The 57,671-nt window shown below is 66.6% G+C and carries 45 protein-coding genes (1 of these 45 running past the window's edge); 22 read left to right on the top strand and 23 right to left on the bottom strand.

What is annotated here, in order from left to right; genetic code table 11:
• Positions 1–204 precede the first annotated feature (204 nt).
• Positions 205–2,958 carry an aconitate hydratase AcnA gene (gene acnA / locus ACZK3J_RS10295; protein ID WP_478476872.1) on the top strand — a complete coding sequence of 918 codons (2,754 nt, stop codon included), beginning with the start codon at positions 205–207 and terminating at the stop codon, positions 2,956–2,958.
• A 131-nt stretch (positions 2,959–3,089) separates the two neighbouring features.
• Here acnA and ACZK3J_RS10290 read toward each other — a convergent pair whose 3' ends face one another.
• Positions 3,090–4,640, bottom strand: coding sequence for a BCCT family transporter (locus ACZK3J_RS10290; RefSeq protein WP_032129837.1), 1,551 nt, complete (start codon positions 4,638–4,640; stop codon positions 3,090–3,092).
• A 170-nt stretch (positions 4,641–4,810) separates the two neighbouring features.
• On the opposite strand from ACZK3J_RS10290, the gene betI reads away from it, so the two are divergent.
• The 5 genes from betI (at position 4,811) to rpfF (ending at position 11,664) form a co-directional block, all read left to right on the top strand.
• Positions 4,811–5,401 (top strand): transcriptional regulator BetI, encoded by a 591-nt coding sequence (gene betI, locus ACZK3J_RS10285; protein ID WP_005416394.1) that lies wholly within the window; start codon positions 4,811–4,813, stop codon positions 5,399–5,401.
• Between the two features lie 38 nt (positions 5,402–5,439).
• The gene (betB, locus tag ACZK3J_RS10280; RefSeq protein ID WP_049463408.1) at positions 5,440–6,912 is read left to right on the top strand and encodes a betaine-aldehyde dehydrogenase; all 1,473 of its coding nucleotides are present in this window, start codon (positions 5,440–5,442) and stop codon (positions 6,910–6,912) included.
• Positions 6,913–7,013: 101 nt separating this feature from the next.
• Positions 7,014–8,696: a choline dehydrogenase gene (gene betA, locus ACZK3J_RS10275; protein ID WP_478476871.1), complete on the top strand. Its 1,683-nt coding sequence runs from the start codon at positions 7,014–7,016 to the stop codon at positions 8,694–8,696.
• Positions 8,697–8,918: 222 nt separating this feature from the next.
• Positions 8,919–10,595 carry a long-chain fatty acid--CoA ligase gene (locus ACZK3J_RS10270; protein WP_049461178.1) on the top strand — a complete coding sequence of 559 codons (1,677 nt, stop codon included), beginning with the start codon at positions 8,919–8,921 and terminating at the stop codon, positions 10,593–10,595.
• Between the two features lie 199 nt (positions 10,596–10,794).
• A complete protein-coding gene (rpfF, locus tag ACZK3J_RS10265; protein ID WP_012480080.1) occupies positions 10,795–11,664 on the top strand; it encodes a diffusible signal factor synthase RpfF in 870 nt (289 codons plus the stop codon).
• Between the two features lie 12 nt (positions 11,665–11,676).
• On the opposite strand, the gene ACZK3J_RS10260 is transcribed toward rpfF, so the two are convergent.
• The 8 genes from ACZK3J_RS10260 to ACZK3J_RS10225 all read right to left on the bottom strand — a co-directional run bounded on the left by ACZK3J_RS10260 (position 11,677) and on the right by ACZK3J_RS10225 (position 24,352).
• On the bottom strand, positions 11,677–14,400 hold the full coding sequence (locus ACZK3J_RS10260; RefSeq protein ID WP_478476870.1) for a response regulator: 2,724 nt from the start codon (positions 14,398–14,400) through the stop codon (positions 11,677–11,679).
• A gap of 1 nt (position 14,401) precedes the next feature.
• Positions 14,402–15,541: a cyclic di-GMP phosphodiesterase response regulator RpfG gene (gene rpfG / locus ACZK3J_RS10255; RefSeq protein ID WP_478476869.1), complete on the bottom strand. Its 1,140-nt coding sequence runs from the start codon at positions 15,539–15,541 to the stop codon at positions 14,402–14,404.
• Positions 15,542–15,746: 205 nt separating this feature from the next.
• Positions 15,747–17,243 carry a lysine--tRNA ligase gene (gene lysS, locus ACZK3J_RS10250; protein ID WP_478476975.1) on the bottom strand — a complete coding sequence of 499 codons (1,497 nt, stop codon included), beginning with the start codon at positions 17,241–17,243 and terminating at the stop codon, positions 15,747–15,749.
• Positions 17,244–17,601: 358 nt separating this feature from the next.
• Positions 17,602–19,242, bottom strand: coding sequence for an acetolactate synthase large subunit (locus ACZK3J_RS10245; protein ID WP_197585335.1), 1,641 nt, complete (start codon positions 19,240–19,242; stop codon positions 17,602–17,604).
• 63 nt (positions 19,243–19,305) lie between these two features.
• Positions 19,306–20,691 carry an NAD-dependent succinate-semialdehyde dehydrogenase gene (locus tag ACZK3J_RS10240; RefSeq protein ID WP_478476868.1) on the bottom strand — a complete coding sequence of 462 codons (1,386 nt, stop codon included), beginning with the start codon at positions 20,689–20,691 and terminating at the stop codon, positions 19,306–19,308.
• Positions 20,692–21,359: 668 nt separating this feature from the next.
• A complete protein-coding gene (locus tag ACZK3J_RS10235; RefSeq protein ID WP_032128808.1) occupies positions 21,360–22,142 on the bottom strand; it encodes a helix-turn-helix transcriptional regulator in 783 nt (260 codons plus the stop codon).
• 153 nt (positions 22,143–22,295) lie between these two features.
• A protein-coding gene (prfB, locus tag ACZK3J_RS10230; protein ID WP_097048047.1) for a peptide chain release factor 2 occupies positions 22,296–23,421 on the bottom strand; the annotation gives its coding sequence in 2 pieces (ribosomal slippage) (positions 22,296–23,345 and positions 23,347–23,421; 1,125 coding nt in all).
• 70 nt (positions 23,422–23,491) lie between these two features.
• Positions 23,492–24,352: a LytTR family DNA-binding domain-containing protein gene (locus ACZK3J_RS10225; RefSeq protein WP_134950753.1), complete on the bottom strand. Its 861-nt coding sequence runs from the start codon at positions 24,350–24,352 to the stop codon at positions 23,492–23,494.
• Between the two features lie 175 nt (positions 24,353–24,527).
• Between ACZK3J_RS10225 and ACZK3J_RS10220 the strand changes: the two genes are divergently transcribed.
• From ACZK3J_RS10220 to ACZK3J_RS10210, 3 genes are all read left to right on the top strand, one after another.
• A complete protein-coding gene (locus ACZK3J_RS10220; protein WP_134950752.1) occupies positions 24,528–25,730 on the top strand; it encodes an acyltransferase family protein in 1,203 nt (400 codons plus the stop codon).
• A gap of 143 nt (positions 25,731–25,873) precedes the next feature.
• Positions 25,874–26,854, top strand: a complete 981-nt coding sequence (locus ACZK3J_RS10215) for a phosphatase PAP2 family protein (RefSeq protein ID WP_478476867.1) — start codon at positions 25,874–25,876, stop codon at positions 26,852–26,854.
• Between the two features lie 127 nt (positions 26,855–26,981).
• Positions 26,982–28,139, top strand: coding sequence for a hypothetical protein (locus tag ACZK3J_RS10210; protein WP_134950750.1), 1,158 nt, complete (start codon positions 26,982–26,984; stop codon positions 28,137–28,139).
• A 91-nt stretch (positions 28,140–28,230) separates the two neighbouring features.
• On the opposite strand, the gene ACZK3J_RS10205 is transcribed toward ACZK3J_RS10210, so the two are convergent.
• The gene (locus tag ACZK3J_RS10205; protein WP_478476866.1) at positions 28,231–31,143 is read right to left on the bottom strand and encodes a VIT domain-containing protein; all 2,913 of its coding nucleotides are present in this window, start codon (positions 31,141–31,143) and stop codon (positions 28,231–28,233) included.
• A 130-nt stretch (positions 31,144–31,273) separates the two neighbouring features.
• On the opposite strand from ACZK3J_RS10205, the gene ACZK3J_RS10200 reads away from it, so the two are divergent.
• Positions 31,274–32,308, top strand: coding sequence for a DUF1176 domain-containing protein (locus ACZK3J_RS10200; RefSeq protein WP_478476865.1), 1,035 nt, complete (start codon positions 31,274–31,276; stop codon positions 32,306–32,308).
• Positions 32,309–32,372: 64 nt separating this feature from the next.
• Here the strand turns inward: ACZK3J_RS10200 and recJ are convergent, their stop codons facing one another.
• The 6 genes from recJ to ACZK3J_RS10170 all read right to left on the bottom strand — a co-directional run bounded on the left by recJ (position 32,373) and on the right by ACZK3J_RS10170 (position 41,193).
• Positions 32,373–34,130 (bottom strand): single-stranded-DNA-specific exonuclease RecJ, encoded by a 1,758-nt coding sequence (gene recJ, locus ACZK3J_RS10195; RefSeq protein ID WP_478476863.1) that lies wholly within the window; start codon positions 34,128–34,130, stop codon positions 32,373–32,375.
• A gap of 160 nt (positions 34,131–34,290) precedes the next feature.
• Positions 34,291–35,208 (bottom strand): phosphoglycerate mutase, encoded by a 918-nt coding sequence (locus tag ACZK3J_RS10190; RefSeq protein WP_346485294.1) that lies wholly within the window; start codon positions 35,206–35,208, stop codon positions 34,291–34,293.
• 4 nt (positions 35,209–35,212) lie between these two features.
• Positions 35,213–35,677 (bottom strand): transcription elongation factor GreA, encoded by a 465-nt coding sequence (gene greA / locus ACZK3J_RS10185; RefSeq protein ID WP_026347191.1) that lies wholly within the window; start codon positions 35,675–35,677, stop codon positions 35,213–35,215.
• A gap of 8 nt (positions 35,678–35,685) precedes the next feature.
• Positions 35,686–38,928, bottom strand: coding sequence for a carbamoyl-phosphate synthase large subunit (carB, locus tag ACZK3J_RS10180; protein WP_049462101.1), 3,243 nt, complete (start codon positions 38,926–38,928; stop codon positions 35,686–35,688).
• Between the two features lie 148 nt (positions 38,929–39,076).
• Positions 39,077–40,204 carry a glutamine-hydrolyzing carbamoyl-phosphate synthase small subunit gene (gene carA, locus ACZK3J_RS10175; protein ID WP_032128798.1) on the bottom strand — a complete coding sequence of 376 codons (1,128 nt, stop codon included), beginning with the start codon at positions 40,202–40,204 and terminating at the stop codon, positions 39,077–39,079.
• Between the two features lie 308 nt (positions 40,205–40,512).
• A complete protein-coding gene (locus ACZK3J_RS10170; protein WP_032128797.1) occupies positions 40,513–41,193 on the bottom strand; it encodes a 4-hydroxy-tetrahydrodipicolinate reductase in 681 nt (226 codons plus the stop codon).
• Between the two features lie 138 nt (positions 41,194–41,331).
• Between ACZK3J_RS10170 and ACZK3J_RS10165 the strand changes: the two genes are divergently transcribed.
• The 4 genes from ACZK3J_RS10165 to ACZK3J_RS10150 all read left to right on the top strand — a co-directional run bounded on the left by ACZK3J_RS10165 (position 41,332) and on the right by ACZK3J_RS10150 (position 43,708).
• Positions 41,332–42,093 (top strand): 3-oxoacyl-ACP reductase, encoded by a 762-nt coding sequence (locus tag ACZK3J_RS10165; RefSeq protein WP_428992978.1) that lies wholly within the window; start codon positions 41,332–41,334, stop codon positions 42,091–42,093.
• 4 nt (positions 42,094–42,097) lie between these two features.
• On the top strand, positions 42,098–42,493 hold the full coding sequence (locus ACZK3J_RS10160) for a MerR family transcriptional regulator (RefSeq protein ID WP_032128795.1): 396 nt from the start codon (positions 42,098–42,100) through the stop codon (positions 42,491–42,493).
• Between the two features lie 55 nt (positions 42,494–42,548).
• A complete protein-coding gene (locus tag ACZK3J_RS10155; RefSeq protein WP_049462099.1) occupies positions 42,549–43,130 on the top strand; it encodes an NAD(P)H-dependent oxidoreductase in 582 nt (193 codons plus the stop codon).
• A gap of 116 nt (positions 43,131–43,246) precedes the next feature.
• Positions 43,247–43,708 carry a DUF4304 domain-containing protein gene (locus tag ACZK3J_RS10150; RefSeq protein ID WP_197655843.1) on the top strand — a complete coding sequence of 154 codons (462 nt, stop codon included), beginning with the start codon at positions 43,247–43,249 and terminating at the stop codon, positions 43,706–43,708.
• A 69-nt stretch (positions 43,709–43,777) separates the two neighbouring features.
• On the opposite strand, the gene ACZK3J_RS10145 is transcribed toward ACZK3J_RS10150, so the two are convergent.
• Genes ACZK3J_RS10145 through ACZK3J_RS10135 form a run of 3 tightly spaced genes read right to left on the bottom strand, consistent with a single transcriptional unit; the run spans position 43,778 to position 46,148 of the window.
• Positions 43,778–44,032: a DUF6587 family protein gene (locus tag ACZK3J_RS10145; RefSeq protein WP_049400125.1), complete on the bottom strand. Its 255-nt coding sequence runs from the start codon at positions 44,030–44,032 to the stop codon at positions 43,778–43,780.
• Positions 44,032–45,897 carry a ferrous iron transporter B gene (gene feoB / locus ACZK3J_RS10140; protein WP_197655844.1) on the bottom strand — a complete coding sequence of 622 codons (1,866 nt, stop codon included), beginning with the start codon at positions 45,895–45,897 and terminating at the stop codon, positions 44,032–44,034. Before feoB ends, ACZK3J_RS10145 begins: the two co-directional genes overlap by 1 nt.
• Positions 45,894–46,148, bottom strand: coding sequence for a FeoA family protein (locus tag ACZK3J_RS10135; protein ID WP_032128790.1), 255 nt, complete (start codon positions 46,146–46,148; stop codon positions 45,894–45,896). The genes feoB and ACZK3J_RS10135 overlap by 4 nt, the downstream gene beginning before the upstream one ends.
• 119 nt (positions 46,149–46,267) lie before the next feature.
• Here ACZK3J_RS10135 and ACZK3J_RS10130 point away from each other — a divergent pair, with 119 nt between their 5' ends.
• The 6 genes from ACZK3J_RS10130 (at position 46,268) to ACZK3J_RS10105 (ending at position 50,369) form a co-directional block, all read left to right on the top strand.
• Positions 46,268–47,056, top strand: a complete 789-nt coding sequence (locus tag ACZK3J_RS10130; protein ID WP_107432688.1) for an enoyl-CoA hydratase-related protein — start codon at positions 46,268–46,270, stop codon at positions 47,054–47,056.
• Positions 47,057–47,058: 2 nt separating this feature from the next.
• Complete coding sequence (locus tag ACZK3J_RS10125) at positions 47,059–47,460, top strand: VOC family protein (protein WP_197655845.1); 402 nt, start codon at positions 47,059–47,061, stop codon at positions 47,458–47,460.
• Positions 47,457–48,353 carry a hydroxymethylglutaryl-CoA lyase gene (locus tag ACZK3J_RS10120; RefSeq protein WP_149909265.1) on the top strand — a complete coding sequence of 299 codons (897 nt, stop codon included), beginning with the start codon at positions 47,457–47,459 and terminating at the stop codon, positions 48,351–48,353. Before ACZK3J_RS10125 ends, ACZK3J_RS10120 begins: the two co-directional genes overlap by 4 nt.
• 100 nt (positions 48,354–48,453) lie before the next feature.
• Positions 48,454–49,230: an SDR family NAD(P)-dependent oxidoreductase gene (locus ACZK3J_RS10115; protein WP_478476861.1), complete on the top strand. Its 777-nt coding sequence runs from the start codon at positions 48,454–48,456 to the stop codon at positions 49,228–49,230.
• A 49-nt stretch (positions 49,231–49,279) separates the two neighbouring features.
• Positions 49,280–49,846, top strand: a complete 567-nt coding sequence (yeiP, locus tag ACZK3J_RS10110) for an elongation factor P-like protein YeiP (RefSeq protein ID WP_005409468.1) — start codon at positions 49,280–49,282, stop codon at positions 49,844–49,846.
• Complete coding sequence (locus ACZK3J_RS10105; RefSeq protein ID WP_049462095.1) at positions 49,836–50,369, top strand: hypothetical protein; 534 nt, start codon at positions 49,836–49,838, stop codon at positions 50,367–50,369. The genes yeiP and ACZK3J_RS10105 overlap by 11 nt, the downstream gene beginning before the upstream one ends.
• A 50-nt stretch (positions 50,370–50,419) precedes the next feature.
• Here ACZK3J_RS10105 and ACZK3J_RS10100 read toward each other — a convergent pair whose 3' ends face one another.
• The 4 genes from ACZK3J_RS10100 to ACZK3J_RS10085 form a co-directional block, all read right to left on the bottom strand.
• Entirely contained in the window at positions 50,420–51,115 is a 696-nt protein-coding gene (locus ACZK3J_RS10100) for a COG3650 family protein (protein WP_049462094.1), read from the bottom strand.
• Between the two features lie 83 nt (positions 51,116–51,198).
• The gene (locus ACZK3J_RS10095; protein ID WP_032128783.1) at positions 51,199–51,591 is read right to left on the bottom strand and encodes a nuclear transport factor 2 family protein; all 393 of its coding nucleotides are present in this window, start codon (positions 51,589–51,591) and stop codon (positions 51,199–51,201) included.
• Positions 51,572–54,721, bottom strand: a complete 3,150-nt coding sequence (locus ACZK3J_RS10090; RefSeq protein WP_478476860.1) for a multidrug efflux RND transporter permease subunit — start codon at positions 54,719–54,721, stop codon at positions 51,572–51,574. Before ACZK3J_RS10090 ends, ACZK3J_RS10095 begins: the two co-directional genes overlap by 20 nt.
• A 36-nt stretch (positions 54,722–54,757) precedes the next feature.
• Positions 54,758–55,906 carry an efflux RND transporter periplasmic adaptor subunit gene (locus ACZK3J_RS10085; protein WP_049462092.1) on the bottom strand — a complete coding sequence of 383 codons (1,149 nt, stop codon included), beginning with the start codon at positions 55,904–55,906 and terminating at the stop codon, positions 54,758–54,760.
• 129 nt (positions 55,907–56,035) lie between these two features.
• Between ACZK3J_RS10085 and ACZK3J_RS10080 the strand changes: the two genes are divergently transcribed.
• Entirely contained in the window at positions 56,036–56,752 is a 717-nt protein-coding gene (locus ACZK3J_RS10080; RefSeq protein ID WP_478476859.1) for a response regulator, read from the top strand.
• On the top strand, positions 56,752–57,671 hold the 5' portion of the coding sequence (locus ACZK3J_RS10075) for an ATP-binding protein (protein ID WP_032128780.1). Its footprint extends 157 nt past the window's final position; 920 of the gene's 1,077 nt are visible here — the first part of the coding sequence; its start codon is at positions 56,752–56,754; the stop codon falls past the right edge of the window. Before ACZK3J_RS10080 ends, ACZK3J_RS10075 begins: the two co-directional genes overlap by 1 nt.

The following is a 57,671-nucleotide window of genomic DNA, read 5'->3' as shown; positions in this document are numbered from 1 at the left end:
GGATCGGCCACAAACGTGACATACGCCATACACCTTCCCCTGTAGTCTGGAACCGATGCCGCAGGCCGGAACCCGGCCCGGGTGAATCCATTCAGTTTCGGGTTCATACTGGAACCACCGGGGCCGTCAGGCCCGCGGCGACCGCAAGCAGGTCCGCCCATGCGCGGGCCACTGCAAGCCATCCGCAAGAAGGAGTTACCCCGCATGAGCGATTCGTTCTCCACCCGCAGCCAGCTGAACGTCGGCGGCAAGACCTACGACTACTTCAGCCTGCCCACGCTGGGCCAGCGCTTCGATATCTCCCACCTGCCCTACTCGATGAAGATCCTGCTGGAGAACCTGCTCCGGCACGAGGACGGCGGCATCACCGTCGGCAAGGACCACATCGAAGCCGTGGCCCGCTGGAACCCGGCCGCCGAGCCGGACACCGAGATCGCCTTCATGCCGGCGCGCGTGGTCCTGCAGGACTTCACCGGCGTGCCCTGCGTGGTCGACCTGGCCGCGATGCGCGACGCAGTGGTCAAGCTCGGCGGCTCGCCGGAGCAGATCAACCCGCAGATTCCCTCCGAACTGGTCATCGACCACTCGGTGCAGGTCGACGTGTTCGGCAAGCCGGACGCGCTGGACCTCAACGGCAAGATCGAATTCCAGCGCAACCAGGAACGCTACGGCTTCCTGCGCTGGGGCCAGAAGGCCTTCGACAACTTCAAGGTGGTGCCGCCGAACACCGGCATCGTCCACCAGGTGAACCTGGAGAACCTGGCCCGCGTGGTGATGACGGCGGACAAGGACGGCAAGGCGGTTGCCTACCCCGACACCGTGTTCGGCACCGACAGCCACACCACCATGATCAACGGCATCGGCGTGCTGGGCTGGGGCGTGGGTGGCATCGAAGCGGAGGCGGCCATGCTTGGCCAGCCGTCGTCGATGCTGATCCCGCAGGTGGTCGGCTTCAAGCTGACCGGCAAGCTGCCCGAAGGCGCCACCGCCACCGACCTGGTGCTGACCGTCACCCAGATGCTGCGCAAGCTGGGCGTGGTCGGCAAGTTCGTCGAGTTCTACGGTGACGGCCTGCAGCACCTGCCGCTGGCCGACCGTGCCACCATCGGCAACATGGCGCCGGAATACGGCGCCACCTGCGGCATCTTCCCGATCGACGCCGAGTCGCTGAACTACCTGCGCCTGTCCGGCCGCAGCGAAGAGCAGATCGATCTGGTCGAAGCCTATGCCAAGGCGCAGGGCCTGTGGCACGAACCGGGCAGCGCGCATGCCCAGTACAGCACCACGCTGGAACTGGACATGGGCACGGTGAAGCCGTCGCTGGCCGGCCCGAAGCGCCCGCAGGACCGCGTGCTGCTGGAAGACGTGCAGAAGAACTACCGTGAAGCCCTGGTCGGCATGACCGCCAACCGTGACAAGCGCAGCGACGACGTCTCCTCGTTCGTCAACGAAGGCGGCGGCGCCGCGGTCGGCAACGAGCAGCTGGCCAAGGGCTTCGCCGACATCGAGATCGAAGGCCGCAAGGTCCGCCTGAAGGACGGCGCGGTGGTCATCGCTGCCATCACTTCGTGCACCAATACCTCCAACCCGGCGGTGATGATCGGCGCCGGCCTGCTGGCCCGCAATGCGGCCGCCAAGGGCCTGAACCGCCAGCCGTGGGTGAAGACCTCGCTCGGGCCGGGCTCGCGCGTGGTCACCGACTACCTGGAAAAGGCCGGTGTACTGAAGGAGCTGGAGAAGATCGGCTTCTTCGTGGTCGGCTACGGCTGCACCACCTGCATCGGCAACTCCGGCCCGCTGCCGACCGAAGTCAGCGCCGGCATCGCCACCGGCGACCTGGTCGTCACCTCGGTACTGTCCGGCAACCGCAACTTCGAGGGCCGCGTGCACCCCGAAGTGAAGATGAACTACCTGGCCAGCCCGCCGCTGGTAGTGGCCTATGCCATCGCCGGCACCACCGACATCGACCTGACCACCCAGCCGCTGGGTACCGGCAGCGATGGCCAGCCGGTGTTCCTGCGCGACATCTGGCCGAGCAACAAGGAAATCGGCGATGTCATCGCCGCCACCATCGGCCCGGAGATGTTCAAGCAGAACTACGCCGACGTGTTCAAGGGTGACACCCGCTGGAACACCATCGCCTCGCCGGACGGCAACCTGTACGAGTGGAGCGATGCCTCCACCTACATCAAGAACCCGCCGTACTTCGATGGCATGACCATGCAGACCGGCAGCATCGACGACGTGCACGGCGCACGCGTGATGGGCCTGTTCGGCGATTCGATCACCACCGACCACATCTCCCCGGCCGGCAACATCAAGAAGGACTCGCCGGCAGGCCGCTTCCTGCAGGAGCGCGGCGTGCAGCCGGCCGACTTCAACAGCTACGGCAGCCGCCGCGGCAACGATGACGTGATGGTCCGCGGCACCTTCGCCAACATCCGCATCAAGAACCTGATGTTCGGTGGCGAGGAAGGCGGCAACACCCTGTACTACCCGGCCGGCGGCGGCCAGCCGGAAAAGCTGGCGATCTACGATGCAGCCATGAAGTACAAAGCCGACAAGGTGCCGCTGGTGGTGCTGGCCGGCAAGGAGTACGGCACCGGCTCGTCGCGTGACTGGGCGGCCAAGGGCACCCTGCTGCTGGGGGTGAAGGCGGTCATCGCAGAGAGCTTCGAGCGCATCCACCGCTCCAACCTGGTCGGCATGGGCGTGCTGCCGCTGCAGTTCCGCAACGGCGAGAACGCACAGAGCCTGGGCCTGGACGGTTCGGAAGTGATCGACATCACCGGCCTGCAGGACGGTGCCAGCAAGCGCGCCACGGTCACCGCGACCAAGGCCGACGGCACCAAGAAGACCTTCGAGGTCTCGGTGATGCTGCTGACCCCGAAGGAAGTCGAGTACTTCCGCCACGGCGGCCTGCTGCAGTACGTGCTGCGCCAGCTGGCCAGCAAGTAACGGCGCGGCTGCGCCCGATTGAGGAAAAAGGGCCGGATCCTTGCGGATCCGGCCCTTTGCGTTTGCGGTGCTCCCTTCGGCTGCTTCTGCGCCAACAGCAGCCGAGCATGGGCTCGGCTCTACAGAAGCGCTCAGCGGCGCGGTGCGTCCGGGTCGGTGCGCAGCGCCTTCAGCAGGCCCCACATGTAGAACGCCAGGGTGAAGGAGAACGGCAGGCCGCACAGCACCACCGCGGTCTGCATCGCACTGAAGTTGCCGGCCAGCAGCAGGCCGACGCTGGCCACGGTGATGCCAGCCGCCCAGAACACGCGCAGCCAGATCGGCGCGTCATGCCCGTCTTCCACGCCATCATCAACGCGACGGGTACACAGGTTGGCGATCATCAGCGTGCCCGAATCGACCGGGGTCAGGAACAGCACGAAGCCGATCACCACCGCGGCACCGGCCACGTACGGCGCGGCGGGCAGGTACTCCAGCAGCTTGAACAGCGTCATCGCCGCATCATGCTGGGCCACGTCACCCAGGATCGCCTGGCCGTGGTTGAGCACCAGGTCGATGGCCGTGTTGCCGAAGATCGACAGCCAGGCCAGGGTGAAGCCGAGCGGGATCAGCAGCACGCCCATGATCACTTCACGGATGGTGCGGCCACGCGAGATGCGCGCCACGAAAAGACCGACGAACGGCGCCCAGGCGATCCACCACGCCCAGTAGAACAGCGTCCACGAGCCCATCCACTCACGGCCCTTCGGATCGTTGAGGTACATGTCGAAGCTCTTGCGCACGAATGCGCCGAGATAATCGCCGGTGTTCTGGATCAGGCCATCGAACAGGTGCAGGGTCGGGCCGGTGACCAGCACGAACAGCAGCAGGCCGCACAGCAGGCGCACGTTGAGGTTGGAGAGCCAGGCAATGCCCTTCTCCACACCCGCCACCACGCCGATGGTGGCCACCACCATCATCACCAGCACGATTGCCACCAGCACCTGCGGCGTATCCGGAATGTGGAACAGGTAGACCAGGCCGGACTGCACCACCAGCGCACCGATGCCGAGGTTGGTCACCATCGAGATCAGCGTGGCGAGGATGCCGAAGCCATCGACCATGTCGCCGATGCGGCCATGTATGCGCTCACCGAAGATCGGGTACAGCGCCGAGCGCAGCGCCAGCGGCAGGTCGCGGCGGTAGGCGAAATAGCCCAGCGCCACGCCGACCAGCGCATACAGCGCCCAGCCGTGCAGGCCCCAGTGCAGGAAGGTCAGCACCATCGCCTCGCGGCCGGCGGCCACGGTCCCGCCGGGCTGCCCGGGCGGATTGAGGAAGTGGTCCAGCGGCTCGTAGGCGCCGTAGTACAGCAGCGCAATGCCGATGCCGGCCGAGAACAGCATCGACACCCAGGCCACGTAACCGAAGGCCGGTGATTCCTCGTTGTGACCCAGGCGGATGCGGCCATACGGTGAGAACGCCAGCCACAGCACGAAGCCCAGGCACAGCACGATCAGCAGCATGTACCACCAGCCGAACGCCGCCGAGACTTCGGCCTGCGCCCACTGCAGCCAGTGCTCGCTGCTTTCGGGATAAAGAACGGTGAGCAGCCCGAGGATGCCGATCGACACCGAAGAGCTGAAGAAGACAAAACGGTTCAAGCGCAGGGGCGAACGCTTGGGATGAGCCAGGGAAGACATGGGGTCGTCTCATCAAGTCCGAGGGGGCACATGGGCGGGGCCGGACCGGTAAACCGGGCCCATGGCGTGGGGCGCGAGCGCATCCTAGGGTTTATTGATTGAACGTTCAATCAATAAAAAGCATAATGGCGGGCAGCCCGATCCTTCGGGTCGCAATCCGTGGAGAGACAATGCCGAAGAAAGGCGTGGAACCGGTACGGCGCGAACAGCTTATCCGGGCCACTTTCCAGACCATCGACGAGATCGGCATGGCCGATGCGACCGTCGCCACCATCGCGAAGAAAGCAGGGCTGTCCAGCGGCATCGTCGCCCACTACTTCGGCGACAAGGACGGCCTGCTCAATGCTGCAATGCGGCAGATCCTGCGTGAACTTAAGGACGCGGTCGCCCGCTACCGTGCCGACGCTGGTGACGACCCGCGCGAGCAGCTGCGCGCCATCGTCGATGGCAACTTCGACGACAGCCAGATCAACGGCACCGCGATGCGCGTCTGGCTGACGTTCTGGGCCGCCAGCATGCACCAGCCGGAACTGGCCCGGCTGCAGCGCGCCAACGACCAGCGCCTGTTCTCCAACCTGTGCCACCAGTTCAACCGCCTGCTGCCCCACCCGCAGGCCCGCCTGGCCGCCCGTGGCCTGGCCGCGATGATCGACGGCCTCTGGCTGCGCGGCAGCCTGGTCGGCGGCCAGTTCAACGCCGAGAAGTCCCGGCGCATTGCTTACGGCTACATCGACTTCCAGTTGCAGGCTGTCGCGCTATAAGCGCTTCAGCACCCGCCCCCTTCCAAGGAGTACGCCCCATGACCACCCTGCCCGTCCAACAGCTCTACATCCACGGCCAGCGCGTCGATGCCACCAGCGGCAAGACTTTCAAGACCGTGAACCCGGCCACCGGTGACGTGATCGCTGAAGTGCAGGTCGCCAGCCAGGCCGACGTCGAACGCGCCGTGCAGAGCGCGGCCGAAGGCCAGAAGGTGTGGGCGGCGATGACTGCCATGGAGCGTTCGCGCATCCTGCGCCGCGCCGTCGAAATCCTGCGCGAGCGCAACGACGAACTGGCGCACCTGGAAACCCTGGACACCGGCAAGGCGCTGGCCGAAACCACCACCGTGGACATCGTCACCGGCGCCGACGTGGTCGAGTACTACGCCGGCCTGGCCACCGCCATCGAAGGCATCCAGCTGCCGCTGCGCGAATCGAGCTTCTTCTACACCCGCCGCGAGCCGCTGGGCGTGGTCGCCGGCATCGGCGCCTGGAACTACCCGATCCAGATCGCCATGTGGAAGTCGGCCCCGGCCCTGGCCGCCGGCAACGCGATGGTGTTCAAGCCGTCCGAAGTGACCCCGCTGACCGCGATCCGGCTGGCCGAGATCTACACCGAAGCCGGTGTGCCGGCCGGCGTGTTCAACGTCGTGCAGGGCCCGGGCCGCGAGATCGGCCAGTGGCTGACCGAGCACCCGGTGATCGAGAAGATCTCCTTCACCGGCGGCGTCGCCACCGGCAAGAAGGTCATGGCCAGTGCCGCATCCTCGTCGCTGAAGGAAGTGACCATGGAGCTGGGCGGCAAGTCGCCGCTGGTGATCTGCGATGACGCCGACCTCGACCGCGCCGCTGATATCGCGGTGATGGCCAACTTCTTCAGCTCCGGCCAGGTCTGCACCAACGGCACCCGCGTGTTCGTGCCGCGCAGCATGCTCGCCGCGTTCGAAGCCGCCGTGGTCGAGCGCGTCAAGCGCATCCGCATCGGCGACCCGATGGCCGCCGAGACCAACTTCGGCCCGCTGACCAGCTTCCCGCACATGGAAAACGTGCTGCGCTACATCGAAAGCGGCAAGGCCGAAGGCGCCCGCCTGCTGACAGGCGGCGGCCGTGCCACCGAAGGCGCGCTGGCCAATGGCGCCTACGTGCTGCCGACCGTGTTCTCCGACTGCCGCGATGACATGACCATCGTCAAGGAAGAGATCTTCGGGCCGGTGATGAGCATCCTCGCCTACGACGACGAAGACGAAGTGGTGCGTCGAGCCAACGACACCACCTTCGGCCTCGCCGCCGGTGTGGTCAGCAAGGACGTCAGCCGCGCCCATCGCATCATCCACCGCCTGGAAGCCGGCATCTGCTGGATCAACACCTGGGGCGAATCGCCGGCCGAAATGCCGGTTGGCGGCTACAAGGAATCCGGCGTCGGCCGTGAGAACGGCCTCTCCACCCTCGGCCACTACACCCGCATCAAGTCGGTGCAGGTGGAACTGGGCGACTACGCCAGCGTGTTCTGATCGGCGCGCCCCGAGCGCGCACCTTCGTCCGGCCACTGCGCCGATCCGACATTCCGCCGGGACGCTTGCATGCAGCGCGCCCCGGCCTGCAGGAGACACCCATGAGCACCCATAACGAGTACGACTACATCATCATCGGCGCCGGTTCGGCCGGCAACGTGCTGGCCACCCGCCTCACCGAAGATGCCGATGTCAGCGTGCTGCTGCTGGAAGCCGGTGGCCCGGACTACCGGCTCGACTTCCGTACCCAGATGCCGGCGGCACTGGCCTTCCCGCTGCAGGGCAAGCGCTACAACTGGGCGTACAAGACCGATCCCGAGCCCTTCATGAACAACCGCCGCATGGACTGCGGCCGTGGCAAGGGGCTGGGTGGCTCGTCGCTGATCAACGGCATGTGCTACATCCGCGGCAACGCGATGGACTACGACAACTGGGCCAGCATGCCGGGCCTGGAAGACTGGACCTACCTGGACTGCCTGCCGTACTTCCGCAAGGCCGAAACCCGTGACATCGGCCCCAACGACTACCACGGTGGCGAAGGCCCGCTGCGGGTGACCACGCCGAAGGCCGGCAACAACGAACTGTTCGCTGCGATGGTCGAGGCCGGCGTGCAGGCCGGCTACCCGCGCACCGACGACCTCAACGGCTACCAGCAGGAAGGCTTCGGCCCGATGGACCGCACGGTGACCCCGAAGGGCCGTCGTTCCAGCACCGCCCGCGGCTATCTGGACCTGGCCAAGCCGCGCCCGAACCTGACCATCGTCACCCACGCGCTGACCGACCGCATCCTGTTCTCGGGCAAGCGTGCGGTGGGCGTGCAGTGGCTGCACAACGACCAGCCGCAGCGTGCCACCCCCCGCCGCGAAGTGCTGCTGTGTGGCGGCGCCATCGCCTCGCCGCAGATCCTGCAGCGCTCGGGCGTCGGCCCTGCCGACCTGCTGCGCAGCCTGGACATCGACCTGGTGCACCACCTGCCGGGCGTCGGCGCCAACCTGCAGGATCACCTGGAGATGTACCTGCAGTACGAGTGCAAGAAGCCGGTCTCGCTGGCCCCGGCACTGAAGCTGTACAACCAGCCGGCCATCGGTGCCGAGTGGCTGTTCCTGGGCACCGGCATCGGCGCCAGCAACCAGTTCGAGGCCGGTGGCTTCATCCGCAGCGACGCCGAGTTCGACTGGCCGAACCTGCAGTATCACTTCCTGCCGGTGGCGATCAATTACAACGGCTCCAACCCGATCAAGGCGCACAGCTTCCAGATGCACGTCGGTTCGATGCGCTCGCCCAGCCGCGGCCGCATCCACGTGCGTTCGAAGGATCCGCGCGAACATCCGAGCATCCTGTTCAACTACATGTCGCACGACCAGGACTGGCGCGAGTTCCGCGCGGCGATCCGGATCACCCGCGAGATCTTCGCGCAGCCGGCACTGGCGCCGTACAGCGGCCGCGAGATCTCGCCGGGCAGCGCACTGCAGACCGATGCGCAGATCGATGCGTTCGTCCGCGAGCATGCCGAGACCGCCTACCACCCGTCGTGCTCGAACAAGATGGGCCATGCCGATGACCCGATGGCGGTGGTCGACGGCCAGGGCCGCGTGCACGGGCTGGAAGGCCTGCGCATCGTCGATGCCTCGATCATGCCGCAGGTGGTGACCGGCAACCTCAACGCACCGACCATCATGATGGCCGAGAAGCTGGCCGACGTGATCCGTGGCCGCACCCCGCTGGCCCGCAGCACCGCGCCGTACTACAAGGCCAACGGCGCACCGGTACGCAAGCAGAGCTGACGCAAGCGCCCCGCTTGTGGCCACGGTACTGCCGGCCGCTGGCCGGCATCCACCGGAATCCCGATCGAGCGCAGATGCCGGCCAGCGGCCGGCATTACCAAGCAAAGAGGCCCTTCGGGGCCTCTTCGCGTTTTCCCTACGGCGGGGTATGCTGCAATGAACGGCCATTGTGGATACGCTCAGGGCCGTAACCTAAAACATCACGATTCCTGGAGGGGGAATATGAGTCTGGATCGTCCCTGGCTGCAGAGCTATCCGAAAGGCGTTCCCGCCGAAATCGACGTCAACGAATTCCATTCGGTCGCCTCGGTCTTCGACGCTTCCGTCGCGAAATTCCGCGACCGTCCCGCCTACTCCAGCTTCGGCAAGGTCCTCACCTATGGTGAGACGGACGCGCTGGTCACCCAGTTCGCCGCCTACCTGCTGGGTGAGCTCAAGCTCAAGAAGGGTGACCGCGTCGCCCTGATGATGCCCAACTGCCTGCAGTACCCGGTGGCCACCTTCGGCGTGCTGCGCGCCGGCCTGACCGTGGTCAACGTCAACCCGCTGTACACCGCGCGCGAACTCAAGCACCAGCTGGTTGATGCCGGCGTCAGTGCCCTGGTGGTGGTCGACAACTTCGGCGACACCGTCGAACAGGTCATCGCCGATACACCGGTCAAGCACGTGGTCACCACCGGCCTGGGCGACCTGCTCGGCGCCAAGGGCGCGATCGTCAACTTCGTGCTGAAGTACATCAAGAAGATGGTGCCCAACTACCACATCAAGGGCGCCGTCCGCTTCAAGCAGGCGCTCAAGCTGGGCAGCCGGCACACGCTTCCGCCGGTCGAGATCGACCACGACGACATTGCCTTCCTGCAGTACACCGGCGGGACCACCGGCGTGGCCAAGGGTGCGATGCTGACCAACCGCAACCTGATCGCCAACATGCAGCAGGCGTCAGCGTGGCTGTCCACCTCCGGCATCGAGCCGGGCAAGGAAGTGATCATCACTGCCCTGCCGCTGTACCACATCTTCGCGTTGACCGCGAACGGGCTGGTCTTCATGAAGTTCGGTGGCTGCAACCACCTGATCACCAACCCACGCGACATGAAGGGCTTCGTCAAGGAGCTCAAGGGCACCCGCTTCACCGCCATCACCGGCGTCAACACGCTGTTCAACGGCCTGCTCAACACCCCGGGCTTCGACGAGATCGACTTCTCTTCGGTCAAATTCACCCTGGGCGGCGGCATGGCGGTGCAACGTGCCGTGGCCGAACGCTGGAAGAAGGTCACCGGCGTGACCCTGGTCGAAGCCTATGGCCTGACCGAGACCTCGCCCGCGGCCTGCATCAATCCGCTCACCCTGCCCGAGTACAACGGTGCCATCGGCCTGCCGATCCCGTCCACCGATGCCTGCATCAAGGACGACAACGGCAACATCCTGGCGCTGGGCGAAGTGGGCGAGCTGTGCATCAAGGGCCCGCAGGTGATGAAGGGCTACTGGCAGCGTCCGGAAGAAACCGCCACCGCCATCGATGCGGACGGCTGGCTGCACACCGGCGACATGGCGAAGATGGACGAACAGGGCTTCTTCTACATCGTCGACCGCAAGAAGGACATGATCCTGGTGTCCGGCTTCAACGTGTACCCGAATGAGGTCGAAGACGTCATCGCGATGATGCCGGGCGTGCTGGAAGTCGCCGCCGTCGGTGTCCCGGACGAAAAGTCCGGCGAAGTGGTCAAGGTCGTGATCGTGAAGAAGGACCCGAACCTGACCGCGGAAATGGTCAAGGAACATGCGCGGGCAAACCTGACCGGTTACAAGCACCCCAGAATCGTAGAATTCCGAAAGGAGCTGCCGAAGACCAACGTCGGCAAGATCCTCCGTCGCGAGCTGCGTGATACGCCCGCCCAGTAAGGGTTTCCGGGCAACGGGAGAGTACAGGGACCCCGCCGGAGACGGCGGGGTCTTTTTATTACCGGAACATGGCCGGTACAGCGCTTGCGGGCGGTTCACGACGGGTGCATAGAATCAGTCGCCGCCGCACGTTCAGCCCGCCCCCTCACTCCTCTCCGTCCGCTCTGCGGTTGGCCGGACGGTCACACGGAGAACTCCCATGTCCGCAGTACGCCCCATCATCACCCGTCCCTCGCAGCACCCTACCCTGCGTATCACCGAAGAACCCGAGCGGGATGTCTACTGGATCCACATGCACGCCAACCTGGTCAACCAGCCGGGCCGGCCGTGCTTCGCCTCGCGCCTGGTCGATGACATCGTCGACTACCAGCGCGAACTGGGCGATCGCCTCAGCGCCTCGCACGCTCTGTCACCCCATGTCGTTCTTGCCTCGGACAGCGACGTGTTCAACCTGGGTGGCGATCTCGAACTGTTCTGCCGCCTGATCCGCGAGGGCGACCGCGCCCGCCTGCTCGACTATGCCCAACGCTGCGTGCGCGGCGTGCATGCCTTCCATGCTGGCCTGGGCACCCGTGCCCACAGCATCGCCCTGGTCCAGGGCAATGCACTGGGTGGCGGCTTCGAGGCCGCACTGAGCTGCCACACCATCGTCGCCGAGGAAGGCGTGCTGATGGGCCTGCCCGAGGTGCTGTTCGACCTGTTCCCGGGCATGGGCGCCTACTCCTTCCTGTGCCAGCGGATCAGCCCGCGCCTGGCCGAGAAGATCATGCTGGAAGGCAACCTCTACACCGCCAGCCAGCTGAAGGAGATGGGCCTGGTCGACATCGTGGTGCCGGTGGGCGAAGGCGTTGCCGCGGTCGAACAGGTGATCAAGGAAAGCCGGCGCATTCCGCACGCGTGGGCGGCGATGCGTGAGGTCAACGAGATCGCCACCATGGTGCCGCTGCATGAAATGATGCGGATCACCGAGATCTGGGTGGACACCGCCATGCAGCTCGGCGAGAAGTCCCTGCGCACCATGGATCGGCTGGTACGGGCGCAGGCCCGGCGCAATGGCGACCCGGCCTGACCGTCTGGCGGGTCAGGACGGGCTGCGCTCGCTGTCGTCGCGGTGCGATGCTCCCGCACTACGGGCAGCCAACGCATTCCTGCCGTTGCGCAGGGCGGTTGCCAGGCTGCCGAGGCGGGCGTTCCATTCCCCCTTCAGCTGCCAGTCCGCCATGCGCATGATTTCGCCACTGGAGGCGGCAACCTGGACAAGCCCCAGGTTGCTCGCCACACCGCGCAGCGCGTGTGCGTGCTCGCGGAAATCCTCCCAGGCCTGGTGCTCGCCGCAGCCCTGCAGCTGGCCCATGCTCGCGTCGACGTCCGCCAGGCACTGGTCGATGAACTTGCGTTCGAAGCCATCGCCCATGCCCAGCGACGCCAGCTCGTCCAGCACCGCGGTATCGAGCACGCCATCGCCAACCGGCAATGCCGGCACCGACTGGATGCCGGACTCGGCGCGGGTATTGGCGGCGACATCGGCCAGCACTTCCAGCAGACGGGTGGCCACCACGGGCTTGGCAAGGAAGGCGCGGGCACCGGCCTGCTCGCAACGCAGGATGGACTCGGGGGTGACGTCTGCGCTCAGCACCATGACCGGAACGTAAGGCATGCCACTGGCCTGCATCACCCGCAACTGCTTGAGCAGGTCCAGTCCGCTCATGCCGGGCATGTGCAGATCAACGATCGCTGCGTCGTAACTGGCCTGCTCCAACGCATCGAGCACTTCGGCGCCGCCATTGACGCAGGTGACCTTGTGGCCGGCCTTCTCCAGCAACCGCTGCAGCACCATGCGGTTGGCTTCGTGGTCGTCGGCCACCAGCACCCGCAGGCTGCGCACCCGCGCACGATGGCGCAGGAAGGGATTGGAGAACGCGATGACATTGCCGGCTTCAGCCACCTCGGACGGAACCGCCGGGGCTGATGAAGTGTCTGCGACGTCCAGCGTGATCTCGACCCAGAACACGCTGCCACGCGGGCTGTTCGGCGCATAACCGACCTGCCCGCCCATCGACTCGACCAGGCCCTTGGCAATGGCGGTGCCCAGACCGGTGCCTTCATGCCGGCGGGCCAGGCCGACATCGCCCTGTTCGAAGGCATTGAACAGCCGGCCGCGCAGCGCCACCGGCACGCCGATGCCGCTGTCGACGATCTCGAATCGCAGGCGCATCCGCTCGCTGCCCAGCACATCGGGGCTGGACACGCGCAGATGCACGTAGCCGCTGTCGGTGAACTTGACCGCGTTACCCATCAGATTGAGCAGGATCTGCTGCAGATGACCGGCATCACCCAGCAGGCGCGGCGGCACGTTGTCATCCACCTGCACGCGATAGTCCAGCGATTTGGAGCGGGTCTGCGGGGTCAGGATCAGGTTGATCGCCTGCAGCACGTCGGCCAGCGCGAACTCGTGCCACTCCACGCGCACCTTGCCGGCTTCGATCGCGGAGATGTCCAGCACCTCTTCCACCAGCGCCAACAGGCTGCGGGTCGAGGCCTGGATGGTGTTCAGGCACTCGCGCTGTTCGTCGTCCAGGCGGGTGGTGGCCAGCACTTCGGTCATGCCGGCCAGCCCGTTCAATGGCGTGCGGAACTCATGGCTCATGTTGGCCAGGAAACGACTCTTGGCTTCGTTGGCCTGGCGCGCCTCTGCCACCGCCCGGGTCAAGGCATGCAGCAGCGAATCGAAGTACAGCGGAATCGCGCCCAGGCCCAGCAGCAGGCCCCAGCCCAGATAGTCGTGGCCGCGCCAGTACGGCGACAGCATCACCGTGCACAGGAAGGCCAGGCAGCCCATGGCCGTGGCCACGCGCAGGTAGGTGCTGCCGTAGCGCATGCCGTTGCCGATCGTGACCCACAGCATCACCGCATACAGCGGTGCCGCCGGCTCACCCTGGATGGTCATGATCCAGGCCATGCAGGTGTAGTCGGTCAGCATGCCGATCACCCGGCGCACATGCGACACACCCGGATTGACCAGGATCGCGGTCAGCAGGCCGGCGGAAATGGTCAGCTCGAAGGCGAGGATCAGCCACGTCGCAGTCAGTGCCTCACCGCCGCCGCTCAGCGAGCGCCAGCCGAGATAGCTGATGAACAGCGCCGTGATGATGATGCGGATCAGGTTCTGCGCGTGCTCGCTGTCCTCGCGCCCGGACAGGCGTTGCTTGAAGCGTGCCAGCAGCGAGCGCTTGTCGGAGCCAGCGGCGGGAGTCGTATCCATGGTCGGATGTCGCATCCTTCGGCGCAGCAGGGAGGAGCAGCACAACGGTACTGCCAGCAACCCCAACCACAGGGAAATGGCCAGCCCCAGGTTGGCCTGCCAGTAAGGGGTCAACAGCACGGTGGTGCCGAAACTGACCATCGCCAGCACGATGGCAGCGGCCAGGTAACGCGGCCCGAAGCGCAGGCCGTTGCCCACCGTGACCCATATCACCACCGCATACACCCACGCCAGCGGCTCACCCATCTGGATCATGCCGACCGCGATCAGGCCGTAGTCGGCCAGCATCCCGGCCACCCGCCGCGGATCGGAGCGCTCCGGCTTCCACAGCAACCAGCCAATCAGCAGCAGTGACAGGCCCAATCCGGTCAGCACCGTTGCCAGCACGCCCTGGTATTGATCCAGCCGATGCAGACGGGCACCGGACAACAGCACATAGACCAGGATCAGCGAGATCAGCACCACCCGCACGATCGCCTGGCCATGTTCCGAATCCGGACGCTGCGCCAACTGACGCCTCACGCGTGCGAACAGGTCCTGCATGTCACCCACCCGGTCGCGTCGATGCCGTCGAGTGCTGGGCGCAGATATCCATCAACTGCTGGTGGCCGCGCATCAGCGCATCCACGCAGCGTGGATCGAACAGGCGGCCACGCTGGGCATACAGATAGGCCAGTGTGGCTTCCATGGTCCATGCTTCCTTGTACGGACGGGGTGAGATGAGTGCGTCGAAGACGTCGGCCACGGCGACGATGCGCGCTTCCAGCGGAATCGCCTCACCGACCAGCCCATCCGGGTAGCCGCTGCCGTCGTAACGTTCGTGGTGGCGCAGCGCGATCAATGCGCCGACCTGGATGAAGCGGTTCTGGCTGCCACTGAGCAGCTCATGGCCGATGCGTGGGTGCCGGCGCATGATCGCCAGCTCCTCGTCGTTGAGCTTGCCCTGCTTGAGCAGCACTGCATCGGGAATGGCGATCTTGCCCATGTCATGCAGCGGCGCGGCCATCTCGATCAGGCGCACGTCGTCTTCGGGCAGGCCCAGCTGCTCGGCGATCAGCCCTGCTACGCGCGCCATGCGTTCGAGGTAGGCACTGGTGCCGGCATCACGGAACTCGATCGCCCGTGCCAACCGCGACAGTGTCTCACGCTCGCGTTCCTCGACCTCGTGCATGCTGGCCAGCAAGCGCTGCTCCAGCGACAACGCGCGTTGCTTCACGTTCTCGGTCTGCTGGCGCAGCTGCAACAGGTTGTAGCAGCGCGCGCGCAGTTCGCGCGGACGGATGGGCTTGACCAGGAAGTCGATGACCCCCGCTTCCAGCGCCGCCTGACGGATCGGCTCGTCGCCGACCACGGTGATCAGGATCACGGGAATGTCGCGATGCTTGGGCAGGCGACGGAAACGGCGGGCGAACTCCAGCCCGTCCATTTCCGGCATGCGGTAATCGAGCAGCAGCAGGTCGACCGGATGCGCCTCGCACCAGGCCAATGCGGTCAGCGGATCACCGAAGTCATACACGCTCAGTTCCGGCGCGATATCTTCGATGAAGTGACGCAGCATCGTCCGGGCGGACGTCTGGTCGTCAACAATGACGATGTTCAACGCGTACTCTGCCTGGTTTCTCGACCATGCTGGATCATCAGCAGGCGAGGATACCCTGCCGCTGCGAACGCTCGCACCCTGCATCGGCCTGACTCCCGTGTCATGCGTCCCGGTTCATGATCGTCATCACATTGTGAAGCGGACTCTCCACAATGCGCACTCCCCCTGGCGCCGATCAAGCCACAACAGACGTCAAGGTAGTGCATTAACGATACGCCGAGTGCGGGAGGCGTCAATCGCGCCGTCTCATTTCGCGACGGCGCGCACAAACAGGAGTCAAAAAGACGACTTACTGCTCCGGACGCATGTACGGGAACAGCAGCACGTCACGGATCGAGCTGCTGCCAGTCAGCAGCATCACCAGGCGATCAACGCCGATGCCGAGGCCGCCGGTCGGTGCCATGCCGTACTCCAGCGCACGGATGTAGTCGGCGTCGTAGTGCATGGCCTCGTCGTCGCCACCTTCCTTCGCGGCTACCTGGGCCTGGAAACGCTGGGCCTGGTCTTCCGGGTCGTTCAGCTCGGAGAAGCCATTGGCCAGCTCCTTGCCGTTGACGAACAGCTCGAAGCGGTCCGTGTAGCCCGGATCGTTGTCGTTGGCACGGGCCAGCGGCGAGACCTCCACCGGATGGTCGGTGATGAAGGTCGGCTGGATCAGGGTGTGCTCGACGGTGGCTTCGAAGATCTCCAGCAGCAGCTTGCCCCAGCCGTAGGACGGCTTGACGCGGATCTTCAAGCGCTCGCAATGGCGCAGCAGCGCCTCGCGGTCGGTGCAGTCGGCAGCAGAGATTTCCGGGTTGTGGTGGCGCACAGCCTCGTCCATGCGCCAGCGGCGGAACGCCGGGCCCAGGTCGATCTTCGCGCCGTCCCACTCCACTTCGGTGCCGCCATTGACCGTCCTGGCCACGTCACGGATCACGCCTTCGGTCAGGTCCATGATCTCGTTGTACGTGGCATAGGCCTCGTACAGCTCCATCATGGTGAATTCCGGGTTGTGGCGGGTGCTGACGCCTTCATTGCGGAAGTTGCGGTTGATCTCGTAGACGCGCTCCAGGCCACCCACGGTCAGGCGCTTGAGGTACAGCTCCGGCGCCACGCGCAGGTACAGGTCCAGGTCCAGCGCATTGTGGTGGGTGGTGAACGGCTTGGCCGCCGCGCCGCCGGGGATGTAATGCATCATCGGCGTTTCGACTTCCAGGAAGTCGCGGTTGTCCAGCCACGCGCGCATGGCGCGGATGATCTTCGAGCGCTTGATGAACACCGCGCGCGACTCCGGGGTCACGATCAGGTCGACATAGCGCTGGCGGTAGCGCTGCTCGACGTCGGCCAGGCCATGCCACTTGTCCGGCAGCGGGCGCAGCGACTTGGTCAGCAAGCGGATCGATTCGGCCTTGACCGACAGCTCGCCGGTCTTGGTACGGGTCAGGCCGCCTTCGACGGCGATGATGTCGCCCACGTCCCAGCCCTTGAAGGCGGTGTAGGCATCGCCCAGCACCGTGCCCTGCAGGAACAGCTGGATGCGGCCGGACTCGTCCTGGATCTGCGCGAAACTGGCCTTGCCCATGATGCGCTTTGCCATCAGGCGGCCCGCCATCTTCACCTGGCGGCCGTTGCCTTCCAGGGCCTCGGCGGTCCACTGCTCGGCGTCGGCGAATTCTTCCTGCAGGCGGCCGGCGAAGTCCTCGCGACGGAAATCGTTCGGGTACGCGATGCCCTGCCCACGCAGCGTTTTGAGTTTCTCGCGGCGCTCGGCGATCAACTTGTTTTCGTCAACGGGGGGGGGTATCGGTAGCTTCGCTCATGGATCTGCGGGAATCGTGTAGTGAGGGGGGATGTTGCGCCCGGCACAGCCGGTTGCCCAGCATACCAAAACCGCCCCGCCCCAGCCCTGGGCCGGGGCCCTGCCTGGTCGTCGCCAACCTTGGTTGGCGGTCCGTGTGTCGACCAAGGTCGACACCTACCAGGCCCACTGCCCGCCGCCTGGTAGCCGCCAACCTTGGTTGGCGGTCCGCGTGTCGACCAAGGTCGACACCTACCAGGCCCACTGCCCGCCGCCTGGTAGCCGCCAACCTTCGTTGGCGCTCCATCGTGTCGACCAAGGTCGACACCTACCGGATTCCGGGGAGCCGATGCCCCGGTAGGCGTCAACCGTTCCCGGGAAACGCCTGCCGCAGCTCGTCCACCAGCACCCGCTGGTTCTCCGAGTAGTCGATCGGCACCGATACCAGGTGCACCCCACCCTCGTTGAACGCCGCCTCCAGCGTCGGGATGAACTGCTCGATGGCCGTCACCTCATGCCCCTTGCAGCCATAGGCTTCCGCATACTTCACGAAATCCGGGTTACTGAACGTCATGCCGTAGTCGGTGAAGCCATCCACCGCCTGCTTCCAGCGGATCATCCCGTAGGCGCCGTCGTTGAGAATCAGCACCACCAGGTTCAGGCCCAGCCGCCGCGCGGTCTCCAGCTCCTGGCTGTTCATCATGAAACCGCCATCGCCGCACACCGCCAGCACCCGCCGCTGCGGGTACAGGATCGAGGCCATGATCGCCGACGGCAGGCCCGCGCCCATCGTCGCCAGCGCGTTGTCCAGCAGCAGCGTATTGGCCACCTGGGTGCGGTAATTGCGCGCAAACCAGATCTTGTACATGCCGTTGTCCAGCGCCACGATGCCGTCCGGCGGCATCACCTGGCGCACGTCGTGCACCAGCCGCTGCGGGGTGAATCCAGCTTCCTCGGCACGGTCAGCCAAGTGTTCCAGAATGGTAGTGCGCAGCGGCAGCAGCGCGTCGGCATTCGGCACTGCGCCTTCGATACGGTCGGCCAGCTGGGTCAGCGAACGGCCGATGTCACCGATCACTTCCACCTGCGGGAAGTACACCTGCTCCACCGCTGCCTGCGAATAGCCGATATGGATCACGGTCGGCCCACCCGGGCGCATCACGAACGGCGGCTTCTCGGTGACCTCGTGGCCGATCGTCACGATCACGTCGGCCTGGTCGATCGCCATGTGCACGTAGTCGCGCTCGGTCAGCGCGGCGGTGCCCATGTACAGGCCCGAACCACCGGCCACCGCACCCTTGCCCATCTGCGTGGTGAAGAATGGAATACCCGCGCGCAGCACGAATGCCGACAACGCTTCGCTGGACTGCGGCCGCGACGCCGCCGAGGCGATCATCAGCAGCGGGCGCTTGGCGTTGCGGATGATCTCCGCCGCGCGGTCCAGTGCTTCCGGACTGGCAATGGGACGATCCACCGCGTGCGGCGGAATCAGCGCTACGTCCCCGACCTCATCGGCCGCGATGTCTTCGGGCAGCTCCAGCAGCACCGGGCCCGGGCGCTCTTCCAGCGCGGTACGGAATGCCTCGCGGACGATGGTCGGAATGGTGCGCGCCGACACGATCTGCCGCGCCTGCTTGGTCAGCGGCTTCATGGTGCTGACGATGTCGACGATCTGGAAACGCGCCTGCTTGCTGGCGACGATGCCCTTTTGGCCGGTGATCATGATCACCGGCCACGCACCCAGCAGCGCGTAGGCGGCGCCGGTGGTGAAGTTGAGCGCGCCCGGGCCAAGCGTGGCCAGGCACACACCCGGCTTGCCGGTCAGCCGGCCATAAGTCGCCGCCATGAACACGGCCGCCTGTTCGTGGCGGGTGATGACCAGCTCGATGCTGGAATGGCGCAGCGACTCGACCACGTCGAGATTCTCTTCGCCGGGAATACCGAAAATACGCTCGACGCCTTCGTTCTCAAGCGCGGCGACGAGCAGATCTGAACCCTTGGACATTGGAATGCCGTCCTTTTCGCTGGACTGATGATGGATCGTTGCAGGAAGGATGGAAGCTGCGCGTCAACGCTTGTCGAACCACACCGTCTGCGCGTTGACGAATTCGCGGATGCCGAAGTGCGAGAGCTCACGGCCGAAGCCGCTCTTCTTCACGCCACCGATCGGCACGCGCGGGTCAGAGGCGGAGAAACCGTTGACGAACACGCCGCCGGTCTGCAGCCGGCGCGCCAGCTGCATGGCCCGCGCTCGGTCGCCGGTCCACAGGTTGCCGCTGAGGCCGAACTCGCTCTGGTTGGCCAGTTCCACCGCATGGTCGGCATCGCGGGCGCGGCTGATCGAGGCAACCGGACCGAAGGTCTCGGTATCGAAAGCCTGCATGCCCGGCTCCACGTCCGCCAGCACGGTGGGGGCATAGAACGCGCCTGGGCGATCCAGCTGATGGCCGCCGACCAGCAGCTTCGCGCCCGCGTCCACCGAGGCCCGTACCTGCGCGTCCAGCTGTTCCAGCAGGTCCTGGCGTGCCATCGGGCCGATACGGTTGCCGGCTTCACGGCCGTCGCCGATGGTCAGCGCCTGCACCTTCTGGCAGAACTGCGCCACGAAGCGGTCGTACACCGCGTCTTCAACGATGATGCGCTTGCCGGCGATGCAGACCTGCCCGGTGTTCTGGAAGCGTGAGGCCACCGCCGCTTCGACGGCAGCGTCCAGATCGGCGTCGGCCAGCACGATGAACGGGTCCGAGCCGCCCAGTTCCAGCACCACCTTTTTCAGCGCCTGCCCGGCCTGGGCGGCAATGCTGCGGCCGGCGGCCACGCTGCCGGTCAGGGTGACGGCGGCGATGCGGTCATCGGCGATCGCACGGCTGGTGCCCTCGCGGCTGATGTTGGCGGCGATGAAGGTGCCTTCCGGCAGGCCTGCGTCGCGCCAGGCGGCGTCAAGCAGCTGCGCGGTACCGACGATGTTTTCGGCCGGCTTAAGCAGGAAGCCGTTGCCGCCCATCAGGATCGGTACCGCCGCGCGCATCACCTGCCAGTAGGGGAAGTTCCACGGCATGATGCCCAGCACCACGCCCAGCGGCAGGTAGGACACGTAGGCCTTGTCGTCGGGCACCTGGGTCGGTTCGTCGCGCAGGAACTGCGCACCGTGGTCGGCGTACCAGTCGCACAGCACGGCGCACTTCTCGATCTCGGCCAGCGATTCGGCCTGCACCTTGCCCATCTCGGCGGTGGCCAGTGCAGCCAGCTTTTCACGGTCACGGCGCAGTACCGCGGCCATCGCACGCAGTACGTCTGCACGCTGTTCGAGGCTCCTGGCGCTCCAGGCCGCGAAGCCAACCTGGCCGCGATCCAGGATTGTTTCCAGTTCGGCGTCGGTGGCGAAGGGATGGCTGGCGATCTGCTGGCCGGTGGCCGGATCGCGGGAAATGGCGGTGCTGGGGGCAGCGGACATGCAGGTCTCCTGGTGTCTCGACAACGGGCGGCGGCCCGTCTCCTGCACAGGAATGTGGACCCGATCGACGGGCACAACAAGGCGTCTGCTTATCCTGTGACCTGCACTTACCTGCCTGAATGGGGTTATCGGCAGGGCTGCGTCCTGGGTACGCGCCATCGCATGCGCGCTACCGCTCCCACGCTTCGCTACGCGAACCGCGGGCCCCACTTACCAGCTCCCAGACCCCCGCCGCTTCGCGGCCGCCCCCTGACTCAGGGGGCTCTGCCCCAGACGCGAGTCGGTCGCCACAGTAGATCCACGTCATTCGTGGCTGAATCTCTTTCGGAATCAAATATCTCCAATTGAGATCGAAAACCATCCACGCATGGCGTGGATCTACCAGATCACGAGAAACTGTCAAAGGCGGGGCGGTGTCGGGGTGCGGGGTGTCAGCCGCATGGGCCCGAGGCATGCCTCGGGCGGGTTGGGCAGGACGCCCAACCCCGGTCTTGCCGTGTGCGCAGGACTGCGCACACGAGCAAGCGGCTGCCAAGCCTACACGGACGTACTTGCGGCGTCCCCGCACTCCGACACCGCCCCGCCAACCCACGGATAGCTCGCTGTTGCTGTTGCCGTTGCTTCGGCTTGAAGCAGGTGCAGGGCTGCAAGCCCTGCCGAACAACCCGCTACCTACGCGGCAGGTAGGTAACCAGTGACAGATCGTGCCGGCTCTCCGGCACCAGCGCCACGTACTGCAGGTCCAGCAACCCGCGCGTGGGGTGGTTCAGCTTCTTCGCACCTTCGTCGAACCGGCGCACGTCGTGCTCCGGCCACCACTGGCGGAACTCCTCGCTGTGCGCAGCGATGTCCTCGGCCAGCGCCAGGAACGGGGCCTTGTCCGGCGCCTGCGCCATCGCCGCGCGGAAGCCTGCCAGCAGGCCGCGGGTCATTTCTTCCCAGTTGAGGATCAGCGTGCGGTACGGCGGATACAGGAACATCAGCCGCAGCGTGTTGCGCTCGTGCGGCGCCAGCTGGCTGTAATCCACGAACAGCTCGGCGATGGCCGGGTTCCACGCCAGGATGTCGTAACGGGTATTGCGCACGTAAGCCGGGATCGGCTGCATCGCTTCGACCAACTGGCGCAGGCCATCGGTCACCGTTTCGTCGGGAGATTCCAGTGGCACGCCGTAGCCGGACAGCGCGAACGCATAGGCGCGTTCGTCGTCGCTCATGCGCAGCACCTGCGCCAGCCGCTCCAGCACCTCGGGCGAGGCGCGCACTTCGCGACCCTGCTCGATCCAGGTGTACCAGCTGACGCTGACGCCGATCGCCAGTGCGACTTCCTCGCGCTTCAGGCCCGGGGTACGCCGGCGCCCGGCCGGGAGGCCGAGCGTGGCGGGGTCGACACGGGCACGGCAGGCCTTGAGGAAGCCGCCAAGTTCCTTGCGTTCACTTTCGCTGCGCATCATCGCCACCGCCATACCCGTTGTAGCGTCGAGCCATGCTCGACGCATCCGCCAGCTCGCGAACAGCAGCCGAGCATGGCTCGGCTCTACACAAAAACGGTTCAACCACCCTCGGCGTTGCGCGCGAGGGTGACGATCTCCGCGCAGGCACGTCGATCAGGCATCGACGCGCTTGGAGCCCACGGCCAGGCCGGCCTTCAGGCTGGCTTCGACGAACTCGTCCAGGTCGCCGTCGAGCACCTTCTGCGTATCCGAACGCTCGATGCCGGTGCGCAGGTCCTTGATACGGCTCTGGTCGAGCACGTAATTGCGGATCTGGCTGCCCCAGCCGATGTCGGACTTGGTGGCTTCCACGGCGTCCTTTTCGGCGTTGCGCTTCTGGATCTCCAGCTCGTACAGCTTGGCGGCCAGCATCTTCATCGCGTTGTCGCGGTTCTGGTGCTGGCTGCGGCCGGTCTGGCAGGCCACGACGATATTGGTCGGGATGTGGGTGATTCGCACCGCCGACTCGGTCTTGTTCACGTGCTGGCCACCGGCACCGGACGAGCGGTACACGTCGGTACGCAGGTCGGCCGGGTTGATGGTGATGTCGATGTTGTCATCGATTTCCGGCGACACGAACACCGAGGTGAAGCTGGTGTGGCGGCGGTTGTCCGAGTCGAACGGCGACTTGCGCACCAGGCGGTGCACGCCGGTCTCGGTCTTCAGCCAGCCGTAGGCATAGTCGCCTTCCACGCGCAGCGTGGCCGACTTGATGCCGGCGACGTCGCCACCGGAGACTTCCATCAGCTCGGTCTTCCAGCCGCGCGATTCACACCAGCGCAGGTACATGCGCAGCAGGATCTCGGCCCAGTCCTGGGCTTCGGTGCCACCGGCACCGGCCTGGATGTCGACGAACGCAGCGGCATTGTCCATCTCGCCGGAGAACATGCGCTGGAACTCCAGCTTCTCCACGTGCGACTGGTGCTTGTCCAGGTCGGCGACCACGGCCAGCGCGGTGTCCTCGTCCTGCTCAGACTCGGCCAGCTCAAGCAGTTCGGTGGCATCAGCCAGGCCGTCCAGCACCGAGGCGATGCCGCCCACGGTCTTTTCCAGGCTGGAACGCTCGCGGCCAAGGTTCTGGGCGTATTCGGCGTTGTTCCAGACGTCGGGGCTTTCCAGCTCCCGCGTTACTTCTTCAAGACGCTCTTTCTTGGCGTCGTAGTCAAAGATACCCCCGAAGCGACAGCACGCGATCGGTCAGATCGGTGATGCGCTGGCGGACAGGATTCAGTTCGATCATGTCGGCGGTTATGCATTCAAAAGATGACTGGTAATGATACCGCAGGCCGGGGATGCCCGGAATGAGGGCCTCACCCTGCCCCCAGCGCCTGCCGCAGCAGCGGTAGCTGGCGCCGGCTGCAGGGCACCTTCGCCCCGTCGGCCATGTGCAGCAGGGCCTCGCCGCCGTCCAGCGGCTCGATCGAGCGCAGCTGGCCCCGATGGATCAGCCAGCTGCGGTGCGGACGCAGGAACTCACCCGGGTCCAGCCGCTGTTCCAGTACCGCCATGGTGATCCGCAGCGGGTAGTCGTGGCCGCGTACCCGCAGGTTCACGTAGTTCCCCGCCGCCTGGGCGTACTCCACGTCGGCAGTGGCGACCAGGAACTCCTTGCCCAGCTTGCGCACCAGGAAGTGCTGGGGGCGCTCGACCGGTTCCACCGGCGGGCCGACATCGGGCTCGGCCAGCAGGCTCGCCTCACCCTGCCGGCGCCGGCCAAACCAGCTCGCAAAGTGCTCCAGTGCCACGAACATCGCAAACGTGCGTACATCCTTCAGGTATTCGTACGCAAAACGCTCCAGCCAGCCGGCATCGTCCTGGTACCGATAGCCCAGCGCTCCATAGGCCAGGTGCCGCAGCAGCATCATCCCGACCACGTGCAGCAGCGACCAGCCGACGCTGGCCAGCAGATACAGCGGCAATCGCTGCTTCCAGGTATCGGCATGCAGCGGCCAACGCTCGCAGGCCCGCCACAGCAGCGGCAGGGTCAGCAGGATCGGGACGAGGCTGCTGAACTCCCAGATCATCGGCTCCCACAAACCCAGATCGGCACCACGGCGACCGGCATCCATCACTTCCACCAGCGCATTGGTCACTGCTGAAGCGGACAGGATGGCCGCCCATACCAGCAGGCGGGTTGACGTGCGCCAGCGCGGTGGTCGGCCCTGGGTCATTGCTGCATCCATGTCGTTGCGGTGCTCCAGCCTGCCTCAAGGGACCGAGGGTAGCGGCTCCATTGGTCCCACCACCCCCGCCATTGGTCACTGCGCGGCTTCCGGCGGCCCCTTGGAAGTCGCTGCTCGGACCGGGCGGCGTCACCTTGGCTCGACTCTCCGGCACACCACCCCCATGACCCGACGCCACGACATCGACGCCCTGCGCGTGTTCGCCTTCGCCCTGCTGATCCTCTATCACACCGCCATGGCCTATGTGGACGACTGGGGCTTCCACCTCAAGAGCGTGCACACGGCCGAATGGCTGCAGTGGCCGATGGTGTTCGTCAATCGCTGGCGGATGTCATTGCTGTTCCTGATCTCGGGCATCGCCATCGCACTGATGCGACCCGAAGGCAGGTTGCTGCGCTTCGCCTGCCTGCGCACCTGGAAGCTGCTGTTGCCCCTGCTGTTCGGCATGTTAGTGATCGTACCGATCCAGCCGTACTGCGAAGGCGTGTCCAACGGTCATGTGGCACCGGGCTTCGGCCACTTCCTGCTGCGCTACTGGCAGGTGCGGCCCTGGCCGGAAGGCAGCTTCGCCGGCTGGCAGTACGGCATCACCTGGAACCACCTGTGGTACCTGGCCTACCTGTGGAACTACACCCTGGCGCTGGCCCTGTTGATGCCATTGCTGGGAACGACAGTAGTGCGCGGCGCGATGGCACGCGTTGCAGCCTCGCCCGCGCTGCTGATTGGCACTCCGTTCGCGCTGTTGCTGGCCTGGGTGATCTGGCTGGAGCCGATCTATCCGTCCACCAATGCCCTGCTCGGCGACTGGTACCAGCACGCGAAGTACGCCACGGTATTCCTGGCCGGGTACCTGCTGGGTCGCGAGCCACTGTTCTGGGAACGGGTGGTGGCCCTGCGCCGCACCACGCTGTGGCTGGCACTGGCGGCGGTCGGCTGGTACATGGGCCTGCGCATCCTTGGCCAGGTGCTGGCGGCCGATTCCCCCCTGCGGCAATGGCCCGAACCGTTCTGGGACCTGCAGGTCCGGACCAGCCAGTCGCTGTACGTATGGACCGCGCTGCTGGCCATCCTGGGCTGGGGAAAGGTGTTCCTTGATCGCCCGTTCCGCTGGCTGCGGTACTGCACCGAGGCCATCTATCCCTGGTACATGCTGCACCAGAGCCTGATCATCGTGCTGTTGTTCTGGCTCAAGCCACTGCAACTGGGCCCGTGGATGGAACCGGCCCTGCTGCTGGCCGGTACCATCGGCGGCTGCCTGCTGATCCACGAGCTGCTGATCCGCCGCTCGCGCTGGCTGCGGCCGCTGTTCGGCCTACGTGCCGATCCGCCAGCGTCGCCGATTGCACGCGCCGCAACGGCGCGCTGAGTTCGGTGCCGTTGTAGAGCCGAGCCCGCGCTCGGCTGCTTCTGTCGTGAGCCGAGCATGGGCTCGGCTCTACCCGTCCACCAACCGATAATCCGCCAATGTCAGCACCTACGCGTATGGCAACAGCGCAATGAGGACAACGGATGTTCCAGACCCATTGGCACCTGTGGCTGCAGCAGACCTTCGACGCCGGCGGGATGCTGGCGCTGATGCAGTTCATCAGCCTGCTCGGCTATGAAATGGCCTATACCGCGCTGATCCTGGTATGTGCATTCGGGGCACGCCTTCGCGCTGGCCTCTGCGTGATGCTGGCGGTGCTGCTGATGGCCTGTGCCACGCATGCAATCAAACAGGGCGCCGCCCTGCCCCGCCCGTCGGATGTGGATGCGCGCGTACTGGATGAAGGGGTGCCGTCGCACCCCTTCGTGGTCAACGGCGGCGGACAATCGTTCTGGTCACTGCCCGATGCGCAGTCCACCGCCATGCTGCGCGCGCAGCCCGACGCCGACTATGGCTTCAACAGTGGCCATGTGGGCGTGGCCACCGCTGCCTGCGTCGGCCTGCTGCTGGCCTTCGGCATTCGCCGACGCTGGCTGCGCTGGACGTTGGCGCTGGGCTGGCCGCTGCTGATGGCGCTGTCACGGATGTACCTGGGCCGGCATTTTCTGGCCGACGTGCTGGGCGGATGGCTGATCGGCATCGGCGTGGCTCTGTTGGCATGGCAGCTGATGCCAGGGATGCGCTCAAGCAGGCAATGGCAACTGCCGGTCCTGTTGGGGCTTGGCGTGCTGCTGGCATGGGCGGCGGCGACCACCCGCTTCGTTCCAGTTGGTGAAGCCGGGCGACTGCTCGCGCTGGGCCTGCTGGTGGCGTGGATGCAATGGCGCGGCTGGCCGGTGGATCCGAAGAACATCGTGCAGCGGGGGTTGCGCGTGCTGGCTGTGGTGGTGATCTATCTACTGGCACGGCCGTTGATCGACCTGTTCGCCGCGGCCATTCCGCTGCCTGATGTACCGGCGACCGAAGTGCTGTGGCAGACCGTTGGCACGCTGTTGATCCTCGGTGGCGGTGTGGCACTGGCGCGGTGGATGCAGTGGATTCCGCATGGGGTCTCCAAGGTCTGAGACTAACCCTACCTGTTGGTTACCTTCACGGCATTTGCAACTATTCGCATTGGATGTTCCCAAGAACCTTGCGATTCTCCCTGGTCGCCTTCCAGACGGAAGTGGACCTTTGCCCTGGAGACCTGCAATGGATCAATCCGACATCAGTATGCTGGCCGCCTTCATTGAATCAGAGGAGGCTGCGCTTGCTGAAGAACGTCAGGGCGACTTCTATCCGAGTTATCACTATCAACTCGCGGCACTCGCACCAAGGGCTGGTAACGGCCTGCCCCAGGATATGCTGCAACGCTTCTACTTCCATTGGCTGCGAGTGGGAGACTGGAAGGTCGCAGGACTTCCGCAGAGAGACTTTCCCATCCTTGTTGCCGCGTACCAGGAGCTCACGAAGCTCCATGTGGGCTACGACACACGCCAGCCAGGCCTCAGCCTCCCGCATCTCTTCTGCTTCGGCTTCAATGAACATGGCGAGCTGCCAAGCGGTGTGGTTACCAATGCCGCGGATCTGAAACAGCGCACGCGTCTGGTGGAGCACTGCAGGAAGTACCAGTCGTTCCAGGCCCAGCGAGAGAAGGTCGATAAATTTCTGCCATATCGCCCATTTGCGCGAACCATTCTCGAGACAACTCGGTTCCTGCAACACGATATCAAGGGTATGGGTCGAATCCTCTATTGGGGCATGGCGCTCATTGCACTGCTCGATGAGGACACACGCATCCAGATGACAAACGACCTGATAGCCAGGAACTGGCCCGAAGACAGGGAACGCGGCCATGTGCTCTCCCTGCTTCATCACACCGCCGAGGCGACCCGGCCCCATTGCGCAGCGGACGCCGAGTTCGACGTTCTCTGCGAACATCTGGCGCAGATGCACGATACCCGGATCATGACGGGCGACGCAGTCCAGTTGGCGCAGCGGGAGGGCTGGCACGTTGACAACATCCGTGATTGGAATGCCAGCATCACCCTCTATCACGGAGGTGAGTACAGCAGCGAGCCGGGGCATCCCCGGATCAGACTTGATCTCAACAGCTGGCCTGATACCCCTTGGTCAATCAATCTGAGCGTCGGCAATGGCTCCTACGTCGCCTACCGGGACGAACCCACCAGCAATGATTTCCAATTGCCGCCAATCATCGGCGCCACGCTTGATCATTTCCCTGAATGGGTCAAGCAGATAAACGCACGACTAGGAATCAATCTGGTTCCAGGCACTGGCTCAGCTGCATCTGCCTACAAGAATCGTACGTTGGCTAGACAACTCGACGCATGGATGCGCGGGAAATAGCAGCAGGATTGCGTCGTATAGAGCCGAGCATGGGCTCGGCTCCACCTTGAGGCAGTCGAGCAAGCTCGACTCTACAAAAGCCCGGGATCGATCATTTCACCTCGAACTCGCCCACCAGCACAGTCTCGGCACGATCCTTCAGCCGCATCGTGACCATCTGGTCCTTCTGCTTCGGCGTGCCCCAGTGCGTGGTCAGCCGCAGCATCAGTGTCGTCGCACCGGTCACCAGCTGCTGGCGGCTGCCGAAGTAATTGGCCTCCACCTTGTACTTGCCGGGCTTGGCGTTGCGCAGCGAGAACTGCTCGGGACCATAGCCGCCGGTGAAGTCCTGCGACATCTGTCCACCCTGATAGGTCAGGCGGTTGCCGTAGTACGCGCGCTCGCCGTTCGGGTCGGTCACCCACAGGTCCATGTCGCTGTTGTCGGCATCCCACGACAGCACCACGCGCAGGTCCAGCGGCATCGCCTGCAGCAGACGCGGGTCGATGCTGGTGGTATCCAGCCGGGGCGTGCTGCGTGCCACCAGGTTGGTCAACTCATCCAGCGCGATCAGGGCGATGCCATCGAAACGATTGTCCCACGGCCGCACCACCACCTGGTACAGCGGCGCCAGCGCCTGCTGCGGCTTGCCCGCAGCCGCCAGTGCCAGGCCCAGGTCGCGGAAGCTCTGCGGTTCTTCCTGGCCCATCGCCAGCACCTGCTCGAACACTGGCACCGCCAGTGCGGGGGCATCAGCCTGCATCAGCCGGTAACCGAGCACACGCAGCAGGTGGCGGTTGTCCAGGTCCATCTCGGCCAGGTTCGACAGCACGCGCAGTGCCAGTTCGCGCTGGCCCTGCTCCAGCAGCAGGTCGGCCACGTCGAGGAAGAACGCGCTGCTGTCGGCGTGGGCATCGCGCTCGGCCAGATAACGGTCATACAACTGCGACGGCGGCCCCTCGCGCAGGCGCTTGGCGATGGCCGAGTCCGGCTGCCAGGCCGCCAACTGGATGCCGAGCTCGCCCTCGTTGGCGGCAGCGGGCGCAGCGACACGGCCACCAGTGACCGTGATTGAATCGAGGGCCATGTTCGATGCAGGTGCTGAGCGACGCGCACGCGCGCTGCTGGCTTCCATGCGCTGCTCGGCGGCGGCGGCCATCGGTGCCGGGGCGGGTGGTACCGCCGGGGCCGGCGCGGCGAGCATCGCCACCGGCGCCGAGTCCATCGCGTAATCCGCGGATGCAACTTCCAGCGCCCCGCCCTTCAACTGCGGAGGCGCTCCCTTCGGCCAGCTTCGGTTCCACCACTGCTGGCGCTCCTTCCAACGTGCGGCAACCTGGTCCAGGCGCTGGCGATCGGCAGCGGCGCGATCGCTCACCTGCCGTGCGAAGCGGGCATCGTACTCGGCGCGCAGTTTGCCGGACGGGCGGATCGCATAGCGCAGGTAGTCCTCCAACGTCTCCAGCACGATCAGTGAGGTGTCCGGGCCGACCAGGCCAAACTGCTGCGACAGGCGCTGCATCGCCTCGCGGTTGCCACGGCGGTCGGCGGCCAGCTGCTGCAGGCGCGCCTGCGCCCACAAGCCGGCCAGCAGCTCGCCGTCTTCACTCTTCTGCGTTGCCGGCATCGCCTGCCATTCGCCGCCACCCACGCGCACCCGCATCGGCACACCGTCGGCCGCCAGTCGTGCATGCAGCCACAACCAGCCATGGGCTTCACTGCGACGATCGATCACCACGTCCTGCACGCCGCGCCCCGCATCGACCTGCACATCCAACGGAGACGACAGCAGCTCGCGCGCCGCCGCATCGACATCCTTGCCCAGCGCAACGAAGCGGCCGCCATGCGCTTCGCTCCAACCACGCAGTCGCACGGCATCGGTGCGCGCACCGGCGCTGCTGATCGCAAACAGGCGCTGGTCCGGCGCCATCGCCGGCAGCTGTTCCGGCCCATAGGTCAGCAGGCCATCGCTGACCAGCAGGTATTCCTTCACCCTCTGCTCTGGTTGCCACTGCGCCAGCGCGCTGGCACCGTCCGGGCGTACGGCCTGCAGTGCCGCACGCAGCTCACTCCAGTTACCGGCGCGGATGCGGAAGCGCCTTACCGGCTCGGCGCGATCGCGCAGCACGGTCAAGGCCACGGTGCCGTCGCCCAGTGCGGCGAAATAGCGATCGAGCAGCGCAAACTCGCGCGTGCGATCGCGCTGCCCCGCCGAACCGGAGCCATCCCACAGCAGGCCGATCTCGCTGGGCAACGTGCGGGGCGTGCTGCTGGCCGCCACCGGCAGCTGCGCCAGCAGGTAATGGCCATCCTCCCAGGGCGCCACCTGCAGCTGTGCCTGGCGGGCTGCCGGGAGGCTCCACTGCAGCTGCCTGGGCAGCTGCGCGCCCTTGCCCTGCCACTGCAACTGGCCCGCGCTGATGCGGAACGGCGCCGTACCTGCGCTCGCCGCGCCGGGGGCCTGCAGCTTCAGCTCAACCGAGGTTGCACCGGCGGCGAACTGCAGCGGCAGCGTCCACTGCCAGCCTTGGCTGGCGAAGGCCAACGGTTCGCGAATCACCAGCTGCACGCGTCGGCTGCCACCGGCCGGCAGCGGATAGATACGCAGACGGAACTGGTTGCCAGCGGTCTGTTCCAGCAAGCCCGGGTCGACGCCGCGGCGGGCGATTTCCTCGAACACCTGGCGGCCGCGGTCCTTCGGTACCGGCACCGCCTCGCGCAACTCGCCGTTGATATCAAGCGCGAAGCCGGAGATCTGCTGGCCATCGGCCAACGGGAACTGCAGCTCACCCTCCAGCACGCGCCGGTTCGGGTTATGGAATTCCAGGGTGATCCGGGTCTGAGCGATGCCGGCCTGCACCTCGCCCTCGATGCGGGCGTGTCGTAATTGAACCGGCTGCTCAGCCGCCGGCGCGATCAGCAGCGGCGTGGCGGCCTGCGGCCGGGAGATCGGCGGCGACTGTGCGCCAGCGGGCCAGGCCGCAAGGGCCAGCAACAACACGGTGCAGCAACGGGCGAAGACCATGACCGGGCTCCAGTGGGATCGTGGACCTTTGAACGCACCAGCAACCGTAATGGGGTTGGCGCCTGCGCTCGCATCGACACACGCCCCTCCAACCAGCACCATGGAAGTCCTCGCCACACAGGGATGCACCATGCGCCCGTTGATTGCCTTGATCCTGCTGGTCCTGGCCGGCGCCGCCGCCGCTGGCAGCGTGAAAGGGGTGCGCTTCGCCCACTACGACTGGATGCTGGCCTGCGACAACACCCGCACCTGCCGCGCCGCCGGCTACCAGGACGATGTCGGCGGCAACTTGCCGGTGTCGGTGCTGCTGACTCGCAAGGGCGGACCCGGCCAGCCGGTCAGCGCCGAACTGATGCTGGGCCAGTACAACGAGGTCAAGCTGCCGACACAGCTGTCGCTGCAGATCAACGGCAAAGATCTGGGCGCGCTGTCGTTGACCGCAGACACGGCGACACTGCCTACAGCGCAGACCAAGGCACTGCTGGCCTCCCTGGCGCGCAGCAGCCGCATCGTGGCGGTCGGCAACGATGGCCAGCGCTGGACGCTGTCCGATCGTGGCGCCTCGGCGGTGCTTCTGAAGATGGACGAATTTCAGGGTCGGCTGGAGACTCCCGGCGCGCTGATGCGCAAGGGGTCGCGCGCCGAAGCCTCAGTTCCTCCCGCACTTCCGGTGCCTACGCTGGTTCTGGCGCCATTGGTGGCGGCACGAGCCACCGATGCCGCACTGGAACACTCACCCGCACTGCGCGCGGCGCTGGCCGCGGCCAACCCGAGCGGCGACTGCGTCGCACTGACACCCGAAGGCCTGCCGATGGTGGACGGCCCGCAGGCGCTGCGCGTGACCCGGCTGGGGAGGACTTCCCTGCTGGTGTCTACGCTCTGCTGGCGTGGCGCCTACAACGAAGGCATCGGCTACTGGGTGGTGAACGATGCGCCGCCCTTCAAGGCCACGCTGGTGACCGCATCGGGCGGCGATGACGATGGTCGGGTAATCAGTTCGGCGCACAAAGGCCGCGGCTTAGGCGATTGCTGGTCCACCGCGAGTTGGGGCTGGGACGGGCGCCACTTTGTGCAGATCGATGAATCCACCTCCGGCCTGTGCCGGCTGGTCGCGGCCGGGGGTGCATGGCACATGCCGACGCTGGTGACCGAGGTGACGCCCTGAGCTTGGCCAGTTGATTGGATCCACGCATAGCGCGCCGCCCACGGCCCCGCTCGCGAAGCGGCGCTCAAACCGGCAGGCAGTGCTCCACGATCAGCTGGATGGCGCTGCCGCCACGGTAGTCATCGCAGGCCAGCCGGTAGGCCAGGTGGACGTGACGTGATGGCGCGTTGCCGTGCCAGCCGCCGAAATGGATGGCGTTGATCGTGCCGGGTACGCCGGGCAGGCGCAGTTCCAGCTTCAGGTGACGCTCCTTCAGCACGCGCCAGTTGGCCACTTCGAAGTGGCCGTCGAACAGTGGCTCGGGGAAACCCTGGCCCCACGGCCCGGCCAGGCGCAACGCATCGGCGTGGCGATGGTCCAGCTCGTCCGCGGCCAGCTCGCCGTCACTGAGCACCTGCTGCTGCAGTGCCGCCGGATCGAGCATCTCCAGCACCACCGCGACGAAGGCGGCCTTGAAGTCATCGACGTGGTCACGCCGCAGGCTGAGGCCGGCCGCCATGGCGTGGCCACCGAAGCGTTCGATCAGGCCCGGGTGGCGCGCATCGACCAGCGCCAGGGCGTCACGGATGTGCAGGCCGGGAATGGAGCGCGCCGAGCCTCGCAGGGTGTCGGCGCCGGGTTCGGCCGGCGCGAAGGCGATCACCGGGCGATGCAGGCGATCCTTCATCTTCGACGCGACCAGGCCGACCACACCCGGATGCCAGTCGGCATCGAACAGGCAGGCCGCCACCGGGCGCTGCCCCGACATGTCAAGCACCACGCGGGTCAACGCCTGCTCGGCGTCATCGGTCATCGACTGCTGCACCGCGCGGCGTTCTGAGTTGATCTGCTCCAGCGTCTGCGCGATCTCCCGCGCCTGGCGCGGGTCTTCGGTCAGCAGCAGCGCGATGCCCAGCGCCATGTCTTCCAGCCGGCCCGCAGCGTTCAGGCGCGGGCCGAGTGCGAAGCCGATATCGGTGGCGGTCAGTCGCGCGGCATCACGGCCACTGGCTTCGATCAGCGCACGCAGGCCGACACAGCCCTGCCCTGCGCGTAGACGGCGTAGGCCCGCACTGACCAGCGCACGGTTGTTCGGATCCAGTGCCACCAGGTCGGCAACGGTGCCCACCGCCACCAGGTCCAGCAGCGTGGTCAGGTCCGGCCCCTTGCCATCGGCAAAGACGCCGGCCTCGCGCATCTGCCGGCGCAGCGCCATCAGCACGTAGAAGATCACGCCGACACCGGCCAACGACTTGCTGGGGAAGGCATCGCCGTCCAGATTCGGATCGACGATGACATCGGCAGGCGGCAGCTGCGGGCCGGGAAGATGATGGTCGGTGACCAGCACCTGCCAGCCACGCGCCTTGGCCGCAGTCACACCCGCATGGCAGGCAATGCCGTGATCGACCGTGACCAGCAGGTCCGGCTGCAGCTCGGCCAGCTCCTCCACCAGCGACGGCGACAGGCCATAGCCGTGCACCATGCGGTTCGGCACCGCGTGGAAAACATGCTGCGCGCCGAGCATGCGCAGGCCACGCACACCGACCGCACAGGCGGTAGCACCATCGCAGTCGAAATCGCCGACCACCAGGATGCACTTGTCGTTGGCGATGGCCTCGACCAGCAGGCCCACTGCATCGTCGATGCCGGTCAGCAGCTCGGGCGCATGCAGGCTGCCCAGCTTCGGCAGCGCCAGCTCCGGGGTACCGGCACCGCGACTGGCGTAGAGCCGCGCCAGCAACGGCAGAGTGCCCTCCGGCCAGTTGGCGGGCGCAACCGCATCGCGGCGGCGGATCGTCGGCGTATCAGAGGAGGGCTGCACGGCATCGGCGGCAAGGGACATCGGCATCGCCGGTTACGAAAGACAGAGGGATGATACCGCGCGTGGGAGAGGCTGGCGGGATTGTGCCCGGCAGCTGCGGTAGTGCCGGCCGCTGGCCGGCAACCCCGGCAAACGTCCAGGGTCAGAGCCGTTTTCCCATGGAGAACGGATCCGACCCCGCTCAATCGTGAAGCTGCCGCGGCTTCTTCCAGAACTGCCAGCGCTGGCCACGATCCAGCTGGAACTGCAGGCCATCCTCGAAATCCAGCACCAGTCGCTGCAGCTCGCCACGCTTCAGCGCAGCCAGCAGCGGACGGATCGCATCATTGCCGAGCTGCTGCAGGGAGCGCAGCTGGCGCAGGTCGACCAGTGCATCCACCGCCTGCTCGCCATCCACGGCGACGCCTGCCGCCAGAGCCAAGCCCTGCAGCAGGGCATCACGACTGCGCACCTGCGCATGCGCCGTGCTGACCGACACCGGCATCACGCCGCCACCCCAGAACCACAGCGAATTGATCGGCTGTTGTCCCTGCGCGGCGCGCTGCTGGTTCCAGGAATGATTGTGCAGCAGCACCTGCGCCTCGGTCATCAGCGCCCGCCAACGGCGGCCACCCTCGCCTTCCGGCAGGTGCGAGAACAGGTCATCGCCCAGCACCTCGTCCGGACTGTCGAAGTCCGGCAGGGTCAGGTCGATCGGAAGCCGCAGGTACCAGCGCGAAGGGTCCGGTGCGTCGAGCACGAACCCGGCATCGGCGAACAACGGCTGCAGCACCGGCAGCAGGGCCAGGCAGTCGGCCAGGGTCGGCCGCAACGTTTCGCCGTAGGCCATCATCCGCGCGCCGTGCATGTCCGGCACCATGCAGGCCGGATCGGCACGCAGCCAGCACGCGCCGGCAGCATCGCCGACGTCACGCTGGCGGCTCAGTGCGGCTACCGGCCAGTGCGGCGCGGCGACCGTGAAATGGCGCTGCAGCTGCGCCCGCTCGCCGGCTTCGAACTGCGAGGCGTTGGCGCGGCCCAGGGCACGCGCCACGTCATCAGGCAGCGCAGCCGCGGCAAAGCGGCTGCGCGCGGGCAACAGCAGGGTCGCCGTTGCCACCGGGTCAGTCCACGTAGCTGACGCTGACGATCTCGTACTCGCGCTGGCCGGCCGGGGCGTCGATCACGATCGAATCGCCTTCCAGCTTGCCGATCATCGCGCGCGCCACCGGCGAAGAGATGGCGATCAGGCCCAGCTTGATGTCCGCTTCCAGGTCACCGACGATCTGGTACTTCTTCTCTTCGTCGGTTTCCACGTCGGCCAGAGTCACGCTGGCGCCGAACACCACCTTGGAGCCGGCATTGAGCTTGCTCACGTCGATGATCTCGGCGTGCGACAGCTCGCCTTCCAGCTGCTTGATGCGGCCTTCGATGAAGCCCTGTTCCTCGCGCGCGGCGTGGTACTCGGCATTTTCCTTCAGGTCACCATGCTCACGCGCTTCGGCGATGGCCGCAATGACCTTCGGGCGCTTGACCGACTTCAGGTGATCCAGCTCGTCGCGCAGCTTCTGCGCGCCCTTCATCGTGATGGGGGCTCTCATGCATTCAACTCCTTGTGCAGCTCCTGCAGCGACCAGACGGGGCCGGTGCCGCGGAATTCCAGTGAATCCACCAGCGCCTTGGCGCCGGCAATGGTGGTCGAGTAGGTGACGCGATGCTGCAGCGCCTCGCGACGGATCGAGAACGAGTCGTTGATCGCCGAACGACCTTCGGTCGTGTTGACGATGTAGACGATCTCGCCGTTCTTGATCGAGTCGACGATGTGCGGACGGCCTTCGACCACCTTGTTGATGATCTCGCAGTCCATGCCGTGCTGCTGCAGCCACGCGGCGGTGCCACGGGTCGCGACCAGGCTGTAGCCACGCGCCAGCAGCGCCTTGGCCACCGGCAGCACGCGCTTCTTGTCCGGATCGCGGACCGAGACGAAGGCCTTGCCGACCGGCGGTGCCTTGATGCCACCGGCTTCCTGCGCCCGCGCGAAGGCGGCGTTGAAGGTGCGGCCCACGCCCATCACCTCACCGGTGGAGCGCATCTCCGGCCCGAGGATCGGGTCGACGCCCTGGAACTTGGCGAACGGGAAGATCGCTTCCTTCACCGAGTAGTAGTCCGGCACGATTTCCTTGGTCGCGCCCTGCTCGGCCAGGGTCTTGCCGGCCATGCAGCGGGCGGCGATCTTGGCCAGCGGCATGCCGGTGGCCTTGGACACGAACGGCACGGTGCGCGAAGCACGCGGGTTCACTTCCAGCAGGTAGATGGTGTCGGCACCTTCATCGCTGGTCTGGATCGCGAACTGGGTGTTCATCAGGCCGACCACGTTCAGGGCCTTGGCCAGTTCCACCACCTGGCGACGCAGCTCGGCCTGGGTTTCAGCCGACAGCGAGTACGGCGGCAGCGAGCACGAGGAATCGCCCGAGTGCACGCCGGCTTCTTCGATGTGCTCCATCACGCCGCCGATCAGGACGTTGCCCTGGGCATCGGCAATGATGTCGACGTCGCACTCCACGGCATTGTCGAGGAAGCGGTCCAGCAGCACCGGCGAATCGTTGGACACCTTGACCGCGTCGCGCACGTAGCGGGCCAGGTCGGCTTCGCCGTAGACGATTTCCATCGCACGGCCGCCCAGCACGTAGCTCGGGCGCACCACCAGCGGGTAGCCGATCTCGCGGGCCAGCAGCAGGGCTTCCTGGTCGTTGCGGGCGATGCGGTTCGGCGGCTGCTTCAGGCCCAGCTTGTCGACCAGCTGCTGGAAGCGCTCACGGTCTTCGGCCAGGTCGATGGAGTCCGGGCTGGTGCCGATCACCGGCACGCCGTTGGCTTCCAGCGCGCGCGCCAGCTTCAGCGGGGTCTGGCCGCCGTACTGCACGATCACGCCCTTCGGCTGTTCCAGTTCGACGATTTCCAGCACGTCTTCCAGGGTCAGCGGTTCGAAGTACAGGCGGTCGGAGGTGTCGTAGTCGGTCGACACGGTTTCCGGGTTGCAGTTGACCATGATGGTTTCATAGCCATCCTCGCGCAGCGCCAGTGCCGCGTGCACGCAGCAGTAGTCGAACTCGATGCCCTGGCCGATGCGGTTCGGGCCACCGCCCAGGATCATGATCTTGTCGCGGTTGCTCGGCGCGGCCTCGCACTCGTCCTCGTAGGTCGAGTACAGGTAGGCGGTGCCGGTGGAGAACTCACCGGCGCAGGAGTCCACGCGCTTGTAGACCGGGCGCACCTTGTGCGCACGACGCAGCGCGCGGATGGCGGCTTCGTTGGTGCCGGTCAGCTGCGCCAGGCGCGCGTCGGAGAAGCCAGCGCGCTTCAGCTTGCGCAGGCGGGCGGCGTCCAGCGCGTCGATGCCACCGACAGCGACTTCGGCTTCGGCCGCGATGATTTCCTCGATCTGGTCCAGGAACCAGTGATCGATGAACGACAGTGCGTAGATCTCTTCCACGCTCATGCCGGCACGGAACGCATCGGCGACGAAGAACAGGCGCTCCGGGCCCGGGGCCTTCAGCTCGCGGCGCAGGGTCTGCAGGTCTTCTTCATTGCTCAGGTCCAGGCCGGTCGGGTCGAAGCCGACCTTGCCGGTTTCCAGGCCACGCAGCGCCTTCTGCACCGACTCCTGGAAGGTACGGCCCATCGCCATCACCTCGCCCACCGACTTCATCTGGGTGGTCAGGCGGGCGTCGGCAGCCGGGAACTTCTCGAAGGCGAAGCGCGGAATCTTGGTAACGACGTAGTCGATGGACGGCTCGAACGACGCCGGGGTCAGGCCACCGGTGATTTCGTTCTTCAGTTCGTCCAGGGTGTAGCCCACGGCCAGCTTGGCGGCGACCTTGGCGATCGGGAAGCCGGTGGCCTTGGAGGCCAGTGCCGAGGAACGCGACACGCGCGGGTTCATCTCGATGACGACCACGCGGCCGGTCTTCGGGTTGATGCCGAACTGCACGTTCGAGCCACCGGTATCGACGCCGATCTTGCGCAGCACGGCGATGGAGGCATCGCGCAGGCGCTGGTACTCCTTGTCGGTCAGGGTCTGCGCCGGCGCCACGGTGATCGAGTCACCGGTGTGCACGCCCATCGGGTCCAGGTTCTCGATCGAGCAGACGATGATGCAGTTGTCCGCGGTATCGCGGACCACTTCCATCTCGAACTCCTTCCAGCCCAGCACCGACTCTTCCACCAGCACTTCGGTGGTCGGCGACAGTTCCAGGCCGCGGCTGACGATCTCGACCAGCTCTTCGCGGTTGTAGGCGATGCCGCCACCGCTGCCGCCCAGGGTGAAGCTGGGGCGGATGATGGTCGGGTAGCCGACGCGGGTCTGGATCTCCAGCGCTTCGTCCAGGGTATGGGCGACGGCGGCGGTCGGGCATTCCAGGCCGATCTCACCCATGGCGACGCGGAACAGCTCGCGGTCTTCGGCCATGCGGATCGCTTCGCGTTTGGCGCCGATCAGCTCGACGTTGTACTTCTCCAGCACGCCGTTGTCGGCCAGGTCCAGCGCGCAGTTCAACGCGGTCTGGCCACCCATGGTCGGCAGCAGCGCATCGGGCTTTTCCTTGGCGATGATCTTCTCGACCGTCTGCCAGTTGATCGGCTCGATGTAGACGGCGTCGGCCATCTCCGGGTCGGTCATGATCGTGGCCGGGTTGCTGTTGACCAGCACCACGCGGTAACCCTCGTCACGCAGGGCCTTGCAGGCCTGGGCGCCGGAGTAGTCGAACTCGCAGGCCTGGCCGATGACGATCGGGCCTGCACCGATGATGAGGATGGTCTTGAGGTCAGTGCGCTTGGGCATTTTCTTCTCTAAGTCAGTACAGCGTGACAAGGGGGGTGATCGCACGCTGTCGATCAGGAATCTTGATCCGCAGCGCCGCGCCAGCGGCAGCAGCGTTGCGGGGTTTACGGTCCATCGCGACGCCACCGGGGGGCCGGCGGCGTACTGATCACGCCTTGGCCTGCTCCATCAGCACCACGAAGCGGTCGAACAGCGGACCGACATCGGTCGGGCCCGGCGACGCTTCCGGGTGGCCCTGGAACGAGAACGCCGGCACGTCGGTGCGGGCCACGCCCTGGTTGGTGCCGTCGAACAGCGAGCGGTGGGTCACGCGCAGGGTGGCCGGCAGGGTCGCTTCATCGATCGCGAAGCCGTGGTTCTGCGAGGTGATCATCACCCGGCCGCTGTCCAGGTCCTGCACCGGGTGGTTGGCACCGTGGTGGCCGTGGCCCATCTTCATGGTCTGTGCGCCCGAGGCCAGGCCCAGCAGCTGGTGGCCCAGGCAGATGCCGAAGGTCGGGATCTTCACGTCGATGAAGGTCTTGATCGCTTCGATGGCGTAGTCGCACGGTTCCGGGTCACCCGGGCCATTGGACAGGAACACGCCATCCGGCTTCAGCGCCAGCACTTCGGCGGCCGGGGTCTGTGCCGGCACCACGGTCACTTCGCAGCCACGCTCGGCCAGCATGCGCAGGATGTTGGTCTTCACGCCGAAATCGTAGGCCACGACCTTGTACTTGGCCGGCACGCTGACGAAGGCGTTGGCATCCAGGTCCAGCTGGCCCTCGGTCCAGGTGTAGGTCTTCTCGGTAGTGACGACCTTGGCCAGATCCATGCCCTTCAGCCCCGGGAACTTGCGGGCGGCTTCCAGTGCCTTTTCCACGTCGATGTCACCGGCCATCAGCGCACCGTTCTGCGCGCCCTTCTCGCGCAGGATGCGGGTCAGCTTGCGGGTGTCGATGCCGGCGATGGCGACCACGCCGCGCTGGATCAGCCAGTCCTGCAGCGACACCTGGCTGCGCCAGTTGCTGGGACGGCGGGGAACATCGCGCACGATCAGGCCGGCCGACCACACCTTGGACGCTTCATTGTCCTGGTCGGTCATGCCGGTGTTACCGATATGCGGATAGGTCAGCGTGACCATCTGCCGGGCGTAGGACGGGTCGGTCAGCACTTCCTGGTAGCCGGTCATGGCGGTGTTGAACACCACCTCACCGACGGACAGGCCGGGCGCGCCTACGGATTCGCCCTCGAATACGGTGCCGTCTTCGAGGACGAGGATTGCGGCTTGGGTCACGGGAATCTCACTTTGGCTACCGAGGGGGCTGCCGAAGTCACGCCTGCGCTTCACGGAAATCCGGTTGCAAAAAAGCGCGGACGTGCGGTCTGGGACCGGTCCGGCTTTCGTGATTCGGCGAGTGCGAATTGTAGCGCTGCCGGGGCGCTCGCGCCAGCGGTTATCGCACTTCATGAACAGGCGATTGCGCATTCATTTCAATCCGGCGGCGTATGCGGGCCGCCATGACCCTGGTAGACGCCAACCTTGGTTGGCGCTTCCCGGAAAGCCTGCCAACCAAGGTTGGCATCTACCATCGGCCTGGACCGTTACCGGGGGCCGTCCAGCAGGTCCCGCACCCGGTAGCTGCCCGGGGCGCGGCCCTGCAGCTGGCGGGCGGCAAACAGGGCGCCGCGGGCGAAGATGTCGCGGTTGGTGGCCCGGTGCACCAGCTCGATGCGCTCACCCAGGCCGGTGAACTGCACCAGATGCTCGCCGACGATGTCACCGGCACGCAGGCTGGCGTAATGCGGCTCCGCCCCACCCCGCTGCGCGGCCGCGCCCAGGGTCAGCGCGGTGCCCGACGGCGCGTCCTTCTTCTGCGTGTGGTGCGATTCGACGATGTCGCAGTCCCAACCGGCCAGCGCCTGCGCCGCGCGCTCGACCAGCTCGTCCAGTACCGCCACGCCCAGGCTGAAATTCGACGCCCAGACCAGCGGGATGGACGCCGCCGCGGCCTCCAGCGCCTGCCGCTGTGTGCTGGAGATGCCAGTGGTGCCCGAGACCAGGCCCGCACCCCGCTCCACGCATAGCGCCAGCATCGGGTCGAAGCCCTCCGGCAGGCTGAAGTCGATCGCCACATCGAACACCGGCGCGCCAGGCAGTTCGCTGGCGCCGAAGAACGGCACGCCGTCGACCACGCGCTGGGTCGGCGCACGGCCGGTTACCGCAGCCACGATCTGCAGGGTTTCGGGATGCTCGGCGGCCAGCCGCAGCAGGGCCTGGCCCATGCGCCCGGAGGCACCGTGAATGAGCAATCGCAGGGGAGTCTGGTTCATGCCTGCAGGCTAGCGGCAGCACGCCCGCTCCGGCAAGCGCCATCACTGCTACGCTGCATGCCCTTTCATGCAATGGATGGCAGCCCCCTCATGCAGATCAGCGAACAGCTGGTGCTGGTCACCGGTGCCGGCCGCGGCCTTGGCCAGCACATCGCCCGCGCGTTCGCGGCGCAGGGTGCACGCGTCATCGTCAACTACCACCGCAGCGAAGGCGCCGCACGTGCGCTGGCCGCCGAGCTGGGCGGACAGGCGATCGCATTGCCGGCCGACGTCACCGACCGCGCCCAGGTCGATGCGATGCTGCAGCACGCGCTGGCCCACTTCGGCCAGGGCGTCACCACGGTGGTCAACAACGCACTCGCAGCGTTCTCGTTCAATGGTGATGCCCGCGACGGTGCTGCCGCCATCGCTTGGCCGGCCTTCCAGGCGCAGTTCGAGGGCAGCGTGCGTGGCGCGCTGAACACCGTGCAGGCCGCCCTGCCCGGTATGCAGGCCCGCCGCTTCGGCCGTGTGATCAACATCGGCACCAACCTGTTCCAGAACCCGGTGGTGCCCTACCACGACTACACCGCCGCCAAGGCCGCACTGCTGTCGCTGACCCGCACACTGGCCGGCGACCTCGGCCCGCACGGCATCACCGTCAACATGCTGTCCGGCGGCCTGCTGCGCACCACCGATGCCAGTTCCGCCACGCCCGAAGCGGTGTTCGACTACATCGCCGCCAACACACCGCTGCGCAGCGTCACCACCCCGGCCGAATTCGCCGATGCCGCGCTGTTCTTCGCCAGCCCGTGGTCACGCGCGGTGACCGGCCAGAACCTGGTGGTGGATGGCGGATTGGTGCGGGACTGAGCCGATGCGCATCTCCGAGGTCAGCCGCCTGACCGGGGCCAGCGCCAAGGCCATCCGACTGTACGAGGCGCGCGGCCTGCTGCCGCCGGTGCCACGACTGAACCGCTACCGCGACTACAGCGAACAGGACGTGGCCTGGGTGCAGCTGATCCGCCAGGCGCTGGGGCTGGGTATCACGCTGGCGGCAATCTCGCGCCTGCAGGGCCGCGACGGGCGGCTCGACTGGCAGGCAGTGCTGACCCTGCTTGAGCAGCAGCGCAGCCGCATTGCCAGCGAGCGGGCACGGCTGGCGCAGGTCGAGCTCGACCTGCAGCAGGTCAGCGACGAACTGCAGCAGTGGCTGCTCTCCGGCAGCAATGACTGCGTGCTGGAACCCAGCGGCTGCACGACCCAGGCTTGACTCTGCCCTTGGGGCAGACCGCAGCCTCGCGCACTTTCCATTGCCCGAGGTTGCCGTGTCCCGTTCCATCCTGATCCTGCTCGGCCATCCCGACCGCGACAGCCTGTGCGGCGCCCTCGCCCAGCGCTATGCCACCGCCGCCGAGAACGCCGGTCATCGGGTGCGACTGATCGCACTGGGCGACCTTGAGTTCGATCCGGTGCTGCGGCATGGCTATCGCCAGATCCAGCCACTGGAAGCCGACCTGCAGGACGTGGCGGAAGCGATCGAGGCCTGCGATCACCAGGTGCTGGTCTATCCCACCTGGTGGGGTGCGATGCCGGCGCTGCTGAAGGGCTTCTTCGATCGCGTGCTGCTGCCGGGGTACGCCTTCCGCTACCGGCGCGATTCGGTGTGGTGGGACCGATTGCTGGCTGGCCGGAGCGCGCGGGTGATCACCACGCTGGATACGCCGCCCTGGTATTACCGCTGGATCTACCGCGATCCGGGCATCACCCAGATTCGCGCGACCATCCTGGAGTTCTGCGGCATCCGCCCGGTGCGGATCAGCCGCCTGGGCGCGGTGCGCAGCAGTTCGCAGGGGCAACGCAGCAAGTGGCTGGCGTTGGCAGCAGAGCTGGGTTCACGCGCCAGGTAGATCCACGCCATGCGTGGATGAAATGCCGGCCACATTCCATGTGTCGCGTTTGCCAATTGACCGCCAGGCACCGTGCCTCAAGGCTGTGGGCACTTCTTACGGCCCAGGCAAAGCCCATGAAATCCTCGACTGTCTTCAGCAAGTGCGCCCGGAAGACCGGCTTTTCCGGCACGTCGACGACCCGCTACCGCTTGCTGGATGCCGCCCTGCTTGTCGTGAATCACCAACGCGCCAGTGAAAGCCGGGGCTTCTATGTGAATGCCGGGCTCTACTTTCCAGAGCTGCTCGAGTATCCCCTTGCACCTGACGATCTTGAAACAGCTTTCAGGTACCGCTCCAGCATTCCCACGCCCCATGTCGACTGGCGGATCGAAGAGACGCCCGGCCTGCGCCGGGCTTTCATCCAGCAGGATCTGGATGATCTGCTGGAGGCCGGCAATCGCGATGGGATGAAATGCCTGCTGCTCGATGCCCTTGCCGACGTGGCGGGCTTCGCGACAACCCATGGAAACCGGGAGTCGGTGCGGCGGTTGAATCAGGACGGGAACTTCCGCGCGCTCATCCGCAGAGAGGTCTAGTAGATCCACGCCATGCGTGGATGGACTCCAGGAGTGTGCGAACCAAGGTTCGCACCTACCAGGACCCATTCAGTGCTGTTTGGGCGGCGTCGGCCCGCAGCTGTCGCAACCGCCACAGGCGCCACCGCCTCCGCTCACCGGCGGTGCGATCTTCCGCCCCAGCGCCTGCAGCCAGGCGGCGCGGCCCGGCTTCAGCAGGGCCAGCGCAAGCGCGCCACGCAGCTTGCGCACGGTGCCGGGGAACTGCTTCTTCAACACCACCCAGGCACTGACCAGCACGGCCACCGCGATGATCAGGTACTGCAGCAGCAGTCCACGGTCCATCAGCCGCCTCCCAGCGCCTTGGTCACCTGGTAGGTGATCAGCGCCGCCACGTAGGCCGCAGCAAACAGGTAGAACGCCGAGAAGGCCATCGTCTTCCACGAATTGGTCTCGCGCTTGATGGTGGCCAGCGTCGAGATGCACATCGGGGCGTAGATGTACCAGACCAGCAGCGACAGCGCGGTGGCCAGCGACCAGCCGTCGCTGATCAGCGGGGTCAGCGCCTGGCTGGCGGCATCGTCATCGGCTGCGGACAGCGCGTACACGGTCGCCAGCGAGGACACCGCCACTTCGCGCGCGGCCAGGCCCGGAATCAGCGCAATGCAGATCTGCCAGTTGAAGCCCAGCGGCGCAAAGAACATCGCCATCGCATGGCCGATCTGGCCGGCGTAGCTGTAATCGATGGCCGGCATGGTGGCGCCGGCCGGAGCCGCCGGGAACGACAGCAGCACCCACAGCAGGATGGTCAGCGCCAGGATGATGCCGCCAACACGCTTGAGGAAGATCATGCCGCGCTCGTACAGGCCGACCGCCAGGTCGCGCACGTGCGGCAGGCGGTATGACGGCAGCTCCAGCATCAGCGGGTGCTCGCTCTTGTCGCGGCGCCACTTCTTCATGATCCACGACATCGCCAGCGCACTGAGGATGCCCGCCGCATACAGGCCGAACAGCACCAGGCCCTGCTGGTTGAACACGCCCCACACCGTCTTCTGCGGGATGAACGCACCGATCAGCAGCGCGTACACCGGCAGGCGTGCCGAGCAGGTCATCAGCGGCGCCACCAGGATCGTGGCCAGGCGGTCACGCGGGTCCTGGATGCTGCGCGTGGACATGATGCCCGGCACCGCGCAGGCGAAGCTGGACAGCAGCGGGATGAACGAGCGGCCAGACAGGCCGGCGGCGGCCATCATGCGGTCGAGCAGGAACGCCGCACGCGGCAGGTAGCCGGATTCCTCCAGCACCAGGATGAAGAAGAACAGGATCAGGATCTGCGGGAGGAACACCACCACGCCACCCACACCGGCGATGATGCCGTCAGTCAGCAGGCTGGCCAACGGGCCTTCCGGCAGCACGCTGCCAACGAAGGCACCAAGCCAGGCGAAACCGGCCTCGATGCCATCCATCAACGGTGTCGCCCAGGCATACACCGCCTGGAAGATCAGGAACATCACCACCGCCAGGCTGATCAGGCCGAACACCGGGTGCAGCAGCCAGCGGTCCAGCGCGTCGTCGACTTTGGCGGTCCGTGCCGGCATGCGCACGGCCACCGACAGGATCTCGCGCACCTTGGCGTGGTAGTCGATGCCACCTTCCGGGCCCGGCACCGGCGCATCCAGGTGCGGCACCATCGCATCGAGGCGCTCGACCAGGGCCTTGGCGCCCTGCTTGCGCACCGCCACGGTTTCCACCACCGGCACGCCCAGCTCGCGCTCCAGCGCGGCCACGTCCACCTGGATGCCACGGCGCTGGGCCGCATCGACCATGTTCAGCGCAACCACCATCGGCTTGCCCAGCTCGCGCAGTTCCAGCGCGAAGCGCAGGTGCAGACGCAGGTTGGTGGCGTCGATCACGCACAGCAGCACGTCCGGTGCAGCCTCGCCCGGGTAGAAGCCCCGGCACAGGTCACGGGTGATTGCCTCGTCCAGGCTGGCCGGGTGCAGGCTGTAGGCGCCCGGCAGGTCGAGTACGGCGAACTCGCGGCCGGACGGCGCGCGCAGGCGGCCTTCCTTGCGCTCGACGGTGACGCCGGTGTAGTTGGCAACCTTCTGCCGGCTGCCGGTCAGCTGGTTGAACAGCGCGGTCTTGCCACTGTTGGGGTTACCGACCAGCGCAATGCGCAGGGGCGCGGTAGAAGTTGCAGCGGTCATGCGCGACGCTCCTGGCGGTTGGCGTCGACCACGACGCGCTTGGCTTCACTGATACGCAGCGCAAACCGGGTGAACCCGACCTGCACCAGCAGCGGCTCGCCACCGACCGGGCCCTTGGCCACCAGGCGCACTTCCTCGCCCTTCACGAAACCCAGCTCGCGCAGGCGACGGGCGATGGCATCGTTGGCATGGAGGTCCTGCACGGACTCGACCACGGCCGAGGCGTGCAGCGGCAGTTCGGACAGCGTCATCTAGCGCATTCTCTGCTGGATGTAAATGGTTCTCGATTCTAACATTCCCGCGTCGCGTCATGGCCCATGACCAATGGCCCGCTATGATCCATACAGGTATGGAGTGACCCTGGAATCCCATGAACGATGCTTTGCAGATCGAGCGCAGCGGCGCCGTCCTCACCCTCTGGCTGAACCGGCCCGAGCTGCACAATGCCTTTGACGCCGGCTTGATAGCGCGGCTGACCGCCGCCCTCGAAGCCGCCGGACGCGACGACGCGGTGCGCGCGGTAGTGGTGGCCGGCCACGGCGCCTCCTTCTCGGCCGGCGCCGACATGCAGTGGATGCGCGGCATGGCCGCCGCCAGCGAGGCCGACAACCGCGAGGACTCGCTGGCCCTGGCGCGGCTGATGCGCACCCTGGACGAGCTGCCCAAGCCGACCCTGGCCCGGGTCCACGGCGCGGCCTTCGGTGGCGGCGTCGGCCTGGTCGCCTGCTGCGACATCGCCATCGCCAGCACCGCGGCGCGCTTCGGCCTGACCGAAAGCCGCCTCGGCCTGCTGCCGGCGGTGATCTCGCCCTACGTGATCGAGGCCATCGGCCCGCGCCAGGCCCGTCGCTGGTTCGCCACCGGCGAGCACTTCGATGCCGAGACCGCACTGCGCATCGGCCTGGTCCACCAGCTGGTCGAGCCGGAACGCCTGGACGAGGCCGTGCAACGCCAGCTGGCCCTGCTCGACAAGGCCGGCCCGATCGCTTCTTCCAGCGCCAAGCAGCTGGTGCGGCAGGTGCGTGACAGCCATGACCGCGATGCCCTGGATCGCGATAATGCCGCCCTGATCGCGCGCCTGCGGGTGTCCGCCGAGGGCCAGGAAGGCCTGGGCGCCTTCCTCGACAAGCGCGCGCCCCACTGGGTCACGGAAGCCTGAACATGCTCGATCATCTTGGTTTGACCAGCGCCGACCTGGCGCGCAGCAAGACCTTCTTCCTGCAGGCGCTGGCGCCGCTGCAGATCGGCGTGGTGATGGAAGTCACCGCCGAACAGACCGGCGCGCACGACCACATCGGCTTCGGCAGCGAGGGCAAGCCGTTCTTCTGGCTCGGCAATGGCGCCACCGCCAGCCACGGTGTGCACGTGGCCTTCGCCTGCGCCAGCCGCACCCAGGTGGACGCCTTCCATGCCGCTGCCCTCGCCGCCGGCGGTCGCGACAACGGCGCGCCGGGCCTGCGCCCGTGGTACCACCCCGACTACTACGGCGCCTTCGTGCTCGACCCGGATGGCAACAACATCGAGGCGGTCTGCCACCGCCCTGCCGACGAGGTGGCCGCATGAGCGACTACGTCCGCATCGTCGAGGTCGGCCCGCGTGACGGTCTGCAGAACGAAAAGCAGTCGGTGTCCACCGCCGACAAGATCGAACTGATCAACCGCCTGTCGGCCACCGGCCTGCGCAGCATCGAGGCGACCAGCTTCGTCAGCCCGAAGTGGATCCCGCAGTTGGCCGACGCCGCCGAGGTCTATGCCGGCATCCAGCGCCAGCCCGGCATCCACTACCCGGTGCTGGTGCCGAACGAACAGGGCTACGACCGCGCCCGTGCGGTGGGCGTGGAGGAAGTGGCGGTGTTCACCGCCGCTTCGGAGGCGTTCAACCGCACCAACACCAATGCCGGCATCGACGAATCGCTGGCCCGGTTCGAGCCGATCCTGCGCCGCGCCGCCGCCGATGGCGTGCGCGTGCGCGGCTATGTCTCCACCGTGCTCGGCTGCCCCTACCAGGGCGAGGTGCCACTGGCCGACGTGGTGCGGGTGGCGCGTGCCCTGCACCAGATGGGCTGTTACGAAATCTCGCTGGGCGACACCATCGGCGTCGGCACCCCGCGCAAGGCCCGGGCAATGCTGCAGGCGGTTGCCGCCGAGATTCCGATGGCCGCACTGGCAGTGCACTTCCACGACACCTATGGCCAGGCCATCGCCAACATCGCCACCTGCCTGGAAGAAGGCGTGCGCGTGGTCGACAGCGCCGTCTCCGGCGCCGGTGGTTGCCCGTACGCGAAGGGCGCCAGCGGCAATGTCGCCAGCGAGGACGTGGTCTACCTGCTGCAGGGCCTGGGCCTGGACAGCGGCGTGGACCTGCCGGCACTGGCCGAAACCGGCCGCTGGCTGGCCGGCCTGCTCGGACGCGCCACCGCCAGCCGCACCGGGCAGGCGCTGGCCGCCGCCGGCTGACCGCCGCACTGCGCCGCCCTGCACCGGCGGCGCAGTGCACAACAGCGGCGGTCACGGCTTCCGTTAGAATCGGCGGTTCTCGAACCTGCAGGACCGTTCAATGCAGCTGTCTTCCGTACGTGCCGTGATCACTGGCGGCGTCTCCGGCCTCGGCCTGGCCGTGGCCCAGCACCTCGTCGCCCAGGGCGGCAAGGTGGCCCTGTTCGACCTCAACGACGACAAGGGTGCTGCCGCCGTTGCCGGGCTGGGTGCCGACAAGGCCCGCTATTTCAACGTCAACGTCAACGTCAGCGATGAAGCGGCCGTTTCGGCAGCCATCGACCAGGCCCACGAGTTCCTCGGTGGCCTGAACGTGGCGATGAACTGCGCCGGCATCCTCGGCGCCGGCCGCGTGCTGGGCAAAGAAGGGCCGATGCCGCTGGCCGGCTTCCAGGGCACGGTGATGGTCAACCTGGTCGGTAGCTTCAACGTTGCAAAGGCCGCGGCCAACCGCATGCAGTACAACGAGGCCGGCACCGACGGCGAGCGCGGCGTGATCATCAATACCGCCAGCATCGCCGCCTACGAAGGCCAGATCGGCCAGGCCGCGTACGCCGCCAGCAAGGGCGGCGTGGTGTCGATGACGCTGCCGATGGCGCGCGAACTGTCGCGCTTCGGCATCCGCGTCAACACCATCGCCCCGGGCGTGTTCTGGACGCCGATGGTCGATGGCATGCCCGAGGCGGTGCAGCAGTCGCTGGCCGCGTCGATCCCGTTCCCGTCGCGCCTGGGCAAGCCGGAAGACTTCGCCAGCCTGGTCGGCTTCATCCTCGGCAACACCTACCTCAATGGCGAGACCATCCGCCTGGACGGCGCTACCCGCCTCGCTCCGAAGTGATTCCCCCCGGGCGCCGGGACGGCGCCCTCCCCCAACGACCTAGATCACCATGAAAGCCAACGACATCAAGAAGGGCAACGTCGTCGAGTACAACAACGGCGTGTACCAGATCCGCGACATCGAGCGCAGCTCGCCGCAGGGTCGCGGCGGCAACGTCCGCTTCCGCTTCATCATGTACAGCGTGCCGGGCGGCAACAAGCTCGATGCCAGCTTCGATGCCGACGACAACCTGGTCGAGGTCGAACTGCTGCGCCGCCAGTCCACCTATTCGTACAAGGACGGCGATGCGTTCGTGTTCCTCGATGACGAGGACTACACCCCGTACACCCTGGACGCGGACGTGATCGGCGACGACGCCGGCTACATCACCGACGGCCTGACCGGCATCTACGTGCAGGTGATCGACGAGCAGCCGGTGGCGATCCAGCTGCCGGCCTCGGTGGTGCTGGAAGTGATTGAAACCCCGCCGGAACTGAAGGGCGGCACCGCCACCAAGCGCCCGAAGCCGGCCAAGCTCAACACCGGCATCGAAATCATGGTGCCGGAGTACATCGTCAACGGCGAGCGCGTGCTGGTGAACACCGCCACCGGCGAGTTCGCTGGCCGTGCCGACTAAGCGCCTTGCGCTGATCGGTTGCCTGTCCCTGCTTGCGGCATGTTCGCCGCAGGCAGCGGACAATGCTGCCGACGCCACGCCAGCCGAACCGGCCGTGACCGCCGCACCAGCGGTGAAGGCACCGGCCGCCGTGGAGGCCATCGCCGAAGCGGAGCCCGCTACCGAGCAGCCCTCAGGCGAAGAGGACCTGGACAAGGTACGTGCAGCCGCAGGCTGTCCGGTCCCGGAGGATGTGTATGACGTCGACGACGTGCGCATCTACTGCGCGATGCCGGCCGACGTGCAGGCCTTCCTCGCGCGCGAGAACACCTGCCAGCATTTCGCCGGCGAAGAGCCGTACGACGACGAGCGTCGCCGCGAACTGGAAGAGGCCAGCGCGAAGTACTGCGAGGGCCGCGAGAAGATCTTCACCGATCTGGTCGCGCGTCATCGCGGTGACTGCGCTGTCCGCGCAGCGCTGATCGGGATCAACGGCCGCTATGACCTGGACTTCGATCTCGACCTGAAGCCCTGCGGGGGCTGATCGATGCACGCCGGGCATGGCCCGGCGTCACCGATCCGCGGAATCGGGCGTTACTTCGCGCCGAAATTGCCGCAGCCGTGGTACTGGCGGGTGCCGATGGTCAGGTTCACCTTGGCCTCGAACGCCTCACCACTCATGTCGTCCTGGCAGGTGGTGCGCTGGAAGCTGAGCTTGACGTCGGTACCGTCGGACGCCTTGCCACTCCATCCGTCGGCCCCCTCGGTGGGCTTGGCCACATCGAAGCGGCGCTCGCCGTAATCGACTTCCACCTGCAGGCCCGGCGCATCGCCGTCAACGACTGCAAGCCAGCCGGGTTCATTGCCGGTGGCACGGAACGCGGCATTGCCGGCGCTGCCATCGCCTTCGGTGGCTTCGACCGCATGGCACTCGCGATCGGCTTCGCCCTTCAGGCTCAACAGGCCGTCATCGCTGCCCTTGGTCCAGAAGCTGTTGCCCTGGCCATCGCCATACTTCGCGCCCGACGCCGCACGCTCGGAAGTCATGGCGAAGGTACGTTCGCCGATCACTACCGTCGCCGCATCCTCGCCATTGAAGGTCGCGCGCACGTTCAGATCACCACACCGGTACATGGTCTCGCTGCCGGTACCGGCGCCGGTGCTGGCAGCCGGTTCGGGCGCGGCCGGCGGCGCGGAATCAGTGCCGCCCGCAGCGGGTGGCTGTGCCGGCTGGCACGCGGCCAGGACCAACCCGAGGGAGGCTGCCAACAGACTGGGGACTACACGCATGGCTCGACTCCTTGTCGACACTACAGAGATCTTCGACCCTACCACCTGCCGGTGAGCGGGGCCTGAAAGCGGCCTGACCGCGTTCATGCGGCCAGTACCGCCATCGACAGCAGCTGCGCGCCGCTGTCGCCGGAACTGCAGGTCCAGACCCGCAGCAGGCGCAGTTTCAGCTCGCGCTCCTGGCCCTGCCCGCGCACCGACAAGCGCACGTCACTGGACAACAATGCCAGGCGTCCGCACAGCAGCGTTTCCACCGCGTACGATTGCAGGCTGCTCACCCGCAGGTTCCCGGCCAGCCAGTCGCCCAGCCAGGGCAGATCGAGCATGCGCCCGCCCTGCCCATCCATCATGAACAAGGCCGGCGATACCAGCGCGGTCAGCGCATCGTGGTCGTCATCCAGCAATGCCTGCCGCAGGCGCTGTTCCAGCGCTGCCAGCTGCCGCTCATGCAGGTCTTCAACGATGTCCCGTTCCATCCACGGATCCTTCCGGCATCGGCCGGCGCCTGCGCAGGCGTTGCGCGATCCACTGCCGCGCGCCCTGCACTACTACATAGAAGACCGGTACGAAGAACACCGCCAGCACGGTCGCACTGACCATGCCGCCGAACACACCGGTTCCAATCGCCTGCTGGGTTTCCTTCGACGCGCCCTGTGCCAGCATCAGCGGCACCACGCCCAGCGCGAACGCCAGCGAGGTCATCACGATCGGCCGCAGGCGCAGCCGTGCCGCCTCCAAGGCCGCTTCGACCAGGCCACGGCCCTGCTGCTGCAGCTGGCGTGCGAACTCGACGATGAGGATCGCGTTCTTCGCCGACAGCCCGATCACGGTGATCATGCCGACCTTGAAGAACACGTCGTTGGGCATGCCGCGCAACAACACGGCGGCGACCGCGCCGAGCAGGCCCAAAGGCACCACCAGCATCACCGCCAGCGGAATCGACCAGCTCTCGTACAGCGCCGCCAGCACCAGGAACACCACCAGCATCGACAGCAGCAACAGCCACGGTGCCTGCGCACCGGATTCGCGCTCCTGCAGCGACTGGCTGGTCCACTGCAGGGCGAAGCCGGACGACAGCTTCTCCGCCAACCGCTCCATCTCCGCCATCGCCTGGCCGGTCGAAACACCGGATGCCGGTGCGCCGGACAGGTTCAGCGCCGGGAAACCGAGATAGCGCTGCAGCTGCAGCGGTGCCTCGGTCCAGTGCGGGGTCACCAGCTCGGACAACGCCACCATGCCGCCTTCGCTGTTGCGAACGTACAGCTTCAGCACGTCCTCCAGTTCCATCCGGTGGGGTGCATCGGCCTGCAGGATCACCTGCTGCAACCGGCCCTTGTTGGGGAAATCATTGACGTACTGCGAGCCCATTGCCGCCGACAGCGTGCTGCTGATGTGTTCGAAGCCCACGCCCATCGCCTCGGCCTTGGCCCGGTCGATATCCAGCCGCACGCTGGTACCCGCTGGCAGGCCATCGGCATGCACCTCGGACAGCAGCGGGCTGGCCTCGGCCAGCTTCAGCAGCTGCTGCAGGGCCGCGCGCAGTTCGGCCTGGCTCTGCCCAGTACGCGCCTGCAGGGCGAGCGAGAACCCGGACGAACGGCCCAGGCTGTCGATCGCCGGCGGCATCACGCTCATCACCTCGCCCTCGGCAATCGTGGACATCGCCTTCTGCGCGGCCTCCACCTCGCCGGCCGCGGTGGCGCCTGCGCGCTCGCCCCAGTCCTTGAGCATGGTGTAGGTCAGCGCCGCGCTCGGGCCGGAACCGGAGAAGCTGTAGCCGAGGATCGACTGGTTGGAGCCGATGCCCGGGCGTGACGCCACATGCCGCTCGTAGGCTTCGACCACGGCCAGCGTGCGCTCGGCGGTGGCTTCGGCCGGCAGCTGGATCGAGGTCATGAAATAGCCCTGGTCTTCTTCCGGCAGGAATGCGCCCGGCAACCAGTGCAGGCCCAGCAGCAGCGCCACCACCAGTGCGGCGAACACGCCCATCACCCGCCCACTGCGCTGCAGCACCGAGGCCACGCCACGCTGGTAGCGCCCGGTCATCTTCTCGAAGCCACGATTGAAGGCACCGAACAGCCCGCCACGACCATGGTGTCCATGGGTATTCGGGCGCAGCAGGGTCGCGCACAGCGCCGGCGTCAGGCTCAATGCCAGCAGCGCCGAGAACAGGATCGACACCGCCATCGCCACGGTGAACTGGCGGTAGATCGCGCCCACCGAGCCGCTGGCCAACGCCATCGGAATGAACACGGCGGTCAGCACCAGGGTGATGCCGATCACCGCACCGGTCAGCTCGCGCATCGCCTTGATGGTAGCCCCGCGCGGCGGCAGTCCTTCCTCGGCCATGATCCGTTCCACGCCCTCGACCACCACGATGGCGTCGTCGACGATGATGCCGATCGCCAGCACCATGCCGAACATGGTCAGCACGTTGATCGAGAAGCCCAGTGCCAGCATCACCGCGAAGGTGCCGAGCAGCGCGATCGGTGCGACCAGCGCCGGAATCAGCGTGTAGCGCCAGTTCTGCAGGAACAGGTACATCACCGCGAACACCAGCAGCATGGCCTCCAGCAGCGTCTGCACCACCTTCTGGATCGAGATCTTCACGAACGGTGCGGTGTCGAACGGAATGCTCGACTCCACGCCGCGCGGCAGCAGCGGCGCCAGTTCGGCCATGCGCTCGCGTACCGCCGACGCGGTGCGCACTGCGTTCGCGCCAGGACGCAACTGCACCCCGGCGGCGGTCGCTGGGTGGCCATCCTCGCGGGTGCCCCACGCATAGCTCTGCGCGCCCAGTTCGACGCGGGCGACATCGCCCAGCACCACCCGTGAACCGTCTGCCCCGGCGCGCAGCACGATGGCTGCGAACTGCTCCGGCGTGGACAGCTGCCCATCGGCGCTGAGCGGCACGGTGATGCGCTGGCCTGGAACACCCGGCGAATCACCGATGCGTCCGGGCGATATCTCCAGGTTCTGCTGCTCGATGGCGGTGGCCACATCACCCATGGTCAGGCCGTAGCCGGTCAACCGGGTCGGGTCCAGCCACACCCGCATCGCCTGCTCGGCACCGAACAGCTGCACGCGGCCGACGCCATCGATGCGGCGCAGCTCTTCGATGATGTTGCGCGCCATGAAATCGCCCAGCGCGGCTTCGCTGACGCTGGCATCCGGCGAACGCAGGCCGACCAGCATCAGGAAGCCCGAATCGGCGGCCTCCACGAACAGGCCGTTCTGGCGCACGCTGCGCGGCAGGCGCGGCTCGATCGCCTTGATCCGGTTCTGCACGTCCACCTGCGCCAGCTCCGGGTTGGTACCGGGCTTGAAGGTCGCAGTGATCGAGGCTTCGCCGGAGGTGTCCACCGACGATTCGAAGTACAGCAGGTGCTTGACGCTGGACAGCTCGCGCTCGATCAGCCCGACCACCGCATCATTCAGCGTCTGCGGGCTGGCACCCGGGTAGCTGGCATAGATGCTGACACTGGGCGGCGCGACCGCCGGATAGCGCTCCACGGCCAAGCGCGGAATCGCCAGTACGCCGGCCAGGATGATGAAGATCGCCAGCACCCAGGCGAACACCGGGCGATCGATGAAGAAACGTGCCATGTTGGATTTTCCTGGAGGGGCTGGCCCGGGAAAGGCTCAGCCCTTGCTGCCGGCCTGCACCGCGCCGGCGCTGGCGACCGGCACCTGCCAGTCGCGCGCATCGACCACCACGCCTTCCTGCAGGCGTTCCTGGCCCTCGACCACCACCTTTTCGCCCGCCTTCAGACCGGTGCGCACCAGCCACTGGCGATCAACGCTGCCGTCGACCTCCAGCGTGCGGATCACCGCCTTGCCATCGCCACCGATCACCCAGGCATAGGCCTGGCCACCGGCGCTGCGCAGCACGGCCTGCTGCGGCACGGTCAGCGCACTGGCCGGTGCACCCCGCGGCACTTTCGCGCGCACATACATGCCGGGCAGCAGCTGGCGCTGCGGGTTGTCGACCAGGATGCGGAGGATCACATCACCGGTACGCGCATCGACGTTGATGCCGGAGAACAGCATCTGCCCACGCTCGGACAGCGGCTTGCCGGCGGCACCGATGATCGTCACCGGCAGCTCGCCACCACCGGCAGCACTGCGCTGCAGCGATTCCAGCTGGGCCGCCGGCTGGCGCACATCGACGTAGACCTGGTCGATCTGCTGTACCACCGCCATCGGCTCGGCATCGGCCACGCCGACCAGTGCACCTTCGGTCACCAGCGCCTGATCGATGCGGCCGGCAATCGGCGCGCTGACCGTGGCATAGCGCAGGTCGAGCTGGCGACGGGCCAGGATCGCGCGCGCTTCATTCACCGCGGCACGGGCCTGTTCGTACTCGGCACTGGCATCGTCGCGATGCTGCTGGCTGACGGCCTGTGCCGCGGCCAGTGCATGCAGGCGCTGCGACTGCACGCGACTGCGGCCCAGGGCGGCCTCACTGCGCTGCAGCGCGGCCAGTGCCGAATCGACATCGGCACGGAAGGCCGCCGGATCGATCTGGAACAGGGCCTGGCCGGCGTCTACTTCCGCGCCCTGGTCAAACAGCCGGCGCTGCACGATGCCACCCACCTGCGCTCGGATCTGCGCGGTGCGCACGGCGGCCACGCGGCCAGGCAGTTCGTCGTCACGCTGCACCACCTGCGGGCCGACGGTAACCACGCTCACGCGGGGTGCGGCTTCGGGCGAGGCTTCGGGGGTGGAGCAGGCCGTCATGGCCAGGGCGAGGGCCGCGATCAACGCGACCGGAGTCCTGAAGGTTCTCATTGCTGTGCACAATGCCGCGCGGGCGGCTGATAGGTTCTGAAGAACCCAGTGTGCGTGGCGATGATGGGGTTTCGATGGAGGAACTGTGGAGATACGATGGAGGCAAGCACCTTAAGGCCCCGCCCCTGCATGCATGCCGCCCCTGCCCTCGCCGCCCTCGTCCTGATCGTCGAGGATGAGGCCGAGATCGCCGACATTCTTACCGCCTATCTGGAACGCGAAGGACTGCGTACGCTGCGCGCCGCCGACGGCCACAGCGCACTGGACCTGCATCGCAGCGCCCGCCACGATCTGGTCCTGCTCGACGTGCAGCTGCCGCGGCTGGATGGCTGGAGCGTGCTGACCCAGCTGCGCCAGCGCGGCGAGACGCCGGTGATCATGCTGACCGCACTGGACCAGGACCTGGACAAGCTGACCGCACTGCGCATGGGCGCTGATGACTACGTGGTCAAACCATTCAATCCGGCCGAAGTGGCGGCGCGCGTGCGCGCCGTGCTGCGGCGTACGTTGCGCGCCTCGCGCGTGGACGCCCCGACCGCGCTGCGGGCGGGCCCGCTGCTGATCGACTCGGCCACCCACGCCGTACACGTGGAAGGCGAAGGCTACAGCCACGAAGTGCTGCTCACGCTCACCGAGTTCAAGCTGCTGCACTGCATGGCGCTGGCGCCGACCCGCATCTTCAGCCGCAGCGAACTGATGCACGAATGCCTGCCGGAAAGCGAGGCGCTGGAGCGCACGGTCGACAGCCATGTCAGCAAGCTGCGCCGCAAGCTGGATGAAGTGGGCATGGTCAATGTGCCGGCCAGCGTGCGTGGCGTCGGCTACCGGTTGATGGCCGACCGCTGATGGCCCGCCTGCGCCGCTCCGGGCTCAGCCGCCACATCATCGTCTCGATGTCGCTGATGGTGATCGGCGTCATCGTGATGATGATCCTGTCATCGTGGCTGCTGTATGCGGTCCTGGTCGAATTCTTCCCCGGCACTACCGAGGAACCGGAAAGCTGGCTGCCGACCGGCCCTGAACTGGCATGGATGGTCGGCGTGATCCTGACCGGCCTGGCGCTGGCCATCGCCGCCTCGTTCCGCCTCGCCCACCGCATCCTGTCACCGTTGAATTCGCTGGTGGATAGCGTGCGCGCGCTGGCCGGCGGCGATCTGGGCGCGCGCGCCAGCGTCGAGGAAAACTCGCCGGGCGAAGTGGCCACCTTGGTCGAGGATTTCAACGCCATGGCGCGGCGGCTGCAGCACGTGGAGAGCGAGCGTGCGATGTGGCATGCAGCCATCGCCCATGAACTGCGGACTCCGGTGACGATCCTGCGCGGCCGCCTGCAGGGCCTGGCCGAGGGCGTCTTCCAGCCGGACGAATCACAGTTCCGCAGCCTGCTCGCCCAGGTCGAGGGCCTGTCACGACTGATCGAGGATCTGCGCGTGCTGAGCCTGTCCGACAATGCGCGGCTGGACGTGCGCCGCGCACGTACCGACGTGGTGGCCGAAGTGCATTCGGTGATGACCCTGGTCGATCCCCAGTTCCGCGCCGCCGGCTTCGTGCTGGAGCTGGAAACCAGCCGCGAAGAACACAACGCGCACTGCGACCCGACCCGCCTGCGCCAGGCGCTGCTGGCGCTGCTGGAGAACGCGCGCCGCTATGCCAGCCCGGGCAAGGTGCGGATTGCCGTGCATGACACACCGGGCCATGTGCAGGTGGCGATCGAGGATGAGGGCCCGGGCATCGACCCTGAGCTGCACGCCGACATCTTCTCTCCGTT

This window comes from Stenotrophomonas sp. 86428_Sma, from assembly GCF_056481585.1.
This window is presented reverse-complemented; position numbering and strand designations above follow the sequence as displayed.

Coding starts and splice junctions, on each gene's coding strand:
- ACZK3J_RS10150 (WP_197655843.1), top strand. CDS start 43,247: ATGAAATCCTCGACTGTCTTCAGCAAGTGCGCCCGGAAGACCGGCTTT.
- ACZK3J_RS10095 (WP_032128783.1), bottom strand. CDS start 51,591: ATGGAACGGGACATCGTTGAAGACCTGCATGAGCGGCAGCTGGCAGCG.
- ACZK3J_RS10130 (WP_107432688.1), top strand. CDS start 46,268: ATGAACGATGCTTTGCAGATCGAGCGCAGCGGCGCCGTCCTCACCCTC.
- ACZK3J_RS10090 (WP_478476860.1), bottom strand. CDS start 54,721: ATGGCACGTTTCTTCATCGATCGCCCGGTGTTCGCCTGGGTGCTGGCG.
- acnA (WP_478476872.1), top strand. CDS start 205: ATGAGCGATTCGTTCTCCACCCGCAGCCAGCTGAACGTCGGCGGCAAG.
- ACZK3J_RS10145 (WP_049400125.1), bottom strand. CDS start 44,032: ATGGACCGTGGACTGCTGCTGCAGTACCTGATCATCGCGGTGGCCGTG.
- feoB (WP_197655844.1), bottom strand. CDS start 45,897: ATGACCGCTGCAACTTCTACCGCGCCCCTGCGCATTGCGCTGGTCGGT.
- ACZK3J_RS10240 (WP_478476868.1), bottom strand. CDS start 20,691: ATGTCCGCTGCCCCCAGCACCGCCATTTCCCGCGATCCGGCCACCGGC.
- ACZK3J_RS10235 (WP_032128808.1), bottom strand. CDS start 22,142: ATGATGCGCAGCGAAAGTGAACGCAAGGAACTTGGCGGCTTCCTCAAG.
- ACZK3J_RS10115 (WP_478476861.1), top strand. CDS start 48,454: ATGCAGCTGTCTTCCGTACGTGCCGTGATCACTGGCGGCGTCTCCGGC.
- ACZK3J_RS10210 (WP_134950750.1), top strand. CDS start 26,982: ATGGATCAATCCGACATCAGTATGCTGGCCGCCTTCATTGAATCAGAG.
- ACZK3J_RS10165 (WP_428992978.1), top strand. CDS start 41,332: ATGCAGATCAGCGAACAGCTGGTGCTGGTCACCGGTGCCGGCCGCGGC.
- ACZK3J_RS10225 (WP_134950753.1), bottom strand. CDS start 24,352: ATGACCCAGGGCCGACCACCGCGCTGGCGCACGTCAACCCGCCTGCTG.
- betI (WP_005416394.1), top strand. CDS start 4,811: ATGCCGAAGAAAGGCGTGGAACCGGTACGGCGCGAACAGCTTATCCGG.
- rpfF (WP_012480080.1), top strand. CDS start 10,795: ATGTCCGCAGTACGCCCCATCATCACCCGTCCCTCGCAGCACCCTACC.
- ACZK3J_RS10170 (WP_032128797.1), bottom strand. CDS start 41,193: ATGGGCCAGGCCCTGCTGCGGCTGGCCGCCGAGCATCCCGAAACCCTG.
- carB (WP_049462101.1), bottom strand. CDS start 38,928: ATGCCCAAGCGCACTGACCTCAAGACCATCCTCATCATCGGTGCAGGC.
- yeiP (WP_005409468.1), top strand. CDS start 49,280: ATGAAAGCCAACGACATCAAGAAGGGCAACGTCGTCGAGTACAACAAC.
- ACZK3J_RS10160 (WP_032128795.1), top strand. CDS start 42,098: ATGCGCATCTCCGAGGTCAGCCGCCTGACCGGGGCCAGCGCCAAGGCC.
- ACZK3J_RS10200 (WP_478476865.1), top strand. CDS start 31,274: ATGCGCCCGTTGATTGCCTTGATCCTGCTGGTCCTGGCCGGCGCCGCC.
- betB (WP_049463408.1), top strand. CDS start 5,440: ATGACCACCCTGCCCGTCCAACAGCTCTACATCCACGGCCAGCGCGTC.
- ACZK3J_RS10080 (WP_478476859.1), top strand. CDS start 56,036: ATGCATGCCGCCCCTGCCCTCGCCGCCCTCGTCCTGATCGTCGAGGAT.
- ACZK3J_RS10135 (WP_032128790.1), bottom strand. CDS start 46,148: ATGACGCTGTCCGAACTGCCGCTGCACGCCTCGGCCGTGGTCGAGTCC.
- ACZK3J_RS10270 (WP_049461178.1), top strand. CDS start 8,919: ATGAGTCTGGATCGTCCCTGGCTGCAGAGCTATCCGAAAGGCGTTCCC.
- ACZK3J_RS10125 (WP_197655845.1), top strand. CDS start 47,059: ATGCTCGATCATCTTGGTTTGACCAGCGCCGACCTGGCGCGCAGCAAG.
- recJ (WP_478476863.1), bottom strand. CDS start 34,130: ATGTCCCTTGCCGCCGATGCCGTGCAGCCCTCCTCTGATACGCCGACG.
- ACZK3J_RS10260 (WP_478476870.1), bottom strand. CDS start 14,400: ATGCAGGACCTGTTCGCACGCGTGAGGCGTCAGTTGGCGCAGCGTCCG.
- ACZK3J_RS10085 (WP_049462092.1), bottom strand. CDS start 55,906: ATGAGAACCTTCAGGACTCCGGTCGCGTTGATCGCGGCCCTCGCCCTG.
- betA (WP_478476871.1), top strand. CDS start 7,014: ATGAGCACCCATAACGAGTACGACTACATCATCATCGGCGCCGGTTCG.
- ACZK3J_RS10100 (WP_049462094.1), bottom strand. CDS start 51,115: ATGCGTGTAGTCCCCAGTCTGTTGGCAGCCTCCCTCGGGTTGGTCCTG.
- ACZK3J_RS10245 (WP_197585335.1), bottom strand. CDS start 19,242: ATGTCCAAGGGTTCAGATCTGCTCGTCGCCGCGCTTGAGAACGAAGGC.
- ACZK3J_RS10290 (WP_032129837.1), bottom strand. CDS start 4,640: ATGTCTTCCCTGGCTCATCCCAAGCGTTCGCCCCTGCGCTTGAACCGT.
- rpfG (WP_478476869.1), bottom strand. CDS start 15,541: ATGCAGGGTGCGAGCGTTCGCAGCGGCAGGGTATCCTCGCCTGCTGAT.
- ACZK3J_RS10215 (WP_478476867.1), top strand. CDS start 25,874: ATGTTCCAGACCCATTGGCACCTGTGGCTGCAGCAGACCTTCGACGCC.
- ACZK3J_RS10205 (WP_478476866.1), bottom strand. CDS start 31,143: ATGGTCTTCGCCCGTTGCTGCACCGTGTTGTTGCTGGCCCTTGCGGCC.
- ACZK3J_RS10120 (WP_149909265.1), top strand. CDS start 47,457: ATGAGCGACTACGTCCGCATCGTCGAGGTCGGCCCGCGTGACGGTCTG.
- ACZK3J_RS10220 (WP_134950752.1), top strand. CDS start 24,528: ATGACCCGACGCCACGACATCGACGCCCTGCGCGTGTTCGCCTTCGCC.